The 57,395-nt window shown below is 65.4% G+C and carries 48 protein-coding genes and 1 pseudogene (1 of these 49 running past the window's edge); 27 read left to right on the forward strand and 22 right to left on the reverse strand.

Annotation, left to right across the window (positions count from 1 at the left end):
• Positions 1-171 precede the first annotated feature (171 nt).
• Positions 172-2,577 (forward strand): EAL domain-containing protein, encoded by a 2,406-nt coding sequence (locus tag MKK51_RS26620; RefSeq protein WP_243982854.1) that lies wholly within the window; start codon positions 172-174, stop codon positions 2,575-2,577.
• Between the two features lie 612 nt (positions 2,578-3,189).
• On the opposite strand, the pseudogene MKK51_RS26625 reads toward MKK51_RS26620, so the two are convergent.
• The 3 genes and pseudogenes from MKK51_RS26625 to MKK51_RS26635 form a co-directional block, all read right to left on the reverse strand.
• Positions 3,190-3,561: pseudogene (locus MKK51_RS26625) on the reverse strand (DUF2958 domain-containing protein).
• A 126-nt stretch (positions 3,562-3,687) separates the two neighbouring features.
• Entirely contained in the window at positions 3,688-4,827 is a 1,140-nt protein-coding gene (locus tag MKK51_RS26630; protein WP_243982856.1) for a PGN_0703 family putative restriction endonuclease, read from the reverse strand.
• A 450-nt stretch (positions 4,828-5,277) separates the two neighbouring features.
• The gene (locus tag MKK51_RS26635; protein ID WP_243982858.1) at positions 5,278-5,502 is read right to left on the reverse strand and encodes a hypothetical protein; all 225 of its coding nucleotides are present in this window, start codon (positions 5,500-5,502) and stop codon (positions 5,278-5,280) included.
• A gap of 943 nt (positions 5,503-6,445) precedes the next feature.
• Between MKK51_RS26635 and MKK51_RS26640 the strand changes: the two genes are divergently transcribed.
• The 7 genes from MKK51_RS26640 to MKK51_RS26670 all read left to right on the forward strand — a co-directional run bounded on the left by MKK51_RS26640 (position 6,446) and on the right by MKK51_RS26670 (position 14,660).
• On the forward strand, positions 6,446-7,978 hold the full coding sequence (locus MKK51_RS26640; RefSeq protein ID WP_243982860.1) for a sigma 54-interacting transcriptional regulator: 1,533 nt from the start codon (positions 6,446-6,448) through the stop codon (positions 7,976-7,978).
• A 211-nt stretch (positions 7,979-8,189) separates the two neighbouring features.
• Complete coding sequence (locus tag MKK51_RS26645) at positions 8,190-8,741, forward strand: OsmC family protein (protein WP_243982869.1); 552 nt, start codon at positions 8,190-8,192, stop codon at positions 8,739-8,741.
• A gap of 59 nt (positions 8,742-8,800) precedes the next feature.
• Positions 8,801-9,997 (forward strand): acyl-CoA dehydrogenase family protein, encoded by a 1,197-nt coding sequence (locus tag MKK51_RS26650; RefSeq protein ID WP_243982871.1) that lies wholly within the window; start codon positions 8,801-8,803, stop codon positions 9,995-9,997.
• Positions 9,994-11,328: an FAD-dependent oxidoreductase gene (locus MKK51_RS26655; RefSeq protein ID WP_243982872.1), complete on the forward strand. Its 1,335-nt coding sequence runs from the start codon at positions 9,994-9,996 to the stop codon at positions 11,326-11,328. Before MKK51_RS26650 ends, MKK51_RS26655 begins: the two co-directional genes overlap by 4 nt.
• A gap of 10 nt (positions 11,329-11,338) precedes the next feature.
• Positions 11,339-12,289 (forward strand): MBL fold metallo-hydrolase, encoded by a 951-nt coding sequence (locus MKK51_RS26660; RefSeq protein WP_243982874.1) that lies wholly within the window; start codon positions 11,339-11,341, stop codon positions 12,287-12,289.
• Positions 12,290-12,368: 79 nt separating this feature from the next.
• Complete coding sequence (locus tag MKK51_RS26665; RefSeq protein WP_243982876.1) at positions 12,369-13,136, forward strand: sulfite exporter TauE/SafE family protein; 768 nt, start codon at positions 12,369-12,371, stop codon at positions 13,134-13,136.
• A gap of 162 nt (positions 13,137-13,298) precedes the next feature.
• Positions 13,299-14,660, forward strand: coding sequence for a CmpA/NrtA family ABC transporter substrate-binding protein (locus tag MKK51_RS26670; RefSeq protein WP_243982878.1), 1,362 nt, complete (start codon positions 13,299-13,301; stop codon positions 14,658-14,660).
• 201 nt (positions 14,661-14,861) lie between these two features.
• Here MKK51_RS26670 and MKK51_RS26675 read toward each other — a convergent pair whose 3' ends face one another.
• The 3 genes from MKK51_RS26675 to MKK51_RS26685 all read right to left on the reverse strand — a co-directional run bounded on the left by MKK51_RS26675 (position 14,862) and on the right by MKK51_RS26685 (position 16,352).
• Positions 14,862-15,308 (reverse strand): hypothetical protein, encoded by a 447-nt coding sequence (locus MKK51_RS26675; RefSeq protein WP_243982880.1) that lies wholly within the window; start codon positions 15,306-15,308, stop codon positions 14,862-14,864.
• A gap of 15 nt (positions 15,309-15,323) precedes the next feature.
• Positions 15,324-15,809: a hypothetical protein gene (locus MKK51_RS26680; protein WP_243982883.1), complete on the reverse strand. Its 486-nt coding sequence runs from the start codon at positions 15,807-15,809 to the stop codon at positions 15,324-15,326.
• A 93-nt stretch (positions 15,810-15,902) separates the two neighbouring features.
• Complete coding sequence (locus MKK51_RS26685; protein WP_243982884.1) at positions 15,903-16,352, reverse strand: hypothetical protein; 450 nt, start codon at positions 16,350-16,352, stop codon at positions 15,903-15,905.
• A 483-nt stretch (positions 16,353-16,835) separates the two neighbouring features.
• Here MKK51_RS26685 and MKK51_RS26690 point away from each other — a divergent pair, with 483 nt between their 5' ends.
• Positions 16,836-19,025 carry a TonB-dependent siderophore receptor gene (locus tag MKK51_RS26690; protein ID WP_243982885.1) on the forward strand — a complete coding sequence of 730 codons (2,190 nt, stop codon included), beginning with the start codon at positions 16,836-16,838 and terminating at the stop codon, positions 19,023-19,025.
• Between the two features lie 126 nt (positions 19,026-19,151).
• Positions 19,152-20,045 carry an alpha/beta hydrolase-fold protein gene (locus tag MKK51_RS26695; protein ID WP_243983078.1) on the forward strand — a complete coding sequence of 298 codons (894 nt, stop codon included), beginning with the start codon at positions 19,152-19,154 and terminating at the stop codon, positions 20,043-20,045.
• 452 nt (positions 20,046-20,497) lie between these two features.
• Here MKK51_RS26695 and MKK51_RS26700 read toward each other — a convergent pair whose 3' ends face one another.
• Genes MKK51_RS26700 through MKK51_RS26710 form a run of 3 tightly spaced genes read right to left on the reverse strand, consistent with a single transcriptional unit; the run spans position 20,498 to position 24,158 of the window.
• On the reverse strand, positions 20,498-22,456 hold the full coding sequence (locus tag MKK51_RS26700) for a DUF3732 domain-containing protein (RefSeq protein WP_243982886.1): 1,959 nt from the start codon (positions 22,454-22,456) through the stop codon (positions 20,498-20,500).
• Positions 22,453-22,938 (reverse strand): three component ABC system middle component, encoded by a 486-nt coding sequence (locus MKK51_RS26705; protein ID WP_243982889.1) that lies wholly within the window; start codon positions 22,936-22,938, stop codon positions 22,453-22,455. The genes MKK51_RS26700 and MKK51_RS26705 overlap by 4 nt, the downstream gene beginning before the upstream one ends.
• Positions 22,935-24,158: an ABC-three component system protein gene (locus tag MKK51_RS26710; protein ID WP_243982890.1), complete on the reverse strand. Its 1,224-nt coding sequence runs from the start codon at positions 24,156-24,158 to the stop codon at positions 22,935-22,937. The genes MKK51_RS26705 and MKK51_RS26710 overlap by 4 nt, the downstream gene beginning before the upstream one ends.
• A 456-nt stretch (positions 24,159-24,614) precedes the next feature.
• Here MKK51_RS26710 and MKK51_RS26715 point away from each other — a divergent pair, with 456 nt between their 5' ends.
• Together MKK51_RS26715 and MKK51_RS26720 are read left to right on the forward strand one after the other, a co-directional pair.
• On the forward strand, positions 24,615-26,552 hold the full coding sequence (locus MKK51_RS26715; protein ID WP_243982892.1) for an ATP-dependent nuclease: 1,938 nt from the start codon (positions 24,615-24,617) through the stop codon (positions 26,550-26,552).
• Positions 26,549-28,231: an ATP-dependent helicase gene (locus MKK51_RS26720; protein ID WP_243982901.1), complete on the forward strand. Its 1,683-nt coding sequence runs from the start codon at positions 26,549-26,551 to the stop codon at positions 28,229-28,231. The genes MKK51_RS26715 and MKK51_RS26720 overlap by 4 nt, the downstream gene beginning before the upstream one ends.
• Positions 28,232-28,434: 203 nt before the next feature.
• Here the strand turns inward: MKK51_RS26720 and MKK51_RS26725 are convergent, their stop codons facing one another.
• Both MKK51_RS26725 and MKK51_RS26730 read right to left on the reverse strand, forming a co-directional pair.
• Complete coding sequence (locus MKK51_RS26725) at positions 28,435-29,352, reverse strand: hypothetical protein (protein ID WP_243982912.1); 918 nt, start codon at positions 29,350-29,352, stop codon at positions 28,435-28,437.
• Between the two features lie 119 nt (positions 29,353-29,471).
• Positions 29,472-30,722: an MBL fold metallo-hydrolase gene (locus MKK51_RS26730; RefSeq protein WP_243982914.1), complete on the reverse strand. Its 1,251-nt coding sequence runs from the start codon at positions 30,720-30,722 to the stop codon at positions 29,472-29,474.
• A 129-nt stretch (positions 30,723-30,851) separates the two neighbouring features.
• Between MKK51_RS26730 and MKK51_RS26735 the strand changes: the two genes are divergently transcribed.
• A complete protein-coding gene (locus MKK51_RS26735) occupies positions 30,852-31,112 on the forward strand; it encodes a helix-turn-helix transcriptional regulator (RefSeq protein WP_243983080.1) in 261 nt (86 codons plus the stop codon).
• A 382-nt stretch (positions 31,113-31,494) separates the two neighbouring features.
• Here the strand turns inward: MKK51_RS26735 and MKK51_RS26740 are convergent, their stop codons facing one another.
• The 4 genes from MKK51_RS26740 to MKK51_RS26755 form a co-directional block, all read right to left on the reverse strand.
• On the reverse strand, positions 31,495-32,817 hold the full coding sequence (locus MKK51_RS26740; RefSeq protein WP_243982916.1) for a tyrosine-type recombinase/integrase: 1,323 nt from the start codon (positions 32,815-32,817) through the stop codon (positions 31,495-31,497).
• Between the two features lie 557 nt (positions 32,818-33,374).
• Entirely contained in the window at positions 33,375-33,851 is a 477-nt protein-coding gene (locus tag MKK51_RS26745) for a secondary thiamine-phosphate synthase enzyme YjbQ (protein ID WP_243982918.1), read from the reverse strand.
• Positions 33,848-35,899, reverse strand: a complete 2,052-nt coding sequence (locus MKK51_RS26750) for a cisplatin damage response ATP-dependent DNA ligase (RefSeq protein WP_243982920.1) — start codon at positions 35,897-35,899, stop codon at positions 33,848-33,850. Before MKK51_RS26750 ends, MKK51_RS26745 begins: the two co-directional genes overlap by 4 nt.
• Positions 35,896-36,963: a ligase-associated DNA damage response exonuclease gene (locus MKK51_RS26755; protein ID WP_243982921.1), complete on the reverse strand. Its 1,068-nt coding sequence runs from the start codon at positions 36,961-36,963 to the stop codon at positions 35,896-35,898. Before MKK51_RS26755 ends, MKK51_RS26750 begins: the two co-directional genes overlap by 4 nt.
• Before the next feature lie 154 nt (positions 36,964-37,117).
• Here MKK51_RS26755 and MKK51_RS26760 point away from each other — a divergent pair, with 154 nt between their 5' ends.
• Together MKK51_RS26760 and MKK51_RS26765 are read left to right on the forward strand one after the other, a co-directional pair.
• A complete protein-coding gene (locus tag MKK51_RS26760; protein ID WP_243982922.1) occupies positions 37,118-38,086 on the forward strand; it encodes a methyltransferase domain-containing protein in 969 nt (322 codons plus the stop codon).
• 175 nt (positions 38,087-38,261) lie between these two features.
• Entirely contained in the window at positions 38,262-38,996 is a 735-nt protein-coding gene (locus MKK51_RS26765) for a YoaK family protein (protein WP_243982924.1), read from the forward strand.
• 1 nt (position 38,997) lies between these two features.
• Here the strand turns inward: MKK51_RS26765 and arfB are convergent, their stop codons facing one another.
• Positions 38,998-39,420, reverse strand: a complete 423-nt coding sequence (gene arfB, locus MKK51_RS26770; protein WP_243982926.1) for an alternative ribosome rescue aminoacyl-tRNA hydrolase ArfB — start codon at positions 39,418-39,420, stop codon at positions 38,998-39,000.
• A 31-nt stretch (positions 39,421-39,451) separates the two neighbouring features.
• A complete protein-coding gene (locus MKK51_RS26775; protein WP_243982928.1) occupies positions 39,452-39,730 on the reverse strand; it encodes a BolA family protein in 279 nt (92 codons plus the stop codon).
• Between the two features lie 140 nt (positions 39,731-39,870).
• Here MKK51_RS26775 and MKK51_RS26780 point away from each other — a divergent pair, with 140 nt between their 5' ends.
• The 4 genes from MKK51_RS26780 (at position 39,871) to cobT (ending at position 44,151) form a co-directional block, all read left to right on the forward strand.
• The gene (locus MKK51_RS26780; protein WP_243982929.1) at positions 39,871-40,503 is read left to right on the forward strand and encodes a J domain-containing protein; all 633 of its coding nucleotides are present in this window, start codon (positions 39,871-39,873) and stop codon (positions 40,501-40,503) included.
• 236 nt (positions 40,504-40,739) lie between these two features.
• Positions 40,740-41,723 (forward strand): cobaltochelatase subunit CobS, encoded by a 984-nt coding sequence (cobS, locus tag MKK51_RS26785; protein ID WP_227435665.1) that lies wholly within the window; start codon positions 40,740-40,742, stop codon positions 41,721-41,723.
• 20 nt (positions 41,724-41,743) lie between these two features.
• A complete protein-coding gene (locus MKK51_RS26790; protein WP_243982930.1) occupies positions 41,744-42,241 on the forward strand; it encodes a DUF29 domain-containing protein in 498 nt (165 codons plus the stop codon).
• Between the two features lie 5 nt (positions 42,242-42,246).
• On the forward strand, positions 42,247-44,151 hold the full coding sequence (cobT, locus tag MKK51_RS26795) for a cobaltochelatase subunit CobT (RefSeq protein ID WP_243982932.1): 1,905 nt from the start codon (positions 42,247-42,249) through the stop codon (positions 44,149-44,151).
• Between the two features lie 372 nt (positions 44,152-44,523).
• Here cobT and MKK51_RS26800 read toward each other — a convergent pair whose 3' ends face one another.
• The 5 genes from MKK51_RS26800 to rpmB form a co-directional block, all read right to left on the reverse strand.
• Entirely contained in the window at positions 44,524-46,239 is a 1,716-nt protein-coding gene (locus MKK51_RS26800; RefSeq protein ID WP_243982934.1) for an ATP-dependent nuclease, read from the reverse strand.
• A 158-nt stretch (positions 46,240-46,397) separates the two neighbouring features.
• Positions 46,398-46,952: a TetR/AcrR family transcriptional regulator gene (locus MKK51_RS26805; RefSeq protein ID WP_243982936.1), complete on the reverse strand. Its 555-nt coding sequence runs from the start codon at positions 46,950-46,952 to the stop codon at positions 46,398-46,400.
• Positions 46,953-46,959: 7 nt separating this feature from the next.
• Positions 46,960-47,433, reverse strand: a complete 474-nt coding sequence (locus tag MKK51_RS26810) for a DUF1348 family protein (protein WP_243982938.1) — start codon at positions 47,431-47,433, stop codon at positions 46,960-46,962.
• Positions 47,434-47,522: 89 nt separating this feature from the next.
• Entirely contained in the window at positions 47,523-48,452 is a 930-nt protein-coding gene (locus MKK51_RS26815) for an AEC family transporter (protein WP_243982940.1), read from the reverse strand.
• 142 nt (positions 48,453-48,594) lie between these two features.
• Complete coding sequence (gene rpmB, locus MKK51_RS26820; RefSeq protein ID WP_018046086.1) at positions 48,595-48,900, reverse strand: 50S ribosomal protein L28; 306 nt, start codon at positions 48,898-48,900, stop codon at positions 48,595-48,597.
• Between the two features lie 336 nt (positions 48,901-49,236).
• Here rpmB and MKK51_RS26825 point away from each other — a divergent pair, with 336 nt between their 5' ends.
• The 8 genes from MKK51_RS26825 to MKK51_RS26860 all read left to right on the forward strand — a co-directional run.
• Positions 49,237-50,154: a DUF3108 domain-containing protein gene (locus MKK51_RS26825; protein WP_243982942.1), complete on the forward strand. Its 918-nt coding sequence runs from the start codon at positions 49,237-49,239 to the stop codon at positions 50,152-50,154.
• A 38-nt stretch (positions 50,155-50,192) separates the two neighbouring features.
• Positions 50,193-50,747 carry an STM3941 family protein gene (locus MKK51_RS26830; protein WP_243982944.1) on the forward strand — a complete coding sequence of 185 codons (555 nt, stop codon included), beginning with the start codon at positions 50,193-50,195 and terminating at the stop codon, positions 50,745-50,747.
• On the forward strand, positions 50,747-51,091 hold the full coding sequence (locus tag MKK51_RS26835) for a hypothetical protein (protein ID WP_243982946.1): 345 nt from the start codon (positions 50,747-50,749) through the stop codon (positions 51,089-51,091). The genes MKK51_RS26830 and MKK51_RS26835 overlap by 1 nt, the downstream gene beginning before the upstream one ends.
• A 195-nt stretch (positions 51,092-51,286) precedes the next feature.
• Complete coding sequence (locus MKK51_RS26840; protein WP_243982948.1) at positions 51,287-54,679, forward strand: helicase-related protein; 3,393 nt, start codon at positions 51,287-51,289, stop codon at positions 54,677-54,679.
• 110 nt (positions 54,680-54,789) lie between these two features.
• Positions 54,790-55,089: a S4 domain-containing protein gene (locus MKK51_RS26845; RefSeq protein WP_243982957.1), complete on the forward strand. Its 300-nt coding sequence runs from the start codon at positions 54,790-54,792 to the stop codon at positions 55,087-55,089.
• Between the two features lie 251 nt (positions 55,090-55,340).
• Positions 55,341-55,679, forward strand: coding sequence for a ferredoxin FdxA (gene fdxA, locus MKK51_RS26850; RefSeq protein ID WP_243982959.1), 339 nt, complete (start codon positions 55,341-55,343; stop codon positions 55,677-55,679).
• Positions 55,680-56,258: 579 nt separating this feature from the next.
• Positions 56,259-56,861, forward strand: a complete 603-nt coding sequence (locus MKK51_RS26855; protein ID WP_027171204.1) for a CarD family transcriptional regulator — start codon at positions 56,259-56,261, stop codon at positions 56,859-56,861.
• 292 nt (positions 56,862-57,153) lie between these two features.
• On the forward strand, positions 57,154-57,395 hold the 5' end (the start) of the coding sequence (locus MKK51_RS26860; RefSeq protein WP_243983081.1) for an RNA polymerase factor sigma-32. 631 nt of this gene lie beyond the right edge of the window; only the first 242 of its 873 coding nucleotides appear in the window; its start codon is at positions 57,154-57,156; its stop codon lies beyond the right edge, outside the window.

The following is a 57,395-nucleotide window of genomic DNA, read 5'->3' on the forward strand; positions in this document are numbered from 1 at the left end:
GGGGGGGGCGGGTGACCGGTGGCGTTGTGTGGCCGTGCGCGCGGCGTTGGTATGGTGGGCCACGGGTCCCGATGAAGGTCGGTGTTCAGCTGCTGGTTGCAGACGAACTGTCGCGGCCTTTTGAGGCCCGAGCGATGGACGTGGGCGAGGGAAACTAACGAATCCAACACGATGCTAGTCGATGGTGCGCAAACTTCTTGGGCGCAATCTCATGACAGGTCTTACGTGTTTGCTTCTTTGCTCGACAGCCAAGCGCTGAGCTTCGTTTTCGCTGCGGTCGTGATCTGCGCTTTCAGCGCTTGGCTGCTTGTGCGCCTCATCGAGCAAGTAGAGATGACCACGCCCAATGCCCGGCGATGGTGGCTTCTCGGTACCGCCGTTGTAGCAGGGATCGGCGTCTGGACAACGCATTTCGTGGCGATGCTCGGATATAGAACGGACCTTATACTGAATTACCAACTTGGAATGACCGTGATATCGGCAATCGCCGCCATTATAGTAGTCGGAGTTCCATTTTCTTTATCGATAATCTGTACGAAAACCTGGATAAGGTTCGTTACGGGCGCTACGGCGGGAGGCGGCATTGGCGTCATGCATATCTCCGGCATGGCTGCATTGGAGGGATGCGGTCAAACGCAGTCGCTTGGTTTCAATATCTTCGCCTGCCTCATCGGTGCCACCTGCATAGGGGTCGCCTGTGCGTTGCCTAGGCGAGGCAACTGGCCCTTTGTCACCGGGGGCCTGATCGTCGTTGCAGTCTGTGGGACGCATTTCATTTCCATCGCTGGAACGGTTCTGACCGGGACTCGTGTCGATGGACTTCTGACCGGCATTCAGGTTGCTCTTAGCGTCCTCACCGCAACCGGTACGGCGATCCTGCTGCTCGGCACCTTCCTCGCCCTCACTGCCGCCAAGCGTTTCAAGACGCAGGAGACCCTGCATCGTCGTGTTTTGGCGACCGCGCTTCAGAATATGTCGAACGGCATTCTCACCGTATCGGCCGCCGAAGTCATCGAACTCTACAACGAGCGCCTCTGCACGATGCTCAAACTTGCGCCGGGCGATGTTGCCCGGGGAATGAGTCTGACAGCGTTTCTCGATCAAACCGGACGTGCGAACGGTTGGGACGACGATCGGGTTGCCCGCGTGCTACGTAACCATCAAACCTGGATGGCCGGAAATGATGAAACGCGCATCGAACACCTGTTCGACGACGGCCGGATCCTGTCCATTGTTTGCCAGCCTGTCGAGGGTGGTGCTGTTCTGACATTCGATGATGTCACTCTGGCAAAACAGGCGCAGCAAGAAATCTCGCAACTCGCCTATCGTGATCCGTTGACGGGCCTGGCCAACCGCCGTTCCCTCACCGAACACATGGCACAAGTCTACGCGGCTGAGCAGTCGTTCACACTTCTGCTCATTGACCTCGACCGGTTCAAAGCCGTCAACGATACGTACGGCCACGGCGTCGGTGACAGTCTTTTGGTCAGCGTGGCCGCGCGGATCCAGGAGATGGTCGGGGAAATTGGATTCGTGGCGCGTCATGGTGGTGACGAGATGGCAATTGTCACACACGTTGGTGTCGAGGCTTCTTCCATGCTGGCCGAGTACATCGTTGCCGAGATCGAGAAGCCGTATTCATTCGACAATCTCACGGTCGTGATCGGCTGCAGCATCGGCGTGTGTGGCACCGAGGATAAATCGAGCCCGGCCGACTTGATGCAGCGCGCCGACATTGCTCTGTACGAGGCAAAGCGCCACGGGCGGGGCCGTGCGGCGCGCTATACTCCAGGAATGATTGAAGCCATCGCCGAACGGCGGTCTCTAGAGACCGATATCCGGACTGCCCTGGCAGAAAACCAGTTTTATCTCGCATACCAGCCGATCATGACCCTGATCGACAACAGGATCGTGGGATACGAAGCTCTGATTCGCTGGCATCATCCGACTCGCGGGCTTGTTCCCCCAGACACTTTCATACCACTCGCTGAAGAGACCGGACTGATCGTGCCCGTTGGGTGCTGGGTCCTGAAAGAGGCGTGCCATCAGGCGATGGCCTGGGCCTCTAACCACCATATCGCCGTCAACGTCTCAGCGGCGCAATTTCGTTCGCCAAAACTGTTGGCCCATATCACCTCTGCCCTGGCCAAGAGTGGCTTGCCAGCGCATAGGCTGGAGATCGAACTCACCGAAACGGCTCTGGTCGAGGACGGACCGCAAATTGCCCACACCTTGGCCGCCCTGCGCCAGCTCGGCGTCAAGGTTGCTATGGATGACTTCGGAACGGGATATTCGTCATTTGCGCATCTACGTGATTTACCGCTCGACCGAATCAAGATCGATCGCAGCTTCGTCGCGACAGCGTTGACTGACAAGCATTCGATGGCAGTCGTCAGGGCAATCACGCAGATGGGGCGCGACATGGGTATCCCCACACTTGCCGAAGGTGTTGAGGAAGTGGAGCAGCTTTCTTTTCTCAGGGAGCTCGGCTGCGAAGCCGTTCAGGGGTATTTGATAGGCCGTCCAGATAGAACGGTTTCACCGCAGTCACTCACATGGATCACGCGTGCAGCTTAAAGCTGCCGATTGCTCTTCTCAAATCTAAGCTAGATCCAGCACGGGGGACTGTGGAAGTACTCCCCCGGTTTCCTGGGGAGATCTGATACACTTAGTGCGGGTGCCGAAGGTGTTTGATGATGAAGACGCGATGCGAGTTTGCTTCGCGGCACCTTCGGTGCCACTTCCGTGTTCAAACTCGAGGCCGTGGCCCTGCTGGAAAGTCGCTAACGGCCGCAGATGCAGGTTGCGGCCGAAGTTGAGGTCCGGCCCTCCATGCTGACACATCGGCGTACGACTATAACCGGGTGATCCCCACTGAACCGTGCCGGGTTTCCGGGGGGCCAGTTGGCTTGGGCTGAGATGATCGGGGGCCGAGACCTTGGCCTAAGGATTGGTTTTGCCCCCGGTTGATGCCGTGGGGTTGAGCTACAGGTCGGCGGTGGCGATGAAGAGGTGATACGGATAGAACTCGTGCGGTTCGGGTTCCATAGTTTCAAACACTTAGCGTGGGCTGGTTTTGCGAGAAGTGTGAGATGTGGTCACTTGGGTGGTTGGTTTAATGGTGGCGTTGTGTGCCGTGTTCGAGGTGTCGCCAGTGGTGGGTCGCGGGCCCTGATGAAGGGCGGTTGTTCAGGAGGTGATGCGCGCGGCCGCCCGCGCTTCTTTGGCGTGTTGGAATAGTGGTCGGTCTGCGATGAAGTAGGCGTCGCGCTCGATTGGTAGACGAAGGCGGTTGCGGATCGCTTGCAACTCGCTGATGAGGATGTAGCCGAGTTCCAGGTAGCCGTGGCCGGTGTCACAGAGGCCGAAGGCACGGTCAGGTTCGTTCGGGTCGAGTTCGCTCAGGAGCTAGGTGCCGGGACCGTCGGGCATGAAGAGCTTGGTGACCGGGGGCGGGTCGAAGTCCGGGTCGTGCTGTGATGTACACCCGTTCGTGAGCAGTTGGGTGCGGTCGGTGTCAGTGATGATGTGGGCGGTGGTGGTGGTGGTGCTCGCGGGCATGTGCTGGGTCCGTGCTAGGTTTGAACGTACGGTCTCGGCCCTGGCCGTTGGTGGCCCGGGCCGAGATCGGTGCGCGGTGTGTGGTGCTGGGGTCAGCTGAAGGGGCGGCCGAGGGCGCCGTTGGTGTCAGGCGGCAGTGTCTGTGGCCGGGCGGCGTGGGCGGCGGACTGATGCGGCGGCGGCCGTGAACAGCGTCTCCGGCACGGTGTCGAGATGAAGCTCGCCGTCGACCAGCCAGAAGTCGGTGTAGCGCCGGTGGAGCTTTTTTGCGTGTTCCGGGAGGCCGGCGGCGGCAATAGCTGTAATGACGCGTTCGAGGGTCAGTGGGATGAAGGGGATGCGTCCTGTGGTGGCTGACTGTAGCTGGCGGGCGTAGGTCGTGGCCGCGGCGTGGGCCAGCTGGTTGTGCCGGGGGGCAATGAACGCGAGGAGGGCGTAGTCCGCGAGGCCTTCGTCCAAGATCGTGGCGGCGAGGCAGTGTTGGCGGAAGAGCTGCTGGCAGGGGTTGGTTGTCAGGGTCGGGGCGGTTGGATCGATGAAGAGGTCGGTTGTCGGGGCGAGGGTTGTGTATCTGTCGTTCAGCCGTGGCGCTGGTTCGTAACCGCTCTCGCTGTACTTGACCTCGATGCCAATGAAGACGCGTGCGCCTGTGGCCGAGTGGCCGCGGATCGCGAGGTCGAACGCGGTGCCGTCTGCCGTGAAGTGGGGGTCGCCGCGGCCGGGACTGTGCTCGAAGATGAACTCCGTCACTTCGGCCATGACGCCGGGAAACAGATCTTCGACGAAGCGGGTGGCGAGGGCGGGGTCGCGTTGCAGCAAGCCGAAGAGGTTGAAGGTCAGGGGCTGGGACGAGAGCAGGTTGGTCTTGAGGCGCTCCACGTCATAGACGGCGCCGAGTTCCCGGTAGGCCAGGGCGCGGGCCACGGTGGGCACGATGTCGGGATGAAGTAAGTTGGCGCCCTGATCGCCCGCGGTTGTGCTGATGCGGGAACCGAGGCGGCGGCGCTTGCCATTTGAGCCGGCCGGGAGGTGGCCGGTGGGTAGGTCGTGGTCCTCGCGCCAGAGGGCTTGAAGGAAGCGGGCGGCGGCCTTGAAGCGGTGATCGGCGGGGACGAAGACGTGGTGGCTTCGGCGTTGGGCCTCGGGGATGATCGGCAGGATGGTAAGCGGTCCCAGCCCGGTGGGGTCGAAGATATCGAGATGGGTGGACGAAGGGGTGTGGTCGCTGGCGGGGATGGACAGCGGGATGAGGGCGTTGTCGGCCATGATGAAATCCTGACATGCGGCCGCGTCGGTGCGGTCAGGTCAGAATTCCCGTTGATGGTCGGATCATGAACGAGAATGGGCGGCAGTGGCAATGGCGGCGTGCCGGACGAAGGATTGGTGGTAGCGGGGTGCCGGATCGGTGTCGGCGGAGTGGGCTGGGGGACGTGCCGACGTGGTGGCTGCGTGGGCAGCGCGTAGGTCGTATGTGGCGTAGGGGCTGGCCGTACCGGAGTGCCGACGGTCGTATGTAGGGACGTAGGTGGTTGGTAGCATGCCGGCGCCTACCGGACGGCTACGTGCCGTACTCGCTATCCCATCCGGTATTCGAATGCCCTAATTCTTTTATAGCGGGTTCGAACATTCGAAAACACACGGTTGCGCCTGCTCCCTCTGCAGCGTTGCGCCGGTGTGTTGTCCGTCTCGCTGGTGCGCCGGATGTGGCGACGCCGGTTATGCGTCCTGCTGCGGCCTTGTACGGGGGACGAGGCGGTCCATCGTGTGGTCCGCGAGATCACGCAGCGCATGGGCCATCTCGTCGAGCCAGAACGGCTCCAGGCGATACCGAATGCGCAAGACCAGTTCGGTCTGGTTCTGCCCTGATCTTGAGCGGATCGGTGCCCAGTCGAACGAGAGAGCCAATCCGGTCCCGTCATCTTCCTGTTCGGAGTCGGTCATTCCATCCGTGGTGGCCGATAATCGCTGACGCGATATGGTGGTCGTCCATAGAGGGCATCGTTCTTCGATTGCGCGGTCAGCACGGCGAAGCATGAGTGCTCCTCGATCACCCCGCACGGCAGAGAGGCGGATACCGACGAGGGGGAGCCGGAAGGAATCCGGGCGTAACGCGAAGAGATTCGGTCCCTTTAGAACCGACCAGATCGTATCGTTTGCCACGCCGAGGGTACGAACGATCTTTATCGTACCTTCAATGTTAGCAGGGGCGATACGGCGTCGAAGCATTGTGAGCCATCCAGTCGAAGGGACGCCTCACCGCAGCCTGATCCGATGCACGATGTAAGGGGAAGAGTTGAGCAGGACAGAGTATCTGGCCCGAGAAGTTGAGCGTAAGGGGTAGGCCGATGCGTCGGTGTATGTAGCAAGCTTACGGTGAGGCGCTGCCGAACATGCTCGGCGACGCTCGTATAATCGTAAAGCTTAAGATTGGATAGTTCTTCGCTTTGCAGCGAGTGTGTCTACCTCCGCAGGACATTGCGCCAAAGCTATATCGTCCGCTGGAGGAGAAGACGGGGCCGCATTGCTTATCGCGGATGTTTTCCAGCTGCAGGAGCCGTCCGTCAACCTTTTCCTGACCTTCGGAATGTCCACTCGCAAAAACTTGAGTGTAAGCGACATAAGGCTTGGCTAGATGAATTGTTGCCAGTCCGTCGTCGCTATGAGACGAAAGCAGAAAACGCTGGTATGACAGCTCACAATCCCCCTGTAGTTGCGGCGACCGACAGGGCGGCCTTTTCTCACTTCTTTCCTGACCGTCCTCTTTATCTGTTAGCACGAAGCTTGCAAATTGGCCGACCTTCGAATGGGAAGCGCGAGGCGCATTTAGGTGACCGATAGACGTGGGAGCAAGATTGCATCGAGCGCGCACTGGCGCACACAGGAAATGTTCCTTCTTCAAGAAGTCATGAACCTGATCGGCAAAGGTATCCGCCTCGACCACGTCGCACGAGAGATGCTGCATCTCCTATCCGAGATCGTCGGGCTCAACCGCGGTCGGATCGTCCTGAAGGACCCGAACGGGGATGGCTATCGTATCGCGCATTCCTATGGCCTTACGCGCGCGGAGGTCGAGCGAGGCAGGTACGCACCGGGCGAAGGCATTACCGGGCGCGTCATCCAGGATGGCCATCTCATCATCGTCCAGGACATCGACAAGGACCCGACCTTCCTTGGCCGGGCCGTCGAACGGACCACGCTTCCGCAAGGTGCCGTCTCGTTCCTGGCGCTTCCGATCCGGGTCGACCAGAGAACGGTGGGTGCCATCGCGTGTCACCGGATTCGCCACCGTGAGAGGGCGCTCTCCGACGATCTCACCATCCTGCGCATCATCGCCACGTTGATCGGTCAGTTGCTGACCTTGAACGAGCGCGTCGAGCAGAAGACGCGTGCGCTCGAGGAACACAACGACATGCTGGCGCGTGAGCTTCGCATCAAGCGGGCTCGCTACGGCATCATCGGCACGTCGCCAGCGCTCCTGCGCGCCCTCGCTCAGGTCGAGAAGGTCGCGAACGCGACGGCGAGCGTCCTGCTGCTCGGCGATTCGGGAACCGGCAAGGAACTGTTCGCGCGAGCGCTCCATCTCGCCAGCCCGCGGCGGGGCAAGCCCTTCATCAAGGTCAATTGCGCGGCCATTCCCGAAACCCTCTTCGAATCCGAGCTGTTCGGCCACGAGCGCGGTGCGTTCACCGGCGCGGTCGAGGCCCGCGCGGGTTGGTTCGAGCAGGCGAGCGATGGCACCATCTTTCTCGACGAGATCGGCGAGATGCCCGCCCTCCTCCAGACCAAGCTGTTGCGGACCCTTCAGGAGGGCACCGTCGTGCGCCTCGGGGGCAAGCGCGAGATCCGGGTCGACATGCGCCTGGTGGCCGCGACGAACCGCGATCTCGCGGGAGACGTCGCGCAGGGCCGCTTCCGCGAAGACCTGTTCTACCGCCTCAACGTCATCCCGATCACGCTGCCGCCGCTCGCGGAGCGACGGGGCGATATTCCCGATCTCGTGTTGCATTTCCTGACGCGGGCGAACCAGGAGAACCAGCGGAACGTCAACCTGACACAGGCCGCGATCGCGTATCTCGCTCGCCAGCAGTGGCCGGGCAACATCCGGCAGCTCGCGAATTTCATCGAGCGAACGGTGCTGCTGTCGAGTGAGGGCGTGCTCGATGTGGACGACCTGCGGCCGATGCTCGGAGACGCTGCCCGGACGTCGATTGCCTTCCCCGGCTCCATGGAAAGGGATTCCCCGGTCGCGCCAATGGCGACGATCCGCCCCTATCTGTCGGCCGACTCGCACGGACACGAGCAATTGCGCCTCGCGCTCACCCAGGCCGGGGGGAACAAGACCCGGGCCGCGCAGAGACTCGGCCTCACCGAGCGCCAGTTCTCCTACCGATGGAGGAAGCTCCAGCCCACGCCCTGAGCCAGACCGACAAAGTTCGACAATGTCGACACAGTGTCGACATTCGGCGGGGTGCAGATCTGGACGAGCGAGCCGAGACCCCCATTAAGTTACTGCCGCATAAGGCTTTTCAAAAAGATTGAGCGCACGGCCGCCCTGGCACCGGCCTTGCGCATCCCTCCTCAAGCCGGCCCCAGAACGCGTGGGGCACGTGCAGCAAGAGGAGCTAACCATGAGCGCCAGCGCCGCCCCGACGACCCTCACGACCTACCTGCGTCCGATCGATCGCGACGGCCTCGCCAAGTTCGCCGAGAAGGGCCGCGCCAATCCCGGTTCACGCGGGACCAACAAGGTCCACACCGTCGTCGACGGCCAGTATCGAACCCTCAGCTATGTCGGCAATCACCAGCCGGTCGTCGTCGACGAGCCGTTGCACCTGTTCGGTGAGGATACCGCCCCGGCACCCGGCGAGATCGTGCTGTCGGCGCTGGGCGGCTGCCTTGCCGTCGGCATCACCGCCGTCGCGACGTGGAAGCAGGTGCGCCTATCGCGCCTCGAACTCCACATCGAGGGCGACATCGGAAACCCGGCTGCCTGGGGCGCGGGCGGTGCCGAGAAGAAGCCGGAGGAGATGGGCTTCCAGGCGATCCGCGTCGCCGTGACCATCGAAGGCGACGCAACGCGCGAGGAGCTCGACGAGATCGTGCGCCACGCGAATGTCTATTCGCCGGTCGCCAACTCCATGCGCAACCCGATCCCCTTCGACATTGCCTTGGCCGACTGAAGCCGGAGGCGGGACCGGTCGGTCCCGCCCCGTCCGATCCCTTCTGAGGAGATTGCACGATGTCGAGCGCCCCCGCTCTTCGGCTGGCCGATGCCCCCATCGCGGTGGTGCCACGCGTCACGCCCGCCGCTTCCGACTGGACGGATGAGACCGTTCTCGCCGGAACGACGGCCATTGCAGACGGTCCCCTGAGCGCGGCAGCGGCCCAGATCGACCATGGAGCTTACCCGCTCGATATCATGGGCGGGCTCGGTGGCGCGGGCGCTCTCGGCGTTCACCTCGACCGGCACGGCACCCGCGTCGGCCTCTCCATCGCCGCCATGCAGGCGGCGAGCCGTGCCTGCGGTGCCACCGGCTTCCTGATGTGGTGCCAGAACGTCTGCGGCCTCTACCTGGAACGGTCAGGCAATCCCGCCCTGACGGGGGCCATTCTCGACGACCATGCCGGGGGTCGCACATTCGGCGGCACGGCCCTCTCCAACCCGATGAAGGCCTTTGCCGGTATCGAACCGATCCTGCTGCGCGCCCGGCGCGTGCCGGGCGGTTACAGGGTCAACGGCATGCTGCCATGGGTCAGCCACATCGGACCGGGGCAGTATTGCGGCGCCATCGCGGGTGTCGTCGGCGCCGGCGACACGATCAGCCACGAGATCATGTTCCTGCTGCGCTGCGACCGGGCCGAGCTGCGGCCCTGTCCGCAATTCTCCGGCATGGAGGGCACCAGCACCTGGGGCTTGCGCCTGGACGAGTACTTCGTCGGCCAGGACGAGCTGATCGCCGATCCCGCCCGCCCCTTCATCGGCCGCATCCGAGCCGCCTTCATCCTGCTTCAATGCGGCATGGGCCTCGGCGTCGCGGAGGGAAGCCTCGATTCCATGATCGCGGTCGAGGAGACCCTCGGGCACGTCAACCAGTTCCTCGACGACCGCCCCGGACAGATTGCGGCCGAACTCGCCGAACTCCGCGCCCGAATCCTCACGCTCGCCGAATCCCCCTATGACGGCTCGAACGACTACCTGATCGACGTGCTCGACGCCCGCGCGCAGACCTCCGAGCTCGCGCTTCGCGCCTCGCAATCCGCCCTGCTCCACCAGGGCGCACGCGGCTACCTGATGTCGGCCGCACCCCAACGGCGTATCCGCGAAGCGCATTTCGTCGCCATCGTCACGCCCGCCATCAAGCATCTGCGCTGGGAGATGGCCCGCCTGTCGCGGGAGATCCTTCCGGCCGAAACCCGCGAGGGAGGCCGCGCATGACCGCGCTCGCGCCGACCGACGGGCTCGGGCCCTGGAGACAGTTCCTCTGCCGGGCCTGCGGCCTGATCTACGACGAGGGCGACGGCGATCCCGATGGCGGGCTGGCTCCCGGCACCCGCTTCGAGGACATTGCGGAGGATTGGGCCTGCCCGATCTGCGGCGTCACCAAATCGGATTTCGAGCCCTATCAACGGCGGGCATCCGTCGCGCCCGCGCCCCTTCCCCTCGTCCGGCAGCGCCGGCCGGGCGTGGTGATCGTCGGGGCCGGTGTGGCGGGCTGGAGCGTCGCCGAGGCGATCCGCGCCGAGGATGCAGAGGTTCCGATCACCCTGGTGACGGCCTGCAGCGGCGACGTCTACCACAAGCCGGAACTCTCGGTCGCGCTGGGACGCGGTATGTCACCGGACAATCTGCGCCGGGAGAGCGGCGCGACCGCGGCGGCCCGTCTCGGCCTGCATCTCATGCCCGACACGGTGGCGGTGGGCCTCTCGCCGGATCGGCATCGGCTGCGGACGACCCGTGGCACCCTGGCCTACACGCAGCTCGTTCTCGCCCACGGCGCCAGGGCGGCGTTGCCGGCATGCCTCGACCCCACGCTGTGCTGGCGCGTCAACGACCTCGCGGCATGGTCGGCCCTGCATGCCGAACTCGGGCGTGGTCCTCGCACCGTGGCGGTGATCGGCGCCGGCATGGTCGGCTGCGAGCTCGCCGAGGATCTCACGCGGGCCGGTCATGGCGTCACGCTCATCGGCGCCGGGACGCTTCCGCTGCCCGAACTCCTGCCCGCGATGGCCGGTCTTCGCCTCCTGGCGGGCCTGGAGCGCCTGGGCGTACGCTACCGTGCCGGCACCCTGGTGACCGGCCTGAGCCGCGGGCCGGACGGCCATGTCACGCTCGCCCTCTCGGACGGCGGGGTCCTGGACGCCGCCACCGTGGTCGCGGCGACGGGCCTCGCCACGCCCTCGCGGCTCGTCCGCGGAGCCGGCCTCGCCTTCGAGCGCGGAATCGTCGTCGATCGGTCGACGCTGCGGACGAGCCGACCCGACATCTTCGCGCTCGGCGACTGCATCAGCATCGACGGCCAGCCCTGCCGCTACATCGAGCCGGTCGCACGGCAAGCCGAGGCGATCGCGCATGCCATCGTCGGCCGGGCGCATCCGGGCTACGCGCACGCCGCGCCCGTCATCCGCCTGAAGACGCGCTCCGCGCCGGTCGAGCTCCACGGCATTCCGGTTCCGGGCGCCCCCTGGCACGTCGTCGAGGACACCGAACGCCGCCTCGCGATGGAGCAGCGGCACGACGGCGGCATCACCGCCTGGCTCGCAGCCTGAGGAGTTGCCGATGAAGAGCGCCGTTCCCGCACCCGATCCCGTTCTCTCGCAGGCGCACGAACAGGTGGCGGCGACCCTCTCGGGCGCTGTTCCCCGACCTGTCGTGCAAGGCTTTTTCGACGAGCCGACGAACACCGCGACCTTCATCGTCCACGATCCTCAAAGTCGTTCCGCGGCGGTGATCGACAGTGTCCTCGACTTCGACCCGGCATCCGGGACGTTGTCCTACGAGGCGGCGAACCGGGTCGTCGCCTATGTGCGCGCGCAGGGCCTGACGGTGGAGTGGATCCTCGAGACCCACGTCCATGCCGACCACCTCTCGGCCGCCCCGTACCTTCAGGAGCAGCTCGGCGGACGGCTCGCGATCGGCCGTGGCATCGTCCAGGTCCAGGACGAGTTCGGGAAGCTCTTCAACGCCGGCACCGAGTTCGCCCGCGCCGGCGCGGAGTTCGACCGCCTGTTCGATGACGGCGACCGTTTCGCGGTCGGCGGGATCGAGGCCCTTGTGCTCCACGTACCGGGTCATACATCCGCCGACCTCGCCTACGTGATCGGGGACGCGGCCTTCGTCGGCGACACCCTGTTCATGCCGGATTACGGCACGGCCCGTGCGGATTTCCCCGGCGGCGACGCCCGGCAGCTGTTCCGCTCGACCCGAAGGCTGCTGGCGCTTCCAGACATTACGCGCCTGTTCCTGTGCCACGACTACAAGGCGCCCGGCCGGGACGAGTTCATCTACGAGACGACGGTGGCCACTCAGCGGGCCGAGAACGTCCACGTCCGCGACGGAATGGCGGAGGACGATTTCGTCGCGATGCGCACCGCGCGTGACCGCACCCTGAAGGCGCCACGGCTGATCATGCCGTCGATCCAGGTGAACATGCGCGGCGGACGCCTGCCGCAACCGGAGGCCAACGGCACGCGCTACCTCAAGATCCCGCTGACGACGGTCCGGTCATGACCAGGCCCGAAACGCCCGAACCGCCCCCGGCGCGGGTCTTCCCGCAGCGCCCGATCCGGCCGATCGAGGGGAGCGGGTGTTGACGCTCGAACCCGTGCAATACGCTCTCGGCGCGAGTTCCGGCTCGCTGGTCGGGCTCCTCCTCGGGCTGGTCGGCGGCGGCGGCTCCATCCTCGCCCTTCCGATGCTCATCCACGTGGTGGGGTTGCGCAACACCCACGTGGCGGTGGGAACGGGCGCCTTCGCGGTCGCCGCCTGTTCTCTCGTCAACCTCGTCGGCCATCTTCGGGTCGCCTGGGTCCCGTGGCGCGCGGCGGGATTGTTCGGGGCGGCCGGCATCGTCGCCGCGTTGCTGGGCGCGGATCTGAGCAGGCAGTTCGACGGTCACCGCCTGCAGTTCCTATTCGCTCTGGTGATGCTCGCGGCGGCGGGCCTGATGTTCAAGCGACGGTTCGCACCGGCCACCGCGCCGATGGAGGTCGCCCGGGAGAGTGTGCCCAAACTCGTCGGCTACGGGAGCGCCACGGGCCTGCTGTCGGGCTTCTTCGGCATCGGCGGCGGCTTCCTCATCGTCCCCGGACTCGTCGCCGCCACCGGGATGCCGCTGGTGAGTGCCGTCGGCTGTTCCCTCGTGGTCATCACGGCCTTCGGGGTGACGACCGGGCTGAGCTACGCGCTGTCCCATCTCGTGGATTGGGCCCTCGTCCTGGCTTTCGTGGCCGGGGGAGCGGGAGGCGGCCTCATCGGCCTTCGTCTTCGCTCCGCCTGTATCGCCCGCAAGGGCGCGCTGGACACGGTGCTGGCCGCCATCATCGGAGGCGCGGGGCTGGTGATGCTGATGCGGTAGATCCAAGCGCAACGAGGGTGTTCGCCATCGGCCGACGCTGCGAATGAAGGCGATCCGGCCTGAGATCCGAACGAGTACTGGCCTTCGGCCGCTCTCCGGAAACAGACCTGCCGGCTCAGTTCTTGCTGCCACTTTCCTAGACGATCATCACCGGAGTCCGCGATGGCCCTGTTCGATAAGTATTCCGGTTCACGACCCCGCATGAGCCGCCATGGCTGCAGCTGCGGGGTGCATACGAGCCAGGCCGAGCACGAGGCGGCGCTCCCGACGGGCGACGCCGCTGTCCGGCGGATCGTCGAGGCGTCGATGATGCGTGCCGTATTCCCGCGGGAAGCCGAGCGCCGCGCCTTCCTCCGGAGCGTCGGCGCAGCGACCGCCGCGGCGGCGATCAGCCAGTTCCTGCCGACGCGGTTCGTGGCCGAGGCCTTCGCGAATGCCGGCAAGCCGGAGAAGACCGACCTCAAGGTCGGCTTCATCCCGATCACTTGCGCCACGCCGATCATCATGGCAAAGCCCATGGGCTTCTACGAGAAGCAGGGCTTGAACGTCGATGTGGTCAAGACCGCCGGCTGGGCGGTGATCCGCGACAAGACCCTGAACAAGGAATACGACGCCGCCCACATGCTGGCGCCGATGCCCATCGCGATCAGCCTGGGGCTCGGCTCGGCCGCGGTGCCCTTCGCGGTGCCGGCCATCGAGAACGTCAACGGCCAGGCGATCTGCCTGGCGATGAAGCACAGGGACAACCGCGACCCGAAAAACTGGAAAGGCATGAAGTTCGCCATTCCGTTCGACTACTCGAACCACAATTACCTGCTGCGCTACTATCTGGCCGAGCACGGCATCGATCCCGACGCGGATGTGCAGCTGCGTTCGGTGCCGCCGCCCGACATGGTCGCCAACCTGCGCGCCGACAATATCGACGGGTTCCTGGCACCCGACAACGTGGTCCAGCGCGCGGTCTACGATGGCGTCGGCTTCATCCATATCCTGTCGAAGGAGATCTGGGACGGGCATCCCTGCTGCGCCTTTTCGATCGCGCAGGACACGATCGAACAGATGCCGAACACGACGGCGGCGTTGCTGCGGGCCATCATGGAAGCGACGGCGCACGCGTCCAAGCCCGAGAACCGCAAGGACATCGCCGCCGCCATCGCGCCGGCGAATTACCTGAACCAGCCTCAGACCGTTATCGAGCAGGTCCTCACCGGTACCTACGCGGATGGGCTCGGCGGCGTGAAGAAGGATCCGAAGCGCGTCGCCTTCGATCCCTTCCCATACGAGAGCTTCGCGGTCTGGACCATGACGCAGATGAAGCGCTGGGGTCAGATCAAGGGCGATGTCGATTACAAGGCGGTGGCGCAGCAGGTCTACCGTGCGACCGATGCCGCCAAGCTGATGAAGCAGGCCGGTCTGACTCCGCCCGAGACCACCACTAAGACCTTCGTAGTGATGGGTAAGACCTTCGATCCGGCCAAGCCGAAGGAGTACATCGACTCCTTTAAGATCAAGCGGGCCGGCTGAATCATTCGCATCTGTGTGGGACCGTGACAGAACTGTTCACTCGAGCGTCGGCGGCCGGCTGATGCGAGTTAGGTGAAAATCCGACCAGTGGGAGACACTCCTCTTTCGGAAAGGGCCCGAAATGCTTGCGGATAGAGGGAGAAGGATCTGTTGCCCACCAACGTACGTGGTGAGGCCCCATTGGGCCACCAGGATCAACGGCTACGGAATTGTTCGGTAATGTAAGTCGCTGCGCACGAATACATTGGCATCGACGAGACCGAACGCCCGCCGCAATTGTTCGATGATCTCGGGCCGCTGTAGCCGCCGGTCCGCATACAGGACGAAGCGGTGCGGAACTGTCTCGTAGACGATGCGGCCGCGAGGGAAATGCTCGTACTCGTAGGATGCAATCATCGTCGGCAGGCCCCGTTTGCGGAGGCCAGCGGGACGCAAGCGGCGCCAGCCTTCCCAAACGTCGTAGTGCGCGCCGGGATAGGTCAGGCAGTCGCCATAGGACTCCGCCTCTGACAGCGGGAGCCCGGCATGCACCAGTTCCCAGGGGCCATCGCCCCCGCGTAGGCCCCAGAAGATGCCGACGCTCGGTGGCGGGGTAGTCGTAACCGACGGCGTCGGCCTGTCGGTCGGTTGGTCGAGTGGGCTAGTCATAGGTCGCCGCTCCCTTCAAAGGATGAACTTCCAATCGATCCGTCGTACCCGCGCCGCCGTCTCGCTCAGGCTCGCTGAGCACATAACGACGATGTCTTGTTTGATCGCCGTCGTGCCCGCCCGCACCGGGTTCGGTTTGACCATGAAACACAGCCCGGTGGCGGGCCAATGCCTTTGGGTGTCCGGTGCGCCGACTGGCATCAGGGTCAGTGAGTTCACGCGTAGGGCGTAGCCGTAGGCGTTCTCCATGTCGGGCGTCTGCGCCGTCGTGAAGGCGACGACCATCTTCGCGCCGGTCTTGCCGTCACCGTAGCCGGTAACGAACGTGACCTCGCCCTTGCCGTCGTCGACGAGCCGGAGGTCGTTGTTGCAGGGGGCGGCTTGCCCGTTGACCTTTAGCTCGAGGCAATGCCCCGCGTTCACGTCGTCTACGGGTGGGTTGGCTTGTGCTGCCTCGCCTGACAGCATGGCAAGGGCAAGCACAATCATCGTACGCTTCATGGGAGATGCAATTCCTGTGGCGGAGTGAGAGGCGTGCTGCTGGGCGATCCTGGCCCGATGGTGTCGAGGAGGTTTGACCCCACCGCCACCCGTTCAGCGCCGTTTGAGGGCGCCCCCGAAGTCGCAGGACGGTCCGTGGAAGTGGTCGCAATTTTCCGACGTGACCAGCACGCGGCTGCGATCACCGTTGTAGCGAAGCGTGATCTCGCAGAATTCGTTGGGATCGTCCGTCTTCGCCCGTAAGCGAAGGGTGCTCGCATCCAGCTTCCTGGCGGTGCCACGAACTTCGCCCGTGCATTGGTTCGGGATCGCTGTATCGGCGATCACCAGATACGCGCCGCTTTCTCCCTCGGTGTCGAGGGCATGCACCTGGACTTCGAGGCGGCCATCGCCACGTCCCTGGAAGCGGCCTTCCAGTCTGAGATCTGCGTAAGCGTTCGACGCGAGTAGAGACGCGATGGCTGCCAAACCGATTATGAACGGACGGCAGCGAGCGGATTTGGCCCAGCGGGAAGTCGCCGCGCGGGCGAATGTGGAAGGCATTGCGGGTGTCCTCTTCGGATCGGAAAAGCCGACAGAGGGGATTCACGTTGGCCCGCCTGAAATTTACAGGGCAGTGCTGATTCTTGGTGTGGCGGACCGCCGCATGCAGTCGCCGACCCTCCAAACTGAGCTGTTGCTTGTATGGCCCAACCTGCTGACGAAGGAAGCTCGGGAGCTTCGGGTTTGCGCCATAAGCGGAAGTTCGCCGCCTGCCCAAAAGCAGACGTTCCGCATCCGACACGACTACGCCGTTGAAGCCAGTTGCCCCACCGTTCAGAGGCGGACATTCGATCATTCGCTGAGGTGAAATCGAAGACGTTGTGAAAGCGCTCTTCCCATCGCAGTCATGCATCAACTTAGAATTACTTCAGATTTGAAGCGCTCTAAGTGTGTGATTTCTATCACGTTTTCGCCTTGCCTCACAACGCAACAACAGCGATGGAACTGTTGCTGCGCCGCTTGAGGCGCCTACCAGCGTGACCCATGTCCCATCGCCCCCCGCTCTTCGCTCTGCTCCTTGCCACGACCGCCCTCACGGGACCTGTGACGGCACAGGAAGTGAGCGTGCAGCTCAACCAATTGACGGTCGAGGGGACGGCACCTGCGCCCGTTCTGGGGGGCGGAGCCAATCTCAGCGGTGGGGATGGTGGTACGGCGGCGACCAGCGGCGGCGGCGGCGGACCTTCCGGCATCACCGGCTACACCGCCCGCATCAGCCCCACGGCGACCAAGACCAACACGCCGCTGCTCGAGACGCCCCAATCGGTCACGGTGCTCACCCGCGAGGCGCTCAACGACCGCAACGTCCAGACCCTCAACGAAGCCATCGGCTACGTGGCCGGCGTCTCCTCGAACGTCTTCGGCTTCGATCCGCGCTTCGATTCGTTCTTCGTGCGCGGCTTCAGTCTGACCTATGACGGCATCTTTCGCGACGGCCTGCGCCAGGTGGCGTCGGGTCTGACGGTGCCCCGCATCGAGCCCTACGGTATCGAAGCGGCCACGATCCTGCGCGGACCGGCCTCCGGACTCTACGGCCTCGGCTCGCCCGGCGGCATCCTCGATGTCACCACGAAGCGGCCGGTCTTCACACCCTTCGGCGAGGTCCAGCTGCAGGTCGGTAACTACGACCGCTACCAGGGCAATTTCGATATCGGCGGTCCGGTCGAAGGCACGGGTGGCACGCTCGCCTACCGCGTCACGGGCATCAAGCGGCAGTCCGACACCTTCATTCCCGGGGGCTCCGATGATCGGGGCTACATCGCGCCGTCCTTTACCTGGAAGCCCTCGGCCGACACGACCTTCACGTTCCTGAGCGAGTACCAGGAAACCAAGCTTCCGGGCTCGACGACGTTCTTCAACCAGAACCTGCGACCGACCCGCATCTATTCGGGCGATCCGGCCTTCAACGATTTCAAGCAGCAGCAGGGCCGCGTCGGCTACGCGTTCGAGCACCGCTTCGATCCGGATCTGGTCTTCCGGCAGAACTTCCGCTTCTACGACATCAGCAACGACTATCGCTACGCGTCGATCGCCATGCTCAGCCCGGACGGCCTGAGCGCGAGCCGGTCGACCGGATATTCCCGGCAGTTCCTCAGCCAGTTCACCCTCGACAACCAGATCGAGGCACATATCACCACCGGGCCGGTCCAGCACACGCTGGTGGCGGGGCTCGACTACGCGCATTCTGACTTCAACTACCGCTTCGGCTTCGGCGCGGCCCCCGATCTCAACCTCGTCACGCGCAATTACGGTCAGCAGCCGATCCTGGCGCCGGTGCTGGGGCCCCGCACCGCGCAGAGCCAGGATCAGGTCGGGCTGTACCTGCAGGAGCAGGCCAAGTTCGACCGCTTCGTGCTCACCCTCACCGGCCGCTACGACTGGGTGTCCCAGAACACGACCACAGCCGCCGCCGCGACCGAGCAGAACGATCAGGCCCTCACCGGCCGCGTCGGCCTCAACTATCTCCTGGCCCCCGGGCTGGTGCCCTACGCCAGCTACGCGACCACCTTCGCGCCGCAGCCGGGCGTCGATGTCGCCGGGCGCGCCTTCAAGCCGGCGACCGGCGATCAGATCGAGGCGGGCATCAAGTACCTGATTCCGGGCACGAACATCCAGGCGGGATTTGCCGGCTTCGACATCGTCCAGAGCAGCGTGCTGCGCACGGACCCGAACAACGTCGCCTTCCAGGTGGCGACGGGCGCCGTCGAGTCGCGAGGCTTCGAGATGGAGGCGATCGCCAATTTCGCGCCCGGCACCAACCTGACCCTCGCCTACACCCATCTCGACCTGCGCTATCTCAGCCAGACCTCATTCGCGGGCCAGTCCCTGGACGGCAACGCCCTCTCCGGCATTCCGGGAGATACGTTCACCGGCTTCCTGACCTACCTGCTCCCGCCGGGCTCGGCTTTGCGCGGACTGACGCTCGGAGGAGGCCTCCGCTTCAACGCCAACAGCTTCGCCAATGACGAGAACACGGTCCGTAACCCGACCGTGACGCTGTTCGACGCGCTGCTCGCCTACGACTTCGCCGCCCTCGATCCCAAGTACAAGGGCTTCCGCGCCCAGGTGAATGCCAACAACGTCCTCGACCGCGACTACTTCACCTGCCAAGCCGGTTTCTGCTATCGGGGCGCACCGGCCACTGTCATCGGAAGCCTGATCTACCGGTGGTGACGTAAGCTTCCGTGACGCCGTTTCAGGACCCGTGCGCATGACGATCGAGGCTTTCCCGGACCATGTCCGGTGACGACGCTCATTTCGCGCCGTGCCCTTGCGGGCCTCCTGGCAGCAGCCCCGCTGATGCTTGAGCAGCGTTCGGTGACGGCCGCCGCCGGCCCGGACGAGCCGGCACGGCTCGCCGGTGCGGTCAGCTTCGATCTCGCGGGCGACAAAGGGCAGGCCCCATGGCGGATCACGCTTTACATCCCGCCCAGCGAGCCTCCGGCCGCAGGCTGGCCCGCCTTGTATCTCCTGGACGGCAACGCGGTGACGGCCACCGCGATCGATATCGAGCGGGTGCAGGCCCCTTACCCGGATGCGACGGGGATCGGGTCTCGATTCGTCATCGTGGGAATCGGATATCCTGGCGACGAGGCCTATGACAGCCGGCGCCGTTCCTGGGATTACACGCCTCCGCCGGGCCGGTCCTACCCGACGTCCAGGCCCGACGGGCCGGTGCTGAGAACGGGGGGCGCCGAGGGGTTCCTGCGTTTCGTCGTCGACGACCTCAAGCCCGTGATCGCGCAGCGCTGCCAAATCGACCCGTCACGGCAGGGCTTGTTCGGACATTCCTTCGGCGGGCTCTTCGTCCTCTACGCTCTGGCCCATATGCCCACACTGTTCTCGCACTGGGTCGCGGCGAGCCCATCCATCTATTGGGAGGATCTCGTCTTGCTGAAGAGCATCGAGCGCCTCGAAACCGGTCCCCCCGTCCGCGCCCGCACGCTTCTCCTCGCGGGGGCTTTCGAGGAGGAACTCGCCCCGTTTCAGCGCGAGGCGCCCGATCGCGAGGCGCGCCTCGACCGCTTGAAGTCGGCGCGTACGGTCGAGCTTACCCGTGCCATGGCAGACCGTCTAAGTCAGATCCCTGAATTAACAAGCCAGTTCCGGTTGATTTCCGGACGAACGCATATGACCGTTTTGCCCGATGCCGTGAACGAGGCCGTCGCCTTCTTGATGCAACGAGATGGATAGGCCGGTAATAAGGAATGCCGCTATAGAAAAAACGTGGACCTATCGCGCGTTAGCTGGCCACAAAGCTGCCAATCGTTTCCGCTAGCGCGAACGTCAGCCTTCATTATTCCGCGCTTTGTAAGCGGTCTGTGTGAAAGCCGTTCAACCAAGCCATTCATCATTGCTGCTGTGCACCAGAAGCAGAAGTTGGCTCCCTGCCCAGAAGCAGACGCTCCGCATCCGACCCAACCAAGTCAGTTGTCATCGCCGCTGTGCGCCATTGGCCAAATCGCGCTGACTGGATATTCCGGTCGGCGATCCGCATGCAGTCAGATGACGACCCCTTGCTCTGTGCATCCGGCTGCCATCAGCTATAACTACTATCACCGCCCAGACGCCTAAACTTCCTTCGATGCGCGCAGGTCGCCCAAACCTGCGACAGAGATGCGATACTTATTTGCCGATACCGAACCCTAGATGTCCGGGCGCGTGGGCCAATCCAGCGGGATGAGAGCGTTCCCCGATTCCCGCGTCCATCTCTCGCGTGTCGCAGCGACATAGCGGGGGTCATCCGCGAAGAAGGCGTGCTCAATCAGGAGAACCTGAAGGCCGGATCGCCTAGCGGTTTCCGTGAACAGGAAATCGATGTGCTGGCGCATGGCCCGCACATCCTCGTCCTCGGTCTTACCGGAAATCTCGGTCTCATCGTCGTCTCCCCTTGTCGGAAAATAAGGTCGGCTGACCTGGTCGAGGACGAGCAGTCCCGGTACGGGTGCCTTCACAAGCTCGAAATAGCGCTGCAGCGCAAAAGAGAGGGCGATATGGACGGCGAGATAGTTCTGGTCTGACCCGACGTCCGGCATTCTCAGGACAGCGTCGCTGGCGTCCTCGATCACCACGACCTCGGGCACACGGCTCGAGAAGTCGAGGTCCGACCCGATACAGGGCGCGACCGTCGGAAGAACCTTGAAGGTCTCGGAGGCGAACTTCGACACCTTCGCTTCGGCGCGCTTCAGCTTAATCTCGCGAGCCTCACGATTCACGCGCGCTTCGAGCTCCTGAATCTCCGCTCTCAGGCTGTCGAGATTGGTGGAGGGTTGCTTGTCGTGGTCGCCGCTGGACTCTAAGAAGAACGACACACGTCCGAGCAGATGGGCCCGTTGTTGTCCAAGATTGGCGAGTTGTCGCGTCTCCTCGGTCTGTCTTAGCCAGGTCTCGATTTGGCCATCCACTTCCCGGAGCTCAGCGTTCAGAGCGCGGAGCCGCGCATCAACCTCTTCGCCATGTTCGACCAGACGAGGCCGAACCCGTTCCACAGCGGCGCTCTCTGCGCGAACCGTCGTTAGAGTCGCCGCTAGGGCTTTCGCTGTTTCGCGCCCTTTTTCCGACGGCGCTTCACAGACGGGACAGACACCGGCGACGCCATCCAGGTGAAGGTGCTCCGCCAGCATCAGCTTCTCGCGTTGACGCGTCACGGTGCCCTCGAACCCCGAAGCGTCCCGGATCGCCGCTCGGGCCGCCGCCATGCGACGGCGCGTCCCGGCGAGATCGTCGAGAATGCCGCGTCGTCGGGTATGCAGCGCACCGATCTCCCCCTCACTCGGATAGGCGTTCGCGGCGAGCCGCGTTTCTGCCACTTCCCGGACCTGCGTTAGCAGGGCTGCCTCGCCGGCGTCCGCCGGGGGTGCCGTCGTAAGGCCGAACCGGTTCGCCTCGACCAGAAGGCTGAGCGCGCGCTGCTTCAGTGCGGTATCGACGGCGGCGCGATGTCGCTCACGGGCCTCGCCCTTCTCTAGCGCCCTCTGCAATTGGCGCAGACGGCGCTCGGCGAGCGCCCCGGCCTCATCCTGCACGCCCAAGAAGTAGGGCATCGAGCCCACGATATCCCGGGCCTTCGCCGCCTGTTCGAGACCATGCAGTAGCACCGTCTCGCTGTAGATAACTTCCTTCGTCACGAAGAGGTATGGCGTCACGTGCCGGATCGTGGCCCGCCCTCTCGCACCTGGCAGACCGTCGTCGGCGATGCCAAGGTCGCCGATGCCGAACGCGCGCTCGATGAAGGCCTTGGCAGCCTCTACATTGGTGGCGCCGTCGAGATCCTCTACCTGATCGGGCAGCGACAGGTTCCGGCCCGACTGGACGTACATGTAGCCGCTGGTGTCCTGACCGACGGGCGGGACGATCCGGGCGATGATCATCTCATCCTGCCCGGCGACCCATTTGACGCCCACGGCCACCACCCGCCTGCGGACATGGGCCGGAAGCTCGCATTTGCTCGAGCCGAGGCAATAGTCGATGGCTTTGATCAGCGTCGACTTACCGGTGCCGGACGCGCCGGTAATGATATTCATCGCATCGGGCGTCAGGGTGACATCGCGACGTTCGCCAGACACGCTCAGGAAAAAGATCGTGGCGATGTTCCAGCGAATCATACCGTCAGTCCCATCGTGTCGAAAACCGCACGGGTCGATCCCGCGTCGGCGAACCAGTAGCCAAGCCGCTCGGCGCGCTTCAGCGCCTGCGCCGGTTGATCGGTCAGCGCCTTGGCCGCGCTCGCCTTAAGCTTTTCGGGTCCGATCCTGAGGCGACCGTCGGCTTCGACGGTCACGACCTCGATGAAGGCGCTGAATCGCACCGCCTCGGTGACGATCTCCAGGGTCTTGTTCACCCGGTCGGCTAGGCCGATCTGCACCTCGGGCCGCCGTTGCAGCCACATGGCGAGCCCGGTCTTCTTGTTTGTTCCCTCGAAGCTCGATCCAAGGTCTCCGGACAGGGCGATCGGCAAGGCAACGTAAGCCGTCGCAAGGTCCGGACCGCGTCCCTTGGTCACTGCGTAGGCATCGACGAAGGCGGCCAGGACGAAGGCGCAGAAGGCGGGGTTGGTCTCCGAATAGACGTCGTGCGCGACCGTCATCCCTCGCCTCCGAGCAAAGCTTCGAAGTCCGCGTGCCAGCCGACCTTCAAATCGATCGCAAGCACTTGGTAGCTGCCCCGCACGTAGTAGGACGCATCCCAGCCCTTGGTGATCGGGCGAATGGTGTTGGGCGCCTGATGATGTGACCACCGGAGGATCTTGAGGCCCGCCGCAGCCCGTTCCGGAGCCTCCAGGCCGACGCAGTCGCCGCACATCTGGGCATGATGATCAGACCATTCGAGTTGAAGCAACCGATCGTACTCGCCGATCGTCGTCGCCATGGCCGGGTTGCCGTTGGTCCACTTGCCCCGCTGTTCGCGCGCCTTCCACTCCTCCCGGATCGCCCGCGTCAAATCCGCGTCCTGCCCGTTCACGAGATGAATCTGGCGCGCGAGCATGCCGTCCGGCTGGTAAACGGCGGGCGGCGTCGACAGTTCGAAATCCGTAGTCAGTACCTCCTGCTCGATCTCCGCCACGACAGCGCTGAACTTCTGCTGCAGCTCGGCGCGCGAAATCACCGCGTCGCGCTGGCCACACAGGGAATAGACGATCTCCCGATCCCACCACTGGATCAGGCGGACGGCGACCGCGGGCCTATCGGCTGGCGATAGCAGGTTAAGCTCGGCGGCCACCGCCTGCTCGATTTCCGGAAGAGTAAGGCTGTCCGGCTTGAGGATGACGCTTCGCAACAGGTTAGCGCGGGTCGCGTCGCTCAACGCCAGAAACGCCTCGCACCCTGCCGCCCGGTCGGCGTGCGGAGCCGCGGCCTTTGCCGTGACTGCCTGCAGACGCTCGGTCATGACACGGGTCGCCTCTGCGGCCAAGGCGGCGAGCAACGCGGCACGGTCCGAGCCCGTCGTGAGCAGGACCTCTAGCCCGTTGTCCTTCGCCAAGGGCGCCACGGTCACCAGATGGAGGGAGGTTTCAGCGAGCGTGATGTTCGGGAGGATGTCGATCCAGACTTTGAGAGTCTTCCATAAGGCCACGGACTTTAGCGACAGCGGCGCGGGCGTCTCGGCTATCGAGTGCTTGAGCTGGTGTAGGAGGGTATGGCCGTCAATTTTGAGCTCGACGTCGTCCAGTTGCTCGACCGCGACGGCGGCGTCATCGGCCTTCTGCTGCAGAAGCAGGAGCAGGGCGTAGAACGCCTGATAGTAGAAACCCAGCCACGCCGCTCCCGCGGCATGCCCCTTCGTCGCTTTCGCCGAACCCTGCTGCATTACGCTCATAGTCGGAATAGCCCAGCACTCATTCCCGTAAGCCTAAGCACATTTCCGCAGGCTTTGCCTTGTCCAGGTTTCCTTCCTGCTGGTGACAGAGGACGATCCAATCGCATGCGGGCAGCAGGACCTTCAGAGCGTCCGAATTGCAGTGGTCTCGGAATCACTTGCGCCAATTGGTGCCAATCCGGCTCCTACTCGCTCGTAATCCGTGACGTTCTGCACATGGGCTACGCCCGCCCGCTCCCTGTGTCGCAATCCGATGATTGTTCGCTCTCATCCCGGCAAGATAGAGAATTGCTCGCGCGCTTCTCTGATGCCGCTTCGGATCTGACAAGCCATCGGCTTCCATGCGGTCGGCCCATGAGAAGTTTCTGGCCTATCAGTATGATATTGATCGGGTAGCATACCTCAATCAAGGCGTGCAAAAGGTTTGACCCGCTGAGGGGGAGAAAGATGAAGCTCGTACGACTGAGGCTGAGCAACTTCCGATGCTTCGGACCGATCCCCACTCAGCTCACGCTCGATGATACAAACTTCGTCATCGGTCCGAACGGCTCGGGCAAGACTGCCGTGCTGCAAGCGCTCGCGAGGATGTTCAGCATCGATCCGGCGCAACGTAAGATTCGGGCGTCTGACTTCCATATCGCTGCCGGCGATGCGCCGGAGGACGCTCCGGATGAGCGCAGGCTGTGGATTGAGGCCGACTTCGAGTTCCCGGAACTAAAGGTCGACGGCGTCCTTGACCCCTTTGCGTCCGTACCCGCCAATTTTGCGCATATGCAAATGGAGATCGACCATGACACCGTCGCGGTCCGTTTCCGGCTTCAGGCCGTTCTCGACCAGGACAGCGACATCGAGGAGACGTTCACCAGCGTCATCAAGCTTGACGCAAACGGCGCGGTCGAAACGGAAAGCCGGGTCTCCAAACTCGAACGCAACGCGATCCAGGTTCATTATCTTCCGGCGCGCCGAAACCCCGCCGATCACATCTCCTACGCGACCAACACCATGCTCGGGCGGATCCTGCGCGCCGCAAACTGGACCATCGAGCGCGACACCGTCTCGGCCCTGACCGGGCAGATCAACGAGACCCTAACCGGCAACGCCGCCATCGCCGAGATCAGCACCGAGATCACCCGGGCCTGGGAGGGTCTGCACAAGGGCCGATTCTATGCGAGCCCCGCCGTGTCCTTCGCGCGCAGCGAGATCGAGGCGCTGCTTCGCCACCTCAGCCTCTCCTTCACCCCTGCGCCTGAAGCCCCTCTAGTCGATTTCTCCCGCCTCAGCGACGGCCAGCAATCGCTGCTCTACATCAGCCTGGTCATAGCCACACGTGCGATCGGTGACAGGGCGCTCGCGGGAGGCGACGCGTTCGACATCGACAAACTGCGGCCGCCGATCTTCACCCTGCTGGCGGTGGAAGAGCCGGAGAACAGCCTCTCGCCGCATTACCTCGGCCGGGTCGTTCAGGCCCTCAAGGCGTTCGGGGCCGGCCGAGACGCCCAGGCCGTGATCGCAACCCATGCCCCGGCGCTGCTCCGGCGGGTCGATCCCGAGGCCATCCGATACCTGCGCCTCGACAGTGAGCGCCGGACCATCGTGTCCAGGATCACCATGCCCGCGAAGACAGACGAGGCGGAGAAGTACGTCCGCCAGGCGGTTCAAGCCTTCCCGGAACTCTACTTCGCGCGACTAGTCATTCTCGGCGAAGGCGACAGCGAGGAGGTCGTCCTCCCTCGCCTGCTCGGGGCGAGGGGCATGCTCGCCGACGACGCCTCGGTTTCCGTCGTGCCGCTCGGCGGCCGCCATGTGAACCACTTCTGGCGTCTGCTGTCGGATCTTGGAATCCCCCACGTCACTCTGCTGGACCTCGATGTCGCTCGCTGGCAGGGCGGTTGGGGCCGGGTCCGCTACGCGGCCCAGCAACTGATAAATTCCAGAGTTCACAACGCCCCCACCCAGGCTGGCATCGATTCTATCCCGGCCTGGAACGGCGCGGCGCGTTTGCTCGACGACACTCTAGGCTGGGTCGCGTATCTCGAGTCCCACGGGGTCTTCTTCTCTTCGCCCCTCGATCTCGACCTGATGATGATCGAGGCCTTCCCTGACGCCTATGATGTAGACGCCCTCTTGGAGCTGAACCTGCCTGACGCCGACGTCGCCATGGCGGTGTTGGGCAAGCGGCACGACGGCTTCGCGGATCAATACAAAACTGGCCAGCAGCAACTGTTTGACGCCTACCATCACCGATTCAAGATCGGCAGCAAGCCGGCCAGACATGTCGAAGCCCTGGCCGCGCTCGACGATGCTGCCCTGGCCGCCGGCATGCCTGCGGTGCTGGGACGACTGCTCAATAACGTCACCGCCAAGCTTGAAGCGCTGCCGGAATGATACCGATCGACCGTTGGCGGCCGTCCGCTGGATTGACGCTAGAGCCCAATGCCCTGGTTGCGGCGATGGAGACGAGTGCCAATCTGGCCCTGACTGCGGGCCCCGGCGCCGGCAAGACGGAGATGTTGGCGCAGCGCGCGGACTTCCTGTTGCAGACTGGGCAATGTCGCTACCCCCGGCGGATCCTGGCGATCGCGTTCAAGGTCGACGCCGCGCGAAATCTCAAGGCCCGTGTGAGAAGACGCTGCGGGCCGGAACTGACGGCCCGGCTGGACAGCCATACCTTCCATGCCTTCGCCAAGCGCCTCATCGACCGGTTCCGTCCCGTCCTGAAAGGCCGGGACGCGCTCAATGCAGATTATTCGATCGGCACGAACCGTGTGCAGGGCGAGTCCATTACATTCGGGGATTTGGTGCCTCTGGCCCAGACCATCATCAACTTAAGCGTGATCGCCAGGAACGCCGTCCAACAGACTTACAGCCACGTCTTACTTGACGAATTCCAGGACTGCACTTCTGATCAGTACCAATTGATCAAGGCCTGCTTCCTGGGTTCGCCCGCGATTCTCACCGCCGTCGGCGACACCAAGCAGAGCATCATGGGATGGGCCGGGGCGCTGGAAGGGATTTTCGAGACCTTCGCCCACGATTTCGACGCCCGGCCGCTGAACCTGTATCAAAGCTTCCGATCGGCTCCGCGGCTGCGCCGGATGCAAAACGCCATGATCCGGGTCATGGACCCACCGGCGGCCAGCGAAGACGCTGAACTCCAGGGGGACGAGGGGACGATCACCGTTCTCCAGTACGCGACGGATGAGGAGGAGGCCGAGGGCCTCACTACTCGGGTGCGCGCCATGATTGCCGACAGCGGCCTGCCCGCCTCAGAGATCGCCATCCTCGTCAGTCGCGAACAAAAGTTTTTTTGCCAGCGCCTGATGGCGGCGATGGACGCCGCCAACGTGCCCTACCGAGAAGAGGATTCGACGCAGGATCTCGCTTCGGAACCCGTGGCGCAGCTGATCGTCGATTTTTTGCTGGTGGTCTGCGGAAGACGCGAGACTGCCGCCCATAGCCGCCTGCTCGAACAGATCGTGTTCAGCTACGGCTTTGACGCGGAGCATGAGTATCAACAACGCTCGCGATGGAGCCGGCTGATCGCCGACACCCGGGCGCGCATCGCTTCCCGGGAGATCGATCTTTCAAGCGAACGCGATCTGACGGACGTAGCCCACACCGTGATCGTGGCCGTCGGGCGCGACAGGATCGTGGAGATGTCCTCAGACTATGCCCAGGGCAATCGACTGGACCAGTTGATCGCCGACACCATCGCCAAGGCGCGCGCCCTCCTCGTCCACCCCGGCGATCCCACCTTGGCCCTGTCGCGCTTCTCCGGCGACGAGGGCGTCCGCATTATGTCCATTCACAAGAGCAAGGGGCTCGAGTTCGAGGCCGTCATCGTTCTCGGCGTCGAGAATGAGATGTTCTGGTCGGGTATCGCCAAAGAGCGCTCGGTCTACTTCGTCAGCATCTCCCGAGCGCGAACCCATCTCCTGCTGACCTACTGCGGTCAGCGCGCCCGGCCGCCCGACTTTCCCCGGCCTCGCTGGGACATGGCGCGCACCCCGCATCTCGAGTTCCTGGGCTACGCAGCGGCGGCGGCGTCAAACAACGCGGCGTAACGGGCCAAGCGGCGGACCCAGCCTCGTCCGTAGAGCGGACGTACCGAGCTGCAGCTTTGAGCCAGGTCGGTTGGTTGGCTAGGCCGCTGGTCAGCCCGCCCCAGAGCGGACTCTCCCAAAGCCTGCAATGGGTCAGAGACGGATGTTAGCGGCGCTCAACATCCATCTGTCGAAGCTGTCCGTGGTACGAACCGCGTTTCCTTTTAAGCCGTGAAGGCGGGAGATCGGCGTCCTTGCGTGTTGCCGACCGCGTGGACTTTCAGACCGAAGCCCTCTCCGCTGGTATCTTTCAGCCGCTTGAGGTGGCTCTGCCAGATCGTGCCGTCGCGTTGGTCCTTGTCGAAGCCGAAGATGACGAGACGCGGCTCAGGGTCGACCGTGGGCGGGGTGCCGCTGTTAGCGACGCGAGTGATAAGCGGATGAAGCGGGGCCGAGGCCTGCGTGTCGGTTTGCACACGTCGGCGCATGGCGTCGATACGGGCAAGCGCCTGACAGACATCGCGATAGCTCCGGCCGATCGCATCGGCATGATGCGCGAGGGTCCGCCGGTATCGGTCGATCTGCTCGGCCACGCGTGGCGTCTCCCCGACGCTGGCACGAAGTTCCGGGTTGGCAAAGTGTTTGGCCTCGTGGAAGACGATGCGGACTTCCCCGTCCTGCTCCTCCACCGTCGCGACGTCGATCCGGTCCGTGCCGCCCGCGGTTGGTGATGAGGACGCTTGGGGTGCTTCGCCTGCATCCTCTGCGGCGGCGGCGATGAGCCCGTCTTTCGAATCTTCGGTTGTTGGCAGGGCGATGGCGCCGAACGCGATCTCGACGTCGATGACATGAGAACTGGCGAGGAGGAGGCTATGCAGGCCGATCTTCTCCGGTCCGGTAAGCGTGTCCGCCGCCTGGATCATCTCCCGCAACGTCGGCGGACCCTCGTAGCTGCGCCAGAGGGCCGTGTTGGGATCGATGTCGAAGGTTCCGTCCGCGCCCATCTTGACCGATCCCTGTTTGCGGCGGGTCAGGTACTTCGCGTGTGTGATCGGTATGAGCCTGTCGCCCTCGCGCTCCACACGGAAGATGGAAGCGCCGCGGTAGTAGACGTTCAGGTACTCGGCGCGGATCGCGATCACGAGGTCGCGTCTTGCCAGGACGTCACGCCACCAGTTCCCCTGCGGCTGGTCGGTGAGGGCATCCAGCGCCTTGAGGTAAGTGTCGCTCAGACCCCTGTAGAACGACGAAGACGACGAACTCACGCTGCGATCTCCCACCACTGACCATCCTGTTCGATGCTGACGTTTGGGCCGAACAGCGCGGGGAAGCGGTCGGCGTGAAAGGTATGGATCGGTACGATCCGGCGCGGGGCGATAGCCTCGGCGAGCCGCTTCAGATCCGGGATGCTCGCGTGCCCCGAGGTGTGGGCGTGGGCGAGCGGGATGCTGCGTTCGGCCAGATCCGTTTGTAGGGTTAGTCCCCGCTCCTGGGCGAGGTAGCCGTCCCACTGCGACCAGATCGCGGTCGCGCCGGATAGGCACTCTGCCCGGTCGAGGTCTCGCAGCATGGCCGGGCGGAACAGGTAGGCCGCATGGGGGGCGAGAGCTCGAAGTTGGCCCGGAAAGATGCGTTTGGCCGCATGAGCTTCAATCAGGTCGAACCGCTCGGTCTGCTTAATCCGGACCCGTTGGTAGTGCGGCACGAACACCACCATGCCCGGCCAGTCCGATTGCGGGATGTTGGCGTTGCCGGTCGCTCGCAGGACCTCCGCCGCGTAGAGGTCGATGACGAGGGTGCGTCCGGTGCGCTTGCAGGCGCGGTAGAGCGAGACCATCCGGTCGATGTTCTGGGCGGAGGCCGCGACGAGGGCCATGCCAGCGGAACCCTGAAACAGCGAGACGAAGCGGTCCTCGACGTCGGCTTCCGTCGGGAAATGTTGGTCCGGATCGAGGCGGCCGAGGCTCGACCCTTCCAGCAGCAGGATGTCGATGTTCTTCGGCGGGTTCCGGACGAGGCGCTCGAACAGGCTAGCCTTGCGCCCATGTCCCCGGAAGTCGCCCGAGTAAAACAGGCGTTGCCCGCCGGCTTCGACGAGGAGGGCGTAGGCGTCGTAGGCGGAGTGATCGACGAGGATCGGGGTGACCGTGAACGGGCCGAAGGTAAGGGGTCTGCCGTTCTCCATCGTGATCGTCGATGACGGTAGGTAGACGTTCGGGACGAACGGGGCAGCGACCGTCAAAATCGACTGCGTGGCAGCGCCCATGACCACCGGGAGGTCCGGTCCGGCGAGGTGGGCCAACCCGACATGGTCACGGTGGCCGTGTGAGAGGATAAGCGCCTTCAGATCACTGCCACCGGCCAAGCCGTCTACGGCTGGGTAGCAAGACGTGTCGTCCGGTTTGCCGTCGAGCGGAAGGCCGAGGTCGAGGAGGAGGCGGTCGCCATCGTGGGTCAACTCCACACAGGTGCCGCCGATCTGACGCGTGCCGCGGTGGATACGAACCTGCATCGAATGGACGAACCCCATACGCCGCACCGATTGCGCAACGGGGATAACCGTCTCTGCTCAGGTTCTCGCAGCAATTGTGTAGAAGATATTCGATGGTTTCCCTGGGCGCAAGCTGTTCGCGTCCGCGTCATGGACGGACGAGCCCGTGTGGCGTGGCATCTGCGGCGATTGCGGGTTGAACGGGGGTTGTCTCAGGAGGCACTCGCCGTTGATGCTGGCGTGGACCGTGGGTACGTAAGCGGCATTGAGCGTCGTAGCTTTAACCCCACTGTGGACATTCTAGATCGCCTTGCGTTCGCTCTGTCGGTCGATGTCTCGGAGCTTTTTGTGTTGCCTGCCAACGGCGAGAATCCTCCGTTGGCACTCAGACCTGGGCGTCGACGAGGCTGAGAGGTCCTACGCTGGGACAGGATGTTTGTAGCCGTCACTCTGAGCATACCCTCTGCGAAGTGCTTGAGGACCAGCGTTACGCGGTAAGAAGTGGTTGGCCGAAGTTATAAAAGGCATTTTGGCTACTGCGCGTGGTCCTGGCAGCAGGTGTGCTGATGCCGAGACCGCTACGAGGGGACAGCACTTAGCCCGCGTTTGACCAAGAACATGGTTGAATGCGAAGGGTACAGGACGAACTTGTCATCCAATTGGCTACTTGGCTCCGCTTCATTCTGCACACCCCACATTCTGTGCACAGACTACACAACCTACATAGCCTACACTGCGAGCTGGTGCGATCCTATTCCAGCTCGCACGCGTCTTCCTGCTGATAGCGACGTGCCTATCGAGGTGTTGTGAGTGAGGTTGCGATCAAGTTCGAGACATGCTCCGCTGCAGCGCGTGCTGGGTCGCGCGCTATGTGGGCATATCGCTGCGTCGTCTTGTGATCGCGGTGCCCTAGAATCGCACCAAGTAACGGCAGACTGTTTCCTGAGGATGCTCCGACGCTCGCGAAGGAATGGCGAAGGTCGTGCAGCCGCACGTCGGGTAGGTCAGCGGTTACTCGCACGCGCTCCCAGACCTTTGACAGCCCAACGAAGTGTCGGCCCGCCACGTTGCCGGTAAACACGTAAGGATTGTGTTCGAACTTGGGCTGGCCTTCGATGAGGGTCAGTGCTGCAGTTCCGATGGGGATTGCCTTTGCGCCGGTCTTGCTAGTTGGGAGACGTAGATAGCCCTGCTCGCGATCGACATGGGCCCACTTGAGTTGCAGCACTTCAGACTTGCGCGCACCAGTGAGTAATAGCAGCCGTATAGCGCCGATCGCCGACGGGCTTTCGGCCTGCATTGGCGTCCGCGGTGATTTTCCGCGCCCTCCGGCTTCGACCCAAGCGGACAGATTGGCTACATGCTGTTTCCACGCTTCGTCACAAGCCGCAAGAACCTGCCCCAACCGCAGGAGCTCCTGGCCGGAAAGGAAGCGCTCGTTGCGGCCGTCTCTGAAACGTTGAACGCCTCGTACCGGGTTGTCCGGACGCAGACGTTTGCGGACTGCGAACGCGAAGATGCCACCTAGAAGCCCAACCGTTCGCGTGGCTGCGCCCCGGCCGCCCTCGACAATTGCGCGACCACGTCTACCAGTCTTAACGTCGAGGGCTGTCTTACCCGCCGCGACGTCATGCAGAAACGCATCGATATGGTCGCTTGTTACCTCTTGTACCCGCTTGCGCCCGAGCAGCGGCTTGATATGGCGCTCGATGCGGCTTGCATCTGTTAGAAGGGTCGAGGCCTTCTTCGGCTCGTCAAACTTTGTAAGGATTTGGCCAGCGTGGGCCGCCTCAAGATAAACGTCGCATAGCTCGGCTATAGTGAGATCAGCGTTCGCCTGTACCTGCTTGGCTTCATTGGGATCGACCCCGTTGCGTGCCTGTGACAGGAGCCGAAGCGCCTCGTTGCGTGCGGTTTCAACCGTCCATGGTGAACCGTGCTTGCCGATCGTATGCCAGCGCTGCCGGCCGCGGAATAAATATTTTAGCGCGTAGCTTTTCGAGCCGTCGGCGTTCACGCGTAATCCGAACCCCTTCAATTCAGAGTCCCACAGCGTGTAACGCTCTGCACGCGGCTTCGCAGCCTTAATCGCTTGCAAGGTAAGTTTGATCGCCATCGCGGAACCTGGGGCTACAACAGGGCTACCGCAGATGAGGATAGCTCCGGCGAGCCCTGGCGGGAAGGGGCAATCTAACCCATTGATTCCGATAAGTTCTGCGTAGTGATGTCCTCCACTTTCGGGCCATGTTATGGCCCTCCGAAGGCAAAGGTCACACGTTCGAATCGTGTCGGGTGCGCCAATTTTTCCAATGACTTAGCACACATCTGCTAAAGCCGGCGTGAGGCTCGCGGAAGCAGTGGCGCCGAATCACCCCGCGCCCGGCAAGGCTGCGGGGATTTTGTCGTGCGTGAAGGGTGGAGGCCCTTCGGGAGCGCCATGATGCTCATTCGGCCGGTTGCACTTGCCCGGCTTCCGTTGCCTCGCCTTGCTAGAGCGCTCTACGCCGAAGTGGATGCCGGTTCGGCGAAAAAGAGCGCGGCACAACAAAGGTTTGGAGATGCGTCCCGACCCAACATGGTCGGGCGCAGCTCTCGGTGTCTCTCACAAAACTCCCGCTTCGCCGCCGTGCTCAGAGCGAAAACCGAGGGTGACCCAGAGTTCTGTGAGGCACTTTAAGCTCCGGCCACGTGCAGGACGATCTCGCGCCGATGCGGCCGGTCGCGGTGCTCGATCAGATAGAGGCCCTGCCAGGTGCCGAGGGCGAGCCGCCCGTCGATGACGGGGATCGTGAGCCCCGAATCCGTCAGGAGGGTGCGGATATGCGCCGGCATGTCGTCGGGGCCTTCCGCCGCATGGATGTAGCCGCCACCGGGCAGGCGCGGGGCGAGCACGTCCAGGGCCGTCATCAGGTCGCTCCGCACATCCGGGTCGGCATTCTCCTGGATCGTCAGGGAGGCCGAGGTGTGCCGGCAGAACAGGGTGAGCAGGCCCTGCCCGATGCCGCTGCGCCGCAGGAAGTCGGCCACCGCCGCCGTGACGTCGGTGAATCCCTGCCCCGGCGTCGAGACGGTGAGGCGGGCGCTGGCCTGGCGCCGGATCTCGCCCTCCTGAAAGCCCTCCATTCCGCCGATCCGGCCCGAAGCTCTCATGACGTCTCTCCCTCGATGACGGCGCCCGGCGCGATCTCGCGCTCGCCGCGGGCCAGGATGGTCTCCAGGGCCTCGATCCGGTCGGCCTCGGCCGCCGGCTTGTCCCAGCGGATGCGGTGGACTCGGGGAAAGCGCATGGCGACCCCGGATTTGTGCCGAGTGGAGCGCTGGACCCCCTCGAAGGCGATCTCGAGCACCAGCCCCTCGTCGAGTCCGTAGGCCACCTCGCGCACCGGGCCGAACCGCTTCGTCGTGTTGTTGCGGACGTAGCGGTCGAGCTTGGCCAGCTCCGCATCGGTGAAGCCGTGATAGGCCTTGCCCACCGGCACCAGCTCCCGGCCGCCCTCCGGCCGCTCGCGCCAGACCCCGAACGTGTAGTCCGAATAGAAGGACGAGCGCTTCCCGTGGCCGCGCTGGGCATACATCATCACGGCGTCCACGAGATGCGGCTCGCGCTTCCACTTCCACCACGGACCCTTGGGGCGTCCGGGGAGATAGGGACTGTCGTGCAGCTTCAGCATCACCCCCTCGATGGCGTCGGCATCCTCGCCCGCCCCCACCGAGGCGGGGTCGGCGCGGGCCTCGGCGAGATCCTCCCAGGTGGCGAAGGTCACGAGCGGCGAGAGGTCGATGCGGGCGTGATCCAGGGCGGCGACGAAGGCCTCGAGCCTGGCGCGGCGCTCGGCGAAGGGCAGCGGGCGCAGGTCCTCGCCCTCCGCCGTGAGGAGGTCGTAGGCCCGGACATGGGCGGGGAATTCCTCCAGCAGCTTGGGCGTCACCGCCTTGCGGTTGAGGCGCTGCTGCAGGACGTTGAAGCTCTGAACCCGCTCCTCCCGCAGGATCAGCAGCTCGCCGTCGAGGGTGCCGGTGAAGGTGATCGCCTCGGCGAGATCGGGAAACGCGTGCGTGATGTCCTCGCCGGTGCGCGAATAGACCCGCGCCACCTGCGCGCCGGCCTCGTCGCGGCCACCGCTGAGCTGGACGCGGATACCGTCCCATTTCCACTCGCCGGAGAAGGCGGCCGGATCGAGTTTCGCGAAGTCCGTTTCCTCGTCGATGGGGTGCGAGAGCATCGGCGGCCGGAACGGGGCCGGGTTGAGGGTGGTGGGGCGCTCCCCCCTCCCCTCGACCCAGGCGAACAGGCCGAGATACGGCGGCTCGAGCCCGTGCCAGACCTCCTCCACCGCATCGGCCTCGTGGCCGCCGAGGGCCCCCACGGCCGTCTTGGCGAGGCGCGCCGAGACGCCCACGCGCAGGGCCCCGGTGATGAGCTTCAACAGCGCCCAGCGCCCGGTCTCGTCCAGGGCATCGAGCCAGCCCGCGATATGGACGGGAAGGTCGGATTTTTTCGTGGTGGCGAGGGTTTGCACCACCTCGGAGAGGGTGGGGATGTGCGAGGGCGGATTGTTGTGGCCGAGCCCTATCGAAGGACCGCCCGACAGGGCGGCACGAGGCGCGACCGGCTCCCTCTCCTGGAAGGAGAGGGTTGGGGTGAGGTGTGTGGATTCTCCGGAAAGGTCGCACACCTCACCCTGTCCCTCTCCTTCCAGGAAAGGGGACCCGCGCTGACCGCGCGATTCCCGAAACCCGTTCTCCCCGGAGATGTCGGATGCCTCCTCGGTGCCGAGCGTGTCCACCGATTTGGAGAGGCCGGAGCGCCCCCTCCCTCCCCCTTGTGGGGAGGGATCGAGGGTGGGGGTGGCTCCGCCGGGCTCCGCAGCGGGTCGCCCAGCCACCCCCACCTCCAACTCCTCCCCACAAGGTGGAGAAGGGCCTCCTGCCGGCCAGATCAGGGCCGTGGTCTCGGCGAGATCGCCGACATAGTTGTGCGAGAGCGCGAACAGCACCGGATCGACCCGCGCCTCCACCAGCCCGCGGATCATCGCCGGTTTGGCCTCGCGGAAGCTGAGGTTGCCGGTCATGGCGGCCAGCGCCCAGCCCCGCTCGGGGTCCGGCGCATGGGTGAAGTAGTCCTGCAGCAGGCGCAGCTTGGCGTTGCGGCGCGGCTCGTAGGCGAGACGGTCGAGGAGATGGGCGAAGTCGTTCATGCCACGGCCTCGTCCGAAACCGCCGGAGGCTCCTCCCCTGCTGCCGCAGGCTCGGCCTCGCCGTCGTCGCCATAGCCCAGCATGTGCAGCGGTTTCGCCGCGATGCCTTGCGTCCCGCACCAATGCACCAGGGCGTCCTCCTGCCCGTGGGTCACCCAGACCTCGCCGGCCCCGGTCTCCCGTATGGTGCGGCAGAGGTCGGGCCAGTCGGAATGGTCGGAGATGACGAGGGGGAGTTCGGCGCCCTTCTGCCGGGCACGCGCCCGCACCCGCATCCAGCCCGAGGCGAAGGAGGTGACCGGATCGGGGAACTTGCGCGACCACACGTCCTGGATCGCAGAAGGCGGGCAGAGCACGATGGCGCCGTGGAGTTTTCCGCGCTCCGCCGCGACCACCTTCGGCGTCTCGCCCAGGGGAATGCCCTCGCGCTTGTAGAGCTCCGTCAACTTCTCCATGGCGCCGTGGAGATAGATCGGGTCGTCGTAGCCCGCCTCCCGCAGCAGGGCCATCACCCGCTGCGCCTTGCCCAACGCATAGGCGCCGACGATGTGGGCGCGCTCGGGGAACAGGGCGACGGAATCGAGGAGCTTGCGGACTTCGCCCGCCGTGTCCGGCATCCGGAAGACCGGCAGGCCGAAGGTCGCCTCGGTGATGAAGACGTCGCAGGGGACGACCTCGAAGGGCAGGCAGGTCGGATCGTAGGCGCGCTTGTAATCGCCCGACACCACCACCCGGACGCCCTGCGCCTGGATCGCGATCTGGGCCGAGCCGAGGACGTGGCCGGCGGGCGCGAAGCGCACGGTGACGTCGCCGATGCGGATCTCCTCGCCGAGCACCGCCTCCTGGCGCGCTTCGCAGAAATCCTCGCCGTAGCGGACGGCCATGATCCGCAGGGTCTGCCCCGTGGCCAGCACCTTGCCATGGCCGGACCGGGCATGGTCGGCATGGCCGTGGGTGATCAGCGCCCGCGGCACCGGCCAGGTCGGGTCCACGTGGAATCCGCCGAGGGGACAATACAGCCCCTCGCGGGTCTGGGTCAGGAGGTCGCCGGCGCGCAGACTCATGCGCCGGACCGAAGGTCGGGATGGCAGCTCATGCGACGTGATATAGGGCGCCTGGGCCGGTTCGCGTCGGCTCGCCACTGCGAACCGGCCCGGGTTTTTCGTGAAGCGGGCCGTCGACGCAGAACCGGTGACCCCTTTTGCGGACCCTGCCGAGATGAACCCGCGAGCGCAGACCTCCCTCCAGAACAGCTCCGGCGACCTCCTGGCCGACCGGCGCTACGCCTATGCCGAGGCCTGCCTCGTGGAGGGCGACGCGCAGGGGGCGGCCGAGATGGCGGAGCAGGCCCTGGAGATCGCGCCGCGTTACGCAGCCGCCTGGTTCCTCCTCGGCAGGGCACGGGAGGCGCGCCACCTCGCCACGGCGGACCCCGGCGACCACCACGCCGCGTTGAGGGCCTACGGCAACGCCCTCGATCTCGACCCGCACGACGAACTCGGGGCGCGGCTGCGTCTCGTCCAGATCGGCCGGGGCGACGCCCTCGGCTCGATCTCGCCGGCCTATATCCGCGCCCTGTTCGACGGCTACGCCCCGCGTTTCGAGCGCCACCTCGTGAACGACCTGCATTATCGCGGGCCGGACCTCCTGGTGGCGGCCCTCGATGCCCTGGAAGCGGCGCCGGCGAGCTTCGGCGACGTGCTCGACCTCGGCTGCGGCACCGGCCTGATGGGGGAAGCGCTGGCCGGCCGGACCCGGACCCTCACGGGGATCGACGTCTCCCCCGGCATGCTCGCGCAGGCCGCCCGGCGCAGGCGCTACGACCGTCTGGTGGAGGGGGATCTCACCCGCCTTGTCGCGGACGAGCCCGCGGACAGCGCCGATCTCGTCGTGGCGGCGGACGTGTTCATCTATGTGGGCGGCCTCGGCCGGGTGATGGCGGAGGCGGCCCGCATCCTGCGGCCCTCGGGCCTCGTCGCCTTCACGGTGCAGTGGTACCCCGAGGGGGGCCTCGTCCTCGGGATGGACGCCCGCTACGCCCATGGCGACGGCTACCTCCGGCAGGTGGCGGACGAGGCCGGTTTCGACCTCGTGAGTCTTGATCCGGCCGCGATCCGCCGCGAGCGCGGACTCGACGTTGCGGGACGGGTGGTGGTGCTGCGCAAGACCGGTCCCCGCGATCCGTAATCCCGATTGTGCACGATGGGGTTGAACCGAACCCCCTCGTCATGTGTTGCACGGCACGGCACTCCCCAGGCTCTACCCTTCGAGCGGACGCCAGCGGTTCCTCCGCGGCGCCCGATCGGTAAGGTCGGGCTTCACTCAGTCCGATCCGTCCTTCCGAAGGAGCCTGTGCAGACGCATGGCCGACAAGACCGACAAGTCGTTTCCCGCGAGCCCGACGACGCGAATCCCCTTCGCCCTCGCCCTCTCGGCCCTGGCCGGCTGCGCCGATTCCATCGGCTTCCTCGAATTCTCACAGCTCTTCATGTCGTTCATGAGCGGCAACACCACCCGCTTCGGCGTGTCGGTGAGCAAGTTCGACTGGGAGAGCACGGCGCGGGTCAGCTCGGTCATCGTGATGTTCTGCTTCGGCGCCTTCGCGGGCACGCTGATCGCGGCCTGGGTCGGGCGCTGGCGGCTCTCGGTGATGCTGCTGCTGCAGGCGGTGCTCCTCGCCATCGGCCTCGTCATGCCCTACGGCACCTTCTCCTGGCCGCTGCACGTCTATCCCATCGTCGTCGCGCTGGGCCTCCAGAACGCGACGCTGCAGGACGAGGCCGGGCGCAGCCTCGCCCTCACCTACGTCACGGGCGCGGTGGTGCGCTTCGGAACCGGCCTGGCCAACCTCATGATGGGCAAGGTCGCGCCGTCGTTCTGGATCCAGGCCCCCCTCTGGGGAGCCCTGAGCACCGGCGCGGTGACCGGCGGCTTCCTCCAGACCCATTACGGCGAGGATGCCTTCCTGTTCCCGGCGGCCCTGGCGGCGCTCCTCGCCCTCGTGGCCATCGCGCTCACCGTCCTGAAGCCCGGCAGCGCCTACGTCACCGGCGCCGAGGAGTACCATCCGCCGGATGCCCGGGGACCGGTGAAGTAGCTCAATCGCCGCCCCCGTCGCTGCGCAGGCGCTTGGTGGCGCCGCGGCGGGACTTCTCGTCGAGGCGGCGCTTCTTCGAGGCGAGGGTCGGGCGCGTGGCCCGGCGCGGCGTCGGCGGCACCGCGGCCTCGGCAACGAGGGCGGCGAGGCGTTCGCGCGCATCGGCCCGGTTGCGGTCCTGGGTCCGGAACTGCTGGGCCATGATGACGATGACGCCGTCCAGGGTCAGCCGCCGCCCGGCGAGGCGCATCAGGCGCACCGCCACGGCGTCGGGCAGGGATTGCGAGCGCCGCGCATCGAAGCGGAGCTGCACCGCCGTGGAGAGCTTGTTGACGTTTTGCCCGCCCGGCCCCGAGGCGCGCACGAAGGTTTCTTCGAGCTCCGACTCGTCGATGGCGAGATGCGGGGTGCATTGCAGGGCCATCGCCACCATGTTCCTCGTCTGCCGGGACCGTTCAGGCGGCCTCGGACGGCGCCTTCGCCTTCACCGCGAGGGCGTGGAGCCCGCGCTTGAACGCCTCGTCGAGGATTCCGTTCACGATGCGGTGGCGATCGACCCGGCTCTTCCCCTCGAAGGCGGCCGAGACGATCTCCACCCGGAAATGCGTCTCCCCCTCGGGCCGCGCGCCCGAATGGCCCGCATGGAGGTGGGATTCGTCCACCACCGCCAGAGCCTGCGGCGCCAGTTGCGCGTCGAGCGCTCCGGTGATCCAATCCTTGAGCGTGCCGGCCATCGTGTCCTCGCGTTTGCGTCGCTTCGTTCCCGTCCCGTCAGCGCCCGGAGGCTTCGGGGTCGTCAACCCCCGATCTCCGCATGCGTCATCAGGCCCGCCGCCCTTGTGTCTCGGACACGCCCTCTCATAATCGCCCCACCATGGATCTCAACTCGCGTCTGTTCGACAGCATCCGCATCAAGCGCAAGCCCAGCTGCGACGAGCCCAAGGCTGCGTCCGAGACGGGCTGCGAGACTCCCGGCTGCACGAATGCCGGGCTCTACCGCGCTCCCAAGGGCCGCAAGGCGGAAGGCCAGTACTGGCGCTTCTGCATCGACCACGTGCGCGCCTACAACGCCACCTACAACTACTTCGACGGCATGAACGACGCCGCCGTCCAGGCCTACCAGAAGGACGCCGTGATCGGGCACCGCCCGACCTGGGCCATGGGCGTGAACCCGGCGACGCGGGCGGCCGGGGCGAAGCCGGGCGATCCGAAGCGCGACTGGGCCTATGTCGACCCCCTCGACATCCTGCGCAGCGAAGGCGTCGGCGAGACTTCGCGCCGGGCCAAGCCCGAACCGAGCCGGCCGCGACTCACGGTGGCCGCCCTGAAGGCCCTCGACGTCCTCGGCCTCGACGAGAACGCGGACACCGCCGCCATCAAGGCGCAGTACAAGGTGCTGGTGAAGCGCTTCCACCCCGACGCCAATGGCGGCGACCGCTCGTTCGAGGAGCGCCTGCGCGACATCATCCGCGCCCACGACACCCTGCGCGCCGCCGGCCTGTGCTGAGCCCGATTCCGGACCGCGGCACGATCGATGCAGCGTTTTTTGAAATCTCGTGCGGCGTGAGGCGGCAAACCGCGCGGGAGGCCCTATATCGAGTCCTCGCACCCCTTGGCGTCCGCCGACGCAGCCCCTTACAAGGTGGCATTCCACGTCCTGCCCCGCGCGGGAACCGGCAATGCCCACCGTGATAGATCCCGCGAGTCCGGTCGATGCCGGAGCCCGCCCCGACGAGGTCCCGTATGCTCTCTGACGACACCCCCGCCTCGCTGCCCGACCGGACGGTCTCCGTCCGCGAGGCCTTCGGAATCGATCTCGACCTCAAGGTGCCGGCCTTCTCGGCGAGCGCGGAGCACGTTCCCGATCTCGACCCGGATTACATCTTCGACCGCGAGACCACCCTGGCGATCCTGGCGGGCTTTGCCCGCAACCGCCGCGTCATGGTCACCGGCTATCACGGCACCGGCAAGTCGACCCATATCGAGCAGGTCGCCGCCCGCCTGAACTGGCCCTGCATCCGGATCAACCTCGACAGCCACGTCTCGCGCATCGATCTCGTCGGCAAGGATGCGATCGTGCTGAAGGACGGCAAGCAGATCACCGCCTTCCAGGACGGCATCCTGCCCTGGGCACTGCAGAACAACGTGGCGCTGGTCTTCGACGAGTACGATGCCGGCCGACCGGACGTGATGTTCGTGATCCAGCGCGTGCTCGAAGTCTCCGGCCGCCTGACGCTCCTCGACCAGAAGCGGGTGATCCGCCCCCATCCGGCCTTCCGGCTGTTTGCCACCGCCAACACCGTGGGCCTCGGCGACACGTCGGGCCTCTATCACGGCACCCAGCAGATCAACCAGGGCCAGATGGACCGCTGGTCGATCGTGACGACGCTCAACTACCTCGCCCACGACCGCGAGGTGGACATCGTCCTGTCGAAGGCGGCGCATTACCAGCGCGACGGCGGCCGCGACATCGTCAACCGCATGGTCCGCGTCGCCGACCTGACCCGCAACGCCTTCATGAACGGGGACCTCTCCACCGTCATGAGCCCGCGCACGGTGATCACCTGGGCCGAGAACGCCGACATCTTCCAGGATATCGGCTTCGCCTTCCGGGTGACCTTCCTCAACAAGTGCGACGAGCTGGAGCGCACCCTGGTGGCCGAATTCTACCAGCGCGCCTTCGGCAAGGAACTGCCCGAGAGCGCGATGAACGTGGCGCTGAGCTGAGGATCGACGCGGAGGACGCGATGGCCGAACCGGCCTTGAAGGGCGAACCGACCGAAGGCGCGACCTCCCGCTCGGGCCGGACGCGCTACGAGGACGACCTCTACACCTGGGTTCAGGAGCAGGTCGCCCTGCTCCGGGCCGGGCGGGTCGATGCGCTCGACGTCGAACACATCGCCGAGGAGTTGGAAGGCTTGTCGAAGAGTGAGTTCGCCAAGCTCCAGAGCGCCCTGCGCGTCCTCGTGATGCACATGCTGAAATGGGACCAGCAGCCGGAGCATCGCACGTCGAGCTGGATCTACTCGATCCGCGAGCAGCGGCGGCGTTATTCACGGATCCTGGCGAGCAACCCCGGCCTCAAGCCCCGCATCGACGAGGCCTTGAGCAATGCCTATCCGGATGCGCGCGACTGGGCCGCCGACGAGACCCATCTGCCGCCGGATGAGTTCCCCTCGGAATGCCCCTATTCCTGGGACGACATCCTGCGCCGTCCCTTCGATTTCGACTCGGTGAAGAAGTAGCGATCGTGGCCATCTCGAACCGCAAAGCCGGCGAACGCCGGGAGCCCATCGCCGAACCGCTGAAGCGCTCGGTGGCCGGATGCCTGCGCGCCATCGCCAAGCGCTCCGAGATCGAGGTGGTCTATGCCAGCGACCGCCCGGCGCTCACCGGCGACAAGGCGCGCCTGCCCGAGCCGCCGCGTAAGCTGACGCCGGAGGACGTGGCGATCCTGCGCGGCAACGCCGATTCGATGGCGCTCCGCCTCGGCTGCCACGACGTGGCCGTCCATCGCCGCCTCGCCCCGGAGAATGCCGGCGCGCGGGCCGTGTTCGATGCCGTGGAGCAGGCCCGCGTGGAGGCCATCGGCTCCCGCCGCATGGCCGGCGTCGCCGCGAACCTCTCGGCCATGCTGGAGGACCGCTACCATCGCGGCGGCAAGTACGAGGACATCACCGACCGGGCCGACGCCCCCATGGAAGATGCCGTCGCCCTGATGGTGCGCGAGCGCCTCACCGGGGAAGCCCCGCCGAAGGCCGCGCGCAGACTTGTGGAGCTGTGGCGCTCCCATATCGAGGAGAAGGCCGGCCCCAACCTCGACGGGCTCATCGGCAATCTCGAGAACCAGCGCTCCTTCGCCCGCTCCGTGCGCGAGTTGCTGTCCTCCCTCGACATGGCGGACGAGACGCCGCTCGACCCCGAGGACGACGACAACGACGACGACAACGAGGGGCAGGACGACGAGCAGACCCCGAGCGAGGGCGAGGCCGAGGAGCAGTCGCAGGGCGACAAGTCCGAGATGGAGACCTCCGAGGAGGCCTCGGACGAGTTGCAGGACGGCGCGACGGAAGCCGCTGACGCGCCCTCGGGCGAGTTGCCCGACGAGTCCGAGAACGCCGAATCCGAGGAAGCGTCGGAGGCCAAGCGCCCGCCCAACAACCGGCCCGTCGAGCCGCGCGGCCCCGAATACAAGGTGTTCAACCCGCGCTTCGACGAGATGATCGACGCCGAGGATCTCTGCGACGCCGACGAACTTGCGCGCCTGCGCACCTATCTCGACAAGCAGCTGGCCCATCTCCAGGGCGTCGTCGGCCGCCTCGCCAACCGCCTGCAGCGCCGGCTCCTGGCGCAGCAGAACCGGGCCTGGGAGTTCGACCTCGAAGAGGGCCAGCTCGATCCCGCCCGCCTCGTGCGGGTGATGACCGACCCGTTCCAGCCGCTCTCGTTCAAGCGCGAGAAGGACACGAACTTCCGCGATACGGTGGTGACCCTGCTGCTCGACAATTCGGGCTCCATGCGCGGGCGCCCGATCACCGTGGCGGCCACCTGCGCCGACATCCTGGCGCGGACCCTGGAGCGCTGCGGCGTGAAGGTGGAGATCCTCGGCTTCACCACCCGCGCCTGGAAGGGCGGCCAATCGCGCGAGGCGTGGCTGGCGGCGGGCAAGCCGAACGCACCGGGCCGCCTCAACGACCTGCGCCACATCGTTTACAAGTCGGCGGATGCGCCGTGGCGGCGGGCGCGAAAGAACCTCGGGCTGATGATGCGCGAGGGTCTGCTCAAGGAGAACATCGACGGCGAAGCCCTGGACTGGGCGCACAAGCGCCTGCTCGCCCGGCCCGAACAGCGCAAGATCCTGATGGTGATCTCGGACGGTGCGCCGGTCGACGATTCGACCCTCTCGGTCAATCCGGGCAACTATCTCGAGCGCCACCTGCGCTGGATGATCGAGGACATCGAGACCCGTTCCCCGGTGGAACTCCTCGCCATCGGCATCGGCCACGACGTGACCCGCTACTACCGCCGCGCCGTCACCATCATCGACGCCGAGGAACTCGGCGGGGCGATGACGGAGAAGCTGGCCGAGCTGTTCGAGGAGGATGCGGGGGGCGCCGCCGTGCCGAGGCGCAGGGCTGCGGGCGGGCGGCGTTAGGCGTCAGGCTCCGACGATCGGGGCCTGTGTCATAAGTCTGGTTTCGACCCAACTGAGATTTTGACAAGTGCGTCAGCGAAGTGCCGAATTTGGCCACGAACAGAATGATGGTTTACATAAAGGAATGCGTTTGATCACAGTTATTGGCTTCCCGCCAACTGGCAAAAATAATCAAAGCAATCGCATCATCTTGCATCCTATTGGCCTAAACAGCCAACGGATCGCCTGACGTCGTCTGGATGTCGCGTGAATCTTGAGTCTGGGACACTGGACAATATATTGAATTGTTAAATATTCTATTATCATAGTACAGTTGTATTAATATAATACGGCTGTACTATAATGTTTCTGTTTTCACTTACAATTTTTTTGTTATGCAAGCAAATCCTCTAAATTCGCCTTGAGACTAGCAGCCCGCTCCGGGTAATCCGGGTGTCCAAGCACCGTTGCTTCTGAGAATTTACTGCCCGGAACCTTATTCTTCAGCCGCCTGAACACGGCCTTCCCCTTTGCCCCCTTCAAGGATCGGCTTTGGAACGCTGCCCATACATCGGCATTGGGTGGGCTTCCGCCTGCTTTGTACAATTCGCCATTGTGCGCAGCGCGTTGCGCGGCGAACTGTTCGGCTATCGGCGCCTGATCTTGGACAAGGACTTCGCTTATCCAGTTATTGCATGTACTCAACGGCTCTCCGGTCAGCGACGCTAGAAAAGCTGGGTCACAGAACTCGGCTTCTAAATCAGACTGATCTGTGACCCAAAGGCGGATACCATCGTCTGCGTAGTTGGCCTTCAACGCAACAACTTCGTCATCGGTGAGCGAGTCCCTGTCACGATGCACCAGAATCTTGAACTTGTTGCCCAATGAAGCCCGCAACTCAATCGCCTCACTTTTACTAAGCAAGTGCTGATACCCACGGCCGGGCAATACGGTTACTCCGCGTTCGATTTCGGGCCATTGACGAACTAGCTTCTTCAAAAAATCGTTCTTAGCATCTTCACTAACGATGATGACCTTCTTGCCAAAGGCACCCCAACCTAATGCCAACTCGACAACTGACCGATCCTCGGTCTTTTTTTGGCCGTCAGCAAGCCAGACAACGTTTGTGTCCGCAGGCGCGCCCCTCACGATGAATGGCGAATGCGTTGTCATAACTATCTTGATACCCTGCGCTCGCGCAATATTTAGCAGGCTCAAGGCTAACTTTTCCTGAACACTAGGATGTAAATGAATATCAGACTCGTCGACAAGTAATATCTTTGGATTGAACAGAAGTATGTAGCAAAATATTTGAATCAACTGTAGAAAACCTGTTCCCAACAACTCAAGTGGCATTGATAGGCCGCTGATCTCGGCTTCGGCAGTTATATCAAAGTCTGTTGATCCATCAAATTTGACCTTAAGCTTAATCGCCCCGAGAAGCGGCTCAAGCCAGGACTCGATCTGGACAAGGTGCTCGGCTGACAATAAATCGAGAGCATTACGAAGATACACATTCGAGTCACCGAAGGAACAAGCCTTTAGAACTACGCGCTTAGAATTTTTTTGCTCAACATTAGGGATGCCAGAAATACCAGGTATGAATCCGCTAAAGAATGTTTCAGCCCCGCGAAATTGTGGGCGAACTTCTTCTGGTAGCTCTCCCTGGACTGATATACCAGCATTTCGCGCGGATCTCATTTCTAGATGCGCGGCAACCTCGGAACCTTCTCCATCTCGAAAAACGAAGAACACCTTCGACGATGGGCTATCGGATCGGTTACCCCAAGGGGCTCCGTGGCCGAGCCGCCAGTATTCGTCCGACGGCAGATAATCGAGATCCGCCACACGAACCATAGCAGTCGAACCTGCTCGAATTCGGTCAGCTTGGCGCATCAGACAGGATGCAAGGTGCAACGCCTGGAGTATCGATGATTTTCCGCTGCCGTTCGATCCGACAAGAATGTTGAGATCGGCAAGAGGCAAATCGATGTTATCAATCCTCTTGAATTTTTCGATTCTGATCGATTCTAGCTGCACAGGGTTTCGCCTTTGATCAAGCCTGAAGGTGACTGTTTCACACCTCGCCGCCGCCGTGAATTGCGGCAAGCAGATAGCTGTGGACTTAGACGCCATAGCGGCTTCTAGGCTTCGTAATCAGGCCGCTGAATAGCAGACACAAGCGCGAAGCCGACGCTGATGTCAGTCCAAGCGAGTGACTTCAGCCCACCCATTATGATTATTCCAGACGGGGACCACCCCGCCGCCTACACCAGCCGCTGCTCCAACCGCCCCAGCATCCGCCCGAACACGGCCGGATCGTCGAGGGCGCGGGCGAGGACGAGGCCGCCCTGGATCGTCAGGACGGCGTCTTCGGACAACGATTCCGCCTCGGCGGCCGGGCGCCCGGCGCGGATCAGCGCCTGTGCCAGAGCCTCGCGCCAATCCCGGAAGTAGCCGGCGATCCGGTCCGCGAACCCGTCGCGTCCCTCGGTGAGGGCGAAGGCGCCCACGAGGCAGACTCTCCGGCCGGAGCGGAAATACGCGTCCGTCTCCGACAGCATCAGCCGGATCGCCGCCCGCGGATCGGGATCGTCGCGCAGCGGCGCGTAGATGCGCTCCTCGAACCAGCCTCCGATGGCGTCGAGGACGGCTTGCGCCATCTCGGCCTTGCCGCCGGGAAAGGCGTGGTAGAGGCTGCCCTTGCCGAGGCCGCAGCGGGCTCCGATGAGGGCGAGGCTCGCCCCCTCGTAGCCGTATTCGCGAAACACCTCGGCGATGGCGGGGAGCGCGTCCTCCCGCGCCCCCGGCTTTCTCGTCATGTTCCGGTCAGAGCCCGAGATCGGTGAGGCCGGGATGGTCGTCGGGGCGCGGCGCGCTCCGGTCCCAGTGGAACTTGCGCTCCGATTCGGAGATCGCGAGGTCGTTGATACTGGCGTGCCGCACCCGCATCAGGCCGTGGGCGTCGAACTCCCAGTTCTCGTTGCCGTAGGCGCGGAACCAGTCGCCGGCCGCATCGTGGAACTCGTAGGCGAAGCGCACGGCGATGCGGTCGTCGGTGAAGGCCCAGATCTCCTTGATCAGCCGGTATTCGTGCTCCCTGGCCCATTTCCGGGTCAGGAAATCGACGATGGCCGCGCGCCCCGAGAAGAATTCCGAGCGGTTCCGCCAGCGGCTGTCCGCCGTGTAGGCCAGCGAGACCTTTTCGGGGTTGCAGCCGTTCCAGCCGTTCTCGGCGGCGCGGACCTTCTGGATCGCGGTCTCGCGGGTGAAGGGGGGCAACGGCGGGCGGGATTCGGACATCGATTCGGTCTCCTGCGATGATCTGTACCGATCGGTACAAAGAGCAGCGACGCCGGTCAAGGCGTGTGACCGTTCAGGCGTGGGACCGTTCAGGCGTGGCCGAGGATCGCGAGCCAGGCGATGGTCGTCGCGGCGGCGAGCAGGGTCGAGAGCATGACGGCGGCGGCGATCAGACCCGTCTCGGTCTTGTAGCGCGCGGCCAGCAGGTAGGAGTTGATGCCCACGGGCATCGCCGCGAACAGGGTGGCGACCCCGGCATAGGCGGGCGGCATCGTGAAGACGTGGAAGGCCAGCACCCAGACCGCCAGGGGATGCAGGACGAGTTTCAAGGTGGTCACCACCATGGCGCCGGGCAGGTCGTGCAGCACCCGGTAGCGCACGAGGCCGGCGCCCAGCGCGATCAGCGCACAGGTGGAGGCGGTACCGGCCAGCGCATCGATCAGCGACTTGACCATCCCGCCCGGCGCGAGGCCGACGCTCTTCAGGGTGAGGCCGATCATGAGCGACAGGAAGATCGGGTTGCGGAAGAGGACGAGGCCGAGCCCCTTCATCCGCTGGAGGACCGATTGCTGTCCGTCCGATTCGATGAGGAAGGTGGCGCAGCCCATCATCAGCGGCAGGTGGACGGCCAGCAGCATGAAGAGCGGGAAGGCGCCCGCGTCGCCATAGGCCTGCAGGATCATCGGCACGCCGATGAAGATGGTGTTCGACTGGCTCGCCGCGAATCCGTGCAGGATCGCCCCCGTCCGCCCGACGCCCTCGCGGCGCAGGCCGATCAGCGATCCGACGAGCCAGGACAGGCCGGCGCCGCCGAAATAGCTGAACCAGTACGACCAGGTGATCTCGCCGGTGAGACCCGGCCGGGTCAGCGTCGCGATGATGAGGGCCGGTACCGCGATGGCGAAGACGTATTCGGAGAGGCCGTCGCTGACCTTCTCGGACAGGAACCCGGCGAGGGCCGCCACCCAGCCGATGAGGATCAGCCCGAAGATCGGGGCGATGAGCGACAGCACGGTCATCGGGGAGAGCCGGAGAGCGGAGAAGTCGGAATCAACGCGAACGGCCGCCGCATGCGTGGTGCATACGGCGGCCGTTCGAAATCAGAATGAGACGTCGAGCGTGATCGAAGCGGGCTCTCGCCGGCGCTTCGATATCGCACCCTCAGGCGGCGGCCGGGGTCTCGACTTCGGCGAGCTTCTTGTGAAGCTCGCGCTTGATCAGGCGGGCCGTCTGCGACAGCTCGATCTCGCGGGCCTTGATGAGGAAGGCGTCGAGGCCACCGCGGTGCTCCACCGAGCGCAGGGCGTGGGCCGTGACGCGCAGGCGGACCCGGCGCTTCAGGGCGTCCGACTGCAGGGTGACCTGGCACAGGTTCGGCAGGAACCGGCACTTGGTCTTACGGTTCGAGTGGCTCACGAGGTGGCCGGTCTGCACGGCTTTGCCCGTGAGTTCGCAACGGCGCGACATTGATCTAATTCCCGTCTCGTTCCGCGTGTGATCGGGCGATGGCGGAAGGCCGGTCGCAACGCGCCACGGGCCTCACGCACGCCAAACTCCGATCGAGCGGCGTCTCATTGAAGGCGCGAGCCTATAGGGGAGCGACAGGGTATCCGTCAAGGGCGGGGCTGCGTTTTGCCCATCGGAATAGCCGTGCGCCGAGGCGGGCGCGGCGGCCGTCACGAGGCCGCGCGCCACGTCATCCATACGATGTGTTAACCACGAGCGGAGACCATGGCGGAACAATGCCGCCCGGTCCCTTGTGCCGTACGGCTCCAAGCCCTGGAACCTCAGAGCCTCAATACCATGTGCGCCACGCGCTTCCTCCGCGCCAGCCTCCTCGCCGCCCTCGGCGTGATTCCCGCCTCCGAGGGATTCGCGCGGCCCCGGGTTACCTCTGCCAAGGTTACCTCTGCCCGCTCCGCCGCCCCGGCGACGGTCACCGTCGATTACGCCATCGCGCTCGCGGGCATCCCCATCGGCACCGCGCAGGTCTCGGGCCAGTTCGAGAGCGCGCGCTACCGCATGGACGTCTCGGCCCGGCTCACCGGCCTCGTCGGCGCGGTGACCGGGGGCATGGGCTCGGCCCGCGCCAGCGGCCTCATCGCCGAGGGACCGCAGCCCAGCGCCTTCGCCATCTCCACCAAGACCTCGAATTCCGGCATCGCCGTGCGGATGGCGCTGGCGCGCGGCAACGTCACCCAATCGGAGGTGACGCCGCCCCTCGTCGACATGGGCGATCGCGTGCCGGTGACCCCGGCCAACAAGCGCGGCATCGTCGATCCGGCGAGCGCCCTGATGATGCCGGCGGTGAGCCGGGGCGAGCTCACCGACCAGGCCAATTGCAACCGCACCATCCCGGTCTTCGATGGCGCGACGCGCTTCAACGTGGTGCTCAGCTACGGCGAGACGCGCACCGTCGAGAAGCCGGGCTATGCCGGCCCCGTCCTCGTCTGCAACGCCCGCTACCAGGCCATCGCCGGGCACCGCCCCGACCGGCCCGGCGTGAAGTTCATGGAGGACAACCGCGACATGTCGGTGTGGCTCGCCCCCGTGGAGGGCACCCGGGTGCTGCTGCCGGTGCGCATCGCCGTGCGCACGACGCTCGGCACCAACATCATCGAGGCGACCCGGTGGAACCGCGTCGGAGCCCAGACCGTGACCGCTCAAGCCGGAGGGCAGGCGGCGGGCCCGGTGGTCCAGGCGACCCTGGTCGATCAATAGAGGCGGCTCCGGCCGGCCGGACGGGAATCGTCTGAACAATGGGCGGGCAGGGCGTGGACGAACAGGTCGACATCGCGGTCTCGCGCCTTCGCTCGGCGGGGCTGTTCCTCCTCGCCGTCGGGTTCACCGCCACCGCCGCATGGATGCTCCATGCGCGGCCCGAGATACGGGGGCATGCCATGGCGCCCGGCGGCTACACCGAATTCATGCTGTGGCTCGGCCTGATCTTCTTCGGCGCGGCCAGCCTCGTCGGCGCGCCCCGGATGTTCCGCTCGGGCACGATGGTGTCCGTCGGCCGCCGGGGGATCTTCGACCGGCGCCTGTCGACGGACTGGATCCCGTGGGACGCGATCGAGGACATCCGGTCGATCACGGTGGGGCGCCAGCGCTTCATCGCCCTGCGGCTCGTTCCGGAACGCGCGGGCGGGCTGCCGCTTCTCCCCCGGCGACGGATGGGCGCACGTTTCGCAGGCCTCGGCGCGAACGGCTACGCGCTCGGCGCCAACGACCTGGAGGGCGGCTTCGCGGCCCTTCAGGACGCCCTGTCGCGCGCGTCAGCCTGGCGCGATCCTCCCGGGCTCGGACATCGCTGATGCGCCACTCCCTCCTCATCCTCGGCGGATGTCTCCTCGGCCTGTCCGCCGCCGGAGCCGGCCATGCCGGCGAACTCGGCAGCGATCTCTCGCCTTGCGGGGGCGATGCCTATTCCTCCGCCGAGGTGACCGAGGGCCGGCCGCCCCGGCGCGGACCCCTCGTCGCCATTCCCGACACGCTCTGCGCCGATCTCGCGCCGCAGCAGCCGGCGAACCCGGTGGAGATCTACGTCGATCCTTATGGATACCGGGGCGGTGGCTATCGGGGCGGTGGCGCCCCATATGGCGGTGAGACGCAGCGTGGGGTCCGGCCGCCCAGCCGGCCCCTGCGCAGCGACGACTGATACCAAGCGGCACCGATCCCGACCGATGGCCGGGATCGGCGCGTTCGGCGGACGCCCGCCGCCGTGCGGTCGCGCGGGCAGACGAGGATGAGGCCTCCTCATCATCGTCTGGTATAAGATCGGGCGGCCTCATCCACGGGCCGCGCCAAGAACCTGCCGCCGGCTTTCTCGGCCGAAGGGACCAGCCCCTCGCACATGACGCGCCGCTCCCTCCCCCCGCAGGCCCGCTCGCGCGGCGTCACGGCGGTGCTCGGGCCGACCAATACCGGCAAGACCCATCTCGCCATCGAGCGGATGCTCGCGCATCCCACGGGGATGATCGGGCTGCCCCTGCGCCTCCTGGCGCGGGAGGTCTATTTGCGCGTCGTCGCGCGGGTGGGGGCGGAGCACGTCGCCCTCGTCACCGGCGAGGAGAAGATCAAGCCGGACCGGCCGCGCTACTGGATCTCCACTATCGAGGCGATGCCGCGCGACCTCGAGGTCGCGTTTGTGGCCATCGACGAGATCCAGCTCGCCGCCGACATGGACCGCGGCTACGTCTTCACCGACCGCCTGCTGCACCAGCGCGGGCGCGAGGAGACGCTGCTCATCGGCTCCTCCACCATGCTACCCCTGGTGCAGTCGCTGATTCCCGGCGTGCACACCACCACCCGCCCGCGCCTCTCGAAACTGACCTATGCCGGCGAGAAGAAGCTCGGGCGGCTGCCCCGGCGCACGGCCATCGTCGCCTTCTCGGCCGAGGAGGTCTACGCCATCGCCGAGCTGATCCGGCGCCAGCGCGGCGGGGCCGCCGTGGTGCTCGGCGCGCTCTCGCCGCGCACCCGCAACGCCCAGGTGGAGCTCTACCAGTCGGGGGACGTCGATTATCTCATCGCCACCGACGCAGTGGGGATGGGCCTCAACCTCGACGTCGACCACGTCGCCTTCGCGGCCAACTGGAAATACGACGGCACGCGCTTCCGCAGGCTGACGCCCCCCGAGATGGGGCAGATCGCGGGCCGGGCCGGTCGCCACCTCTCGGACGGCACCTTCGGCTCGACGGGACGCTGCGCCCCGTTCGAGCCCGAGATGATCGAGGCCCTGGAGAGCCACGATTTCGAGCCCCTGCGGGTGCTGCAATGGCGCAACCCCGACCTCGACTTCTCCTCGCTGCGAGCCCTTCAGGAGAGCCTAGACGCGCATCCCAACGAGAAGGGGCTGACCCGCGCGCCCATGGGCGAGGACCAGTCGGCCCTCGAAATCCTGATGCGCGAGGACGACATCCGCGACATCGCCACCAATCCGACGGTGGTGCGCCGCCTGTGGGACACCTGCGGCGTGCCCGATTACCGCAAGGTCCACCCCCAGACCCATGCGGATCTCGTGGCCCAGCTGTTCCGCTTCCTCATGCGGGGCATGGCCGGGCGCATTCCCAACGACTGGTTCGCCAAGCACGTGGCGATGATCGACCGCACCGACGGCGACATCGACGCCCTGTCCCAGCGCATCGCGCAGGGGCGAACCTGGACCTTCGTCGCCAACCGGCCCGATTGGCTGATTGATCCCGTCCATTGGCAGGGCGAGACACGTCGGGTAGAGGACAGACTGTCTGACGCCCTGCACGAGCGCCTTGCGAGCCGTTTCGTCGATCGGCGCACCAGCGTCCTGATGCGGCGCCTGAGAGAGAATACGATGTTGGAAGCTGAGATCACCGCCGGCGGGGACGTTACCGTCGAGGGCCAGCATGTCGGCCATCTGCACGGGTTCCAGTTCGTGGCCGACCCGGGCGCGGAAGGCCACGAGGCCAAGACCCTGCGCAGTGCCGCCGAAAAGGCGCTCGGCGGCGAGATCGAGGCGCGCGCCGAGCGCTTCTCGGCCGCGGCGGATTCGTCCCTGGTCCTGTCCCATGACGGCATCATCCGCTGGACCGGAGACCCGGTCGCCAAGCTGACGCCGGGCGACAAGCTGTTCGAGCCGCATGTGCGGCTGCTGGCCGACGAGCAGCTCACCGGCCCGGCCCGCGACAAGGTCGAGACCCGGCTGGTCGCCTGGCTCAAGGCCTATGTGGTCCGCCTCCTCGGCCCGCTGATCGAGATCGAGACGGCGGCCGACCTCGTGGGCCTGTCGAAGGGCATCGGCTACCAGGTGGTCGAATCCCTCGGCGTCCTGGAACGCTCGAAGGTGATGCACGAGATGCGCACCCTCGACCAGGAAGGACGCGGGGCGCTGCGCCGCCACGGGGTCCGCTTCGGCGCCTATCACATCTTCCTGCCGGCCCTGCTCAAGCCGGCGCCCCGCACCCTCGCCGCCCAGCTCTGGGCGCTGAAGAACGGCGGCCTCGACCAGCGCGGCCTCGACGAGATCGCGCATCTGGCCGGCTCCGGCCGCACCTCGATCAAGGTCGATCCGGAGATCGCCAAGGGCCTGTACCGCGCCGCCGGCTTCCGCGTCTGCGGCGAGCGCGCCGTGCGCGTCGACATCCTGGAGCGCCTCGCCGACCTGATCCGCCCGGCGGTGACCTATGTGCCCGGCACCACCCCCGGCGAGGCCCCGGCCGGCACCGCCGACGGCGATGCCTTCGTCGCCACCGTGGGGATGACCTCCCTCGTGGGCTGTTCGGGCGAGGATTTCGGATCGATCCTGAAATCCCTCGGCTACGTCGCCGAGAGCCGCCCCGGTCCGGCCATCACCGTGCCGCTGCGTCCCGCCGCCGCGACCCAGCCCATCGCCCCGGCGACCGCCTCCACCGACGAGGCGGCGACGGCGTCCGAGGAGGCCGCACCCGCGACCGACGACGGGGCCGAGCCCGAAAACGACGCCAAGCCTGAAAACGAGGCCAAGCCTGAAGGCGACATAACGTCCGACGGCGAGACCAAGCCCGAAGGCGAGACAGCCTCCGAAAACGAGCCGACCTCCGAAAACGAGACCTCGCCCGACACCGCCGAGCCCGTGGCGGAAGGCGTGCCCGATCCCGAGGTCGTGTCCTCCGAAGCCGCCCCGTCCGAGACCGGCACCGTCGAGGCGGAGCAGGGACCGGCCGTCGCCGAGGCACCTGCGGATGCCGCCGCGGAGCCCGAGGCGGCCCCCGTCCCCGTGGCGGAATCCGCGTCCCTCGCCGGCATCGAGCCGGACGCGGCCGAGACCGCCGCGGATGCCGCCTCGCCCGAACCGGTGCTGGTGGAGATCTGGCGTCTCCAGCGGCATCAGCGCAGTTCCGCCCCGCGGCAGAACCGCCCACGCGGCGGCCGTGACGGCGCGCCCGCGGGCAACCGCGCTCCCGGCGAAGGCCGTCAGGATCGGCGCCCCGCTCATGCCGGTGCTCCCCGCGCGGGCGGTCCCGACGGGGCCGAGCGCAACCGCGGCGGACAGGGCGACCGGCCCGAAGGGGGCCGTCGCGATGGCGGCCGGCCCGAGGGGGGACGCCCCCCCCGCCGCGAGCGGTTCGAGCCCGGCCGGGTCCGTCCCGAGCGCCGCGACGAAGGCCGGCCCGCAGCCCAGCAGGAGCAGCGTCCGCAACGCCGCGAGCGGGCTCCGGACCCGGATTCGCCCTTCGCCAAGCTCGCGGCGCTCAAGGCCCAGCTCGAAGCCGGCGACGGCGGCAAGCGCTAAGCAGGTTCGCATTGGCAAGCCAACGCTTCACCTCGCTTAGGCCTTTGGTGTGTCGCAGGTTTTGGGACGCAAAACCGGTGACCACTTTTGCTAAACCTACTTAGATCTGGATGAAGCCGGGGCGGCAGCGTCTCGACAAGTGGCTCTGGTTCACCCGCTTCGCGCGGAGCCGGTCCCTTGCCGCCTCCCTGGTGGAGGACGGCTTCGTCCGCGTGAACGGCACGCGCGCCGACAATCCCGCCAAGGGGATCGGCATCGGTGACGTGGTCACCGTCGCCGCCGCCCATGTGACGGCGGTGGTGCGGGTGGTGGATCTCGGCGAGCGGCGCGGCCCCGCCCCCGAGGCGCGGGGCCTCTACGCCATCCTGTCGGGCGGCCCGTCCCCGGACTCCGACGACGGCGCGGCGTGATCCGCCTCTCCTCCGAGGGTGTGGCACGGACGCACCGGCCGCCCCCGGCATGAGCCCACGCTGCTTGTCAGCCACTCTGGCAGGGGATAGAGCCGTGCGGAAATGGCGGGCGGAGCGGTCGACGCGCCGTCCGCGAGGCGCGTGACACACGGGCGCGTTAACGGAGCCGTGCGGGAGGCCGGTCTAGGATCGGGGCCGAAGCGGTCTCGGGTCTCGCGATCCATCCCACCACGGACAAGGCTGAAGGGCACATGACCTACGTCGTCACCGACAATTGCATCAAGTGCAAGTACATGGACTGCGTGGAAGTCTGCCCCGTGGATTGCTTCTACGAGGGCGAGAACATGCTCGTCATCCACCCCGACGAGTGCATCGATTGCGGCGTCTGCGAGCCGGAATGCCCCGCCGAGGCGATCAAGCCCGACACCGAGCCGAGCCTGGAGACCTGGCTGAAGCTCAACGCCGATTACGCGCGGAGCTGGCCCAACATCACGCAGAAGAAGGACGCCCCGTCCGACGCCAAGGATTGGGACGGCGTCAGCGGCAAGCTCGAGGCGCATTTCTCGGCCTCCCCCGGCACCGGCGACTAGCCCCGCTCCCGGCCGTTGGCCCGGAACTTCCGGCGCGCCCCGCCGTCACGGATGCGTGATCCCCGTCCGAGGACGGACACGGGCGCTTCACGACGCCGCCGATGGCGGGCCGGCCTGCGGAAGGGTCGAACCGGCAGGTGCCCGGAGAGTCACGCCCCGCGTGCATCGGGCGCCGGGCGAAGCCCGGCCCGGCCGGTTGTGCACGCATGCCCTGCGTCGGCAATCCTTTGATTCGGCGCCCGGTTTGTGGTACGTAGACCGCCTGCCGTCGTTCGTGCCTGACGTGCTGCCCTTGGCTACCGGATCGGTGGTTTCCAAACTTTTCGACAGAGTCGGCTTCCCATTCCTGTGGGACGCTACCTCGGCGAGACGAGGCGGCATGTGATCGACCGCTGGAGGCCTATGCGCCTTCCGCGGCGCTGATCACATGGTGTGGATGATCGGCTAGCCTGGGACCCGCTCGGCCGATGCATGACGCATCGATGGCCGGCGGACAAGGGGCTCAAGCCGGGTCACCCACCCCGGGAATGAAGGTTCGGCGCGACTCGACCCGCGCAATGTTCTGGAGGCGCTTCTCGCATGACCACAGCCAAGAAGACGACGGCAGGCCGCCAAGGCTTCAAGACCGGCGAAGCGGTGGTGTACCCAGCTCATGGCGTCGGACGCATCACTGCGATCGAGGAGCAGGAAATCGCCGGCTACAAGCTCGAGCTGTTCGTGGTCTCGTTCGAGAAGGACAAGATGGTCCTGCGCGTGCCCACCGCCAAGGCTAACAGCGTCGGCATGCGCAAGCTCGCCGAGCCGGAACTCGTCAAGAAGGCCCTCGACGTGCTCACCGGCCGCGCCCGGATCAAGCGCACCATGTGGTCGCGCCGCGCCCAGGAATATGAGGCCAAGATCAATTCCGGCGATCTGCTGTCGGTGACCGAGGTGGTCCGCGACCTCTACCGTTCGGAGGCCCAGCCCGAGCAATCCTACAGCGAGCGCCAGCTCTATGAGGCCGCCCTCGACCGCGTGCTGCGCGAAATCTCCTCGGTGAACAAGATCACCGAGACGGAGGCGCTCAAGCTCATCGAGCAGAGCCTCGCCAAGTCGCCCCGCCGCGCTAAGGGCGAGGCGGAAGCCGAGGGCGATGCCGAGGCGGATGGCGAAGGCGACGACATCCGGGAAGAGGCCGCCTGATCGGCCCGTCGTCCCAAACCTAGTCGTTCGACCGGAAGGCCCGGCGCACCAGCGCCGGGCCTTTTGCTGTGCCGGCCTCCTCGACAGGCGCCGCGCGGGCGGCTCGCGAGCGACGCGGCGTCGCGTCCCCTCCCCGTCCACCCTCGCGGAACTATCGGTGCAACGGCTCCGTTGTCCGGTGCCTGGGCCATGCCCCTGGGCCAGTGCCCACGCTGTCCGGACCATTCGGGTCGCTCGACCCCGAGAGTCCTTCGCGATGCGCGCACGCAACGGACGAGAGGCGGAGGCGGGAATGGCGGACATCGCGGGGATACGGCGACAGTTCATTCGTACGGCCATGGAGGCGCCCTTCCTGGCGCGAGACGAGGAACGCGGTCTCGCCGTCCGCTGGAAGGATGAGCGCGACGAACACGCGCTCCACCGCCTGATTTCCGCGCATATGCGGCTCGTCATCGCCATCGCCGGACGTTTTCGCCATTACGGCCTGCCCATGGCCGACCTCGTGCAGGAGGGGCATGTGGGCCTGATGGAAGC

The sequence above is a fragment of the Methylobacterium sp. E-045 genome, from assembly GCF_022829685.1.
Taxonomy (GTDB): Bacteria; Pseudomonadota; Alphaproteobacteria; order Rhizobiales; family Beijerinckiaceae; genus Methylobacterium.

What these genes read in the sequence shown, in the direction of transcription:
- MKK51_RS26810 (WP_243982938.1), bottom strand. Translation starts at nt 47,433, where the DNA reads ATGTCCGAATCCCGCCCGCCGTTGCCCCCCTTCACCCGCGAGACCGCG.
- MKK51_RS26680 (WP_243982883.1), bottom strand. Translation starts at nt 15,809, where the DNA reads ATGAAGCGTACGATGATTGTGCTTGCCCTTGCCATGCTGTCAGGCGAG.
- MKK51_RS26775 (WP_243982928.1), bottom strand. Translation starts at nt 39,730, where the DNA reads ATGGCCGGCACGCTCAAGGATTGGATCACCGGAGCGCTCGACGCGCAA.
- MKK51_RS26760 (WP_243982922.1), top strand. Translation starts at nt 37,118, where the DNA reads ATGAACCCGCGAGCGCAGACCTCCCTCCAGAACAGCTCCGGCGACCTC.
- MKK51_RS26815 (WP_243982940.1), bottom strand. Translation starts at nt 48,452, where the DNA reads ATGACCGTGCTGTCGCTCATCGCCCCGATCTTCGGGCTGATCCTCATC.
- MKK51_RS26845 (WP_243982957.1), top strand. Translation starts at nt 54,790, where the DNA reads ATGAAGCCGGGGCGGCAGCGTCTCGACAAGTGGCTCTGGTTCACCCGC.
- MKK51_RS26790 (WP_243982930.1), top strand. Translation starts at nt 41,744, where the DNA reads ATGGCCGAACCGGCCTTGAAGGGCGAACCGACCGAAGGCGCGACCTCC.
- MKK51_RS26855 (WP_027171204.1), top strand. Translation starts at nt 56,259, where the DNA reads ATGACCACAGCCAAGAAGACGACGGCAGGCCGCCAAGGCTTCAAGACC.
- MKK51_RS26670 (WP_243982878.1), top strand. Translation starts at nt 13,299, where the DNA reads ATGGCCCTGTTCGATAAGTATTCCGGTTCACGACCCCGCATGAGCCGC.
- MKK51_RS26645 (WP_243982869.1), top strand. Translation starts at nt 8,190, where the DNA reads ATGAGCGCCAGCGCCGCCCCGACGACCCTCACGACCTACCTGCGTCCG.
- fdxA (WP_243982959.1), top strand. Translation starts at nt 55,341, where the DNA reads ATGACCTACGTCGTCACCGACAATTGCATCAAGTGCAAGTACATGGAC.
- MKK51_RS26710 (WP_243982890.1), bottom strand. Translation starts at nt 24,158, where the DNA reads ATGCAGCAGGGTTCGGCGAAAGCGACGAAGGGGCATGCCGCGGGAGCG.
- MKK51_RS26695 (WP_243983078.1), top strand. Translation starts at nt 19,152, where the DNA reads ATGCTTGAGCAGCGTTCGGTGACGGCCGCCGCCGGCCCGGACGAGCCG.
- MKK51_RS26635 (WP_243982858.1), bottom strand. Translation starts at nt 5,502, where the DNA reads ATGACCGACTCCGAACAGGAAGATGACGGGACCGGATTGGCTCTCTCG.
- MKK51_RS26755 (WP_243982921.1), bottom strand. Translation starts at nt 36,963, where the DNA reads ATGAGTCTGCGCGCCGGCGACCTCCTGACCCAGACCCGCGAGGGGCTG.
- MKK51_RS26715 (WP_243982892.1), top strand. Translation starts at nt 24,615, where the DNA reads ATGAAGCTCGTACGACTGAGGCTGAGCAACTTCCGATGCTTCGGACCG.
- MKK51_RS26690 (WP_243982885.1), top strand. Translation starts at nt 16,836, where the DNA reads ATGTCCCATCGCCCCCCGCTCTTCGCTCTGCTCCTTGCCACGACCGCC.
- MKK51_RS26640 (WP_243982860.1), top strand. Translation starts at nt 6,446, where the DNA reads ATGTTCCTTCTTCAAGAAGTCATGAACCTGATCGGCAAAGGTATCCGC.
- MKK51_RS26655 (WP_243982872.1), top strand. Translation starts at nt 9,994, where the DNA reads ATGACCGCGCTCGCGCCGACCGACGGGCTCGGGCCCTGGAGACAGTTC.
- MKK51_RS26780 (WP_243982929.1), top strand. Translation starts at nt 39,871, where the DNA reads ATGGATCTCAACTCGCGTCTGTTCGACAGCATCCGCATCAAGCGCAAG.
- MKK51_RS26720 (WP_243982901.1), top strand. Translation starts at nt 26,549, where the DNA reads ATGATACCGATCGACCGTTGGCGGCCGTCCGCTGGATTGACGCTAGAG.
- rpmB (WP_018046086.1), bottom strand. Translation starts at nt 48,900, where the DNA reads ATGTCGCGCCGTTGCGAACTCACGGGCAAAGCCGTGCAGACCGGCCAC.
- MKK51_RS26835 (WP_243982946.1), top strand. Translation starts at nt 50,747, where the DNA reads ATGCGCCACTCCCTCCTCATCCTCGGCGGATGTCTCCTCGGCCTGTCC.
- MKK51_RS26825 (WP_243982942.1), top strand. Translation starts at nt 49,237, where the DNA reads ATGTGCGCCACGCGCTTCCTCCGCGCCAGCCTCCTCGCCGCCCTCGGC.
- MKK51_RS26705 (WP_243982889.1), bottom strand. Translation starts at nt 22,938, where the DNA reads ATGACGGTCGCGCACGACGTCTATTCGGAGACCAACCCCGCCTTCTGC.
- MKK51_RS26750 (WP_243982920.1), bottom strand. Translation starts at nt 35,899, where the DNA reads ATGAACGACTTCGCCCATCTCCTCGACCGTCTCGCCTACGAGCCGCGC.
- MKK51_RS26765 (WP_243982924.1), top strand. Translation starts at nt 38,262, where the DNA reads ATGGCCGACAAGACCGACAAGTCGTTTCCCGCGAGCCCGACGACGCGA.
- cobS (WP_227435665.1), top strand. Translation starts at nt 40,740, where the DNA reads ATGCTCTCTGACGACACCCCCGCCTCGCTGCCCGACCGGACGGTCTCC.
- arfB (WP_243982926.1), bottom strand. Translation starts at nt 39,420, where the DNA reads ATGGCCCTGCAATGCACCCCGCATCTCGCCATCGACGAGTCGGAGCTC.
- MKK51_RS26660 (WP_243982874.1), top strand. Translation starts at nt 11,339, where the DNA reads ATGAAGAGCGCCGTTCCCGCACCCGATCCCGTTCTCTCGCAGGCGCAC.
- MKK51_RS26830 (WP_243982944.1), top strand. Translation starts at nt 50,193, where the DNA reads ATGGGCGGGCAGGGCGTGGACGAACAGGTCGACATCGCGGTCTCGCGC.
- MKK51_RS26735 (WP_243983080.1), top strand. Translation starts at nt 30,852, where the DNA reads ATGGACGGACGAGCCCGTGTGGCGTGGCATCTGCGGCGATTGCGGGTT.
- MKK51_RS26650 (WP_243982871.1), top strand. Translation starts at nt 8,801, where the DNA reads ATGTCGAGCGCCCCCGCTCTTCGGCTGGCCGATGCCCCCATCGCGGTG.
- MKK51_RS26700 (WP_243982886.1), bottom strand. Translation starts at nt 22,456, where the DNA reads ATGATTCGCTGGAACATCGCCACGATCTTTTTCCTGAGCGTGTCTGGC.
- MKK51_RS26630 (WP_243982856.1), bottom strand. Translation starts at nt 4,827, where the DNA reads ATGGCCGACAACGCCCTCATCCCGCTGTCCATCCCCGCCAGCGACCAC.
- MKK51_RS26805 (WP_243982936.1), bottom strand. Translation starts at nt 46,952, where the DNA reads ATGACGAGAAAGCCGGGGGCGCGGGAGGACGCGCTCCCCGCCATCGCC.
- MKK51_RS26840 (WP_243982948.1), top strand. Translation starts at nt 51,287, where the DNA reads ATGACGCGCCGCTCCCTCCCCCCGCAGGCCCGCTCGCGCGGCGTCACG.
- MKK51_RS26620 (WP_243982854.1), top strand. Translation starts at nt 172, where the DNA reads ATGCTAGTCGATGGTGCGCAAACTTCTTGGGCGCAATCTCATGACAGG.
- MKK51_RS26675 (WP_243982880.1), bottom strand. Translation starts at nt 15,308, where the DNA reads ATGACTAGCCCACTCGACCAACCGACCGACAGGCCGACGCCGTCGGTT.
- MKK51_RS26745 (WP_243982918.1), bottom strand. Translation starts at nt 33,851, where the DNA reads ATGAGAGCTTCGGGCCGGATCGGCGGAATGGAGGGCTTTCAGGAGGGC.
- MKK51_RS26685 (WP_243982884.1), bottom strand. Translation starts at nt 16,352, where the DNA reads ATGCCTTCCACATTCGCCCGCGCGGCGACTTCCCGCTGGGCCAAATCC.
- MKK51_RS26740 (WP_243982916.1), bottom strand. Translation starts at nt 32,817, where the DNA reads ATGGCGATCAAACTTACCTTGCAAGCGATTAAGGCTGCGAAGCCGCGT.
- MKK51_RS26730 (WP_243982914.1), bottom strand. Translation starts at nt 30,722, where the DNA reads ATGCAGGTTCGTATCCACCGCGGCACGCGTCAGATCGGCGGCACCTGT.